Raw genomic sequence first — 57,233 nt, forward strand, 5'->3', positions numbered from 1 at the left:
CTTGTTGCTACTAATAAAGTTTTGTTTAGTGAGAAAAGCATGCATGATGCACATGATGTATTGTTATGTATATCAGCCGGTGTTACTAAAGAATATTTGGATCGAAAAACAGTTAGCGAAAATTGTTATTTTAGATCACCGCATGAGATGATAGAGCTTTTTTCCGATTTACCTAGTGCCATCCAAAATACCGTGAATTTAAGAGAGCGTTGTTATTTTGCCGCACATGCAAACCCGCCGATGCTGCCTAATTTTGCCACCAAAGATATTAGTGAAACGGATTTAATTAAAAAAGATGCAAAAGAAGGGTTGCGTGCAAGGCTTGCTACAAAGTTTAAATCTGAAAATATTTCGTTAGAGAATCAAGAAGAATTGAAAACCGAATATTTTGCTCGTCTTAATTATGAGCTGGATATTATCTGTAATATGAATTTTGCCGGTTATTTTTTGATTGTATCTGATTTTATTAAATGGAGTAAAAAAGAGGGTATTTTAGTCGGACCGGGTAGAGGATCGGGAGCAGGCTCGGTTGTTGCTTGGAGCTTGCTTATTACTGATCTCGATCCGATTAAATTTGGCTTATTATTTGAAAGATTTTTAAATCCTGAACGTATTTCAATGCCTGATTTTGATATTGATTTTTGTCAGGAAAGGCGTGAGGAAGTAATTAATTACGTACGTTCCAAATACGGTAATAATAGAGTAGGACAGATTATAACTTTCGGTAAGATGCAGGCAAAGGCTGTAATTAAGGATGTCGCTCGTGTTCTTAGCTTACCTTATAAATTCGCTGATTATCTAACGGAGCTTGTCCCTTTTAGTGCAGTTAATCCAGTTAGCTTAGAACAGGCAATGCGTGAAGTTCCGGAGCTTGCAAATGCCGCTAAGGGTAATGGGCTGTATAATTTAGACGGTGAAGCGGAGTTAATTAAGCTAGTGCTTGATACTTCGTTAATTCTTGAGGGGCTGCATAGGCATTCCTCAACTCATGCTGCAGGAATCGTAATAGCAGGTACTGATTTAGTCGATATAGTACCGGTATATAAAGATGCTAACTCCGATATGCTGGTAGTCGGTTATTCTATGAAATATTCCGAGATTGCCGGTTTAATTAAATTTGATTTTTTAGGGCTACAAACCCTAACGGTTATTACCGATTGTAAGAAACTGCTTAAAGAGCAAGGGATAGAAGTAGATTTTAACAATATGACGTTTGATGATAATAAGACTTATCAAATGTTGTGTAAAGGTAAAGGAGTCGGCGTTTTTCAATTTGAAAGTATCGGGATGAAAGATGCACTTAGACGCCTTAAACCTGATTCTATACATGATTTGATAGCTCTTGGTGCGTTATACCGTCCTGGTCCTATGGAAAATATTCCTACCTATATAGCTTGTAAGCATAAATTACAACAGCCTGATTATTTACATGAGCTATTGAAGCCAATCTTAGAAGAAACTTACGGAGTGGTGATATATCAGGAGCAGGTACAAAGAATTGCTCAGGTTCTTGCAGGTTATACGCTAGGAGCTGCCGATTTACTTCGTAGAGCAATGGGTAAGAAGATAAAAAAAGAAATGGAGGAGCAGGAAGAAATTTTTGTTAAAGGAGCAATTGCTAATAATATTTCGGAATCTCAAGCTAAATCCATTTTTGCAACCGTGGCTAAATTTGCCGGATACGGTTTTAATAAGGCACATGCTGCGTCTTACGGTGTTATTTCATACCAAACTGCATATCTTAAAGCTAATTATCCTGCTGAATTTTTAGTAGCATGCTTAAATCTTGAATTGAATAATCACGATAAAATTAATTTATTTTTACAAGAAGCAAAAGATAACGGCATAAAAATTATTGCACCTAATATTAATATTTCTGAAGGGTATTTTAGTGTAAAGTTTTCGGACACTGTCATCCCGCATAGCGTAAAGCCTGTCATACCGCAACTTGATCGCGGTATCCAGGAAATTTCAAAAGATACCGTGGTCAAGCCACGGTATGACATCGCGGGTGCAATAATCTTTGCCTTAGGTGCTATTAAGGGAGTTACGCCGAATTTCGGTAAGTTAGTAACGGATGAGCGAAAAGCAAGAGGGGCGTTTAAATCAATTACTGATTTTATTGAAAGATTACCCCCAAAATCTATTAATAGTAAATTATTGGAAAATTTAATCAAGTCAGGCTGTTTTGATGAGCTGCATGATAATCGATTGCAATTATTGTCAAGCATTCCAAAATTGCTTTCTTATTCAACTGCATATCACGAAGAGCAGGAATCTAATCAATTTAGCTTAATTAAAGTGTCTAGTTTAAGTCCAACTATTTTAGTATCAAGCGATTATGCCGATAAAAATACTTTAGCCTTTTATGAATTTGAGGCTATGGGTTTATTTATCTCTAATCATCCTCTTACGGAATATCAAGAAATATTTAGTCGTTTAAATATTTTAAATACTGCGGATTTGCATAATAACTTACCTTATGGTACTAACCGAGTAAATCTTGCCGGTGTAATACAAAAAAAGGATTCTCGTATGTCGGCAAGAGGTAGGTTTGTGACGCTCGTGCTTTCCGATCCTGAGAATATCTTTGAACTTAGTATTTTTAGTGAGGAAGTTTTAAAAGATTATGTACATTTACTTGATGTTAAAAGTTTGGTAGTTGTTAATTGTGACATAGTTAAAGATGAGGGAGGAATAAAACTAACGGCAAAAAGCTTTTCATCAATTGAGGATGCAATTAATAATAAACAATTTGAACTACAGTTTTATCCACAAAATCATGAAGAATTACGGCAGATAGTAACCTTGCTTGCAGCTCGTATAAATAACGAAGATCAGAGTAATGCTAAAGCTACAATCTATTTACAAAGTGCAGATGTAAAGAATTTTGTAGCAAAAATTATATTACCTGAAAAATTTTTGCTCCAAGGGCAAGATTTTGAGATTTTAAAAGGATATAGTAAATAGCGTAGTTGTTGCGTGGTTCGGTTTTCCGCTGTCATTCCCGCGAGCCATGCAACAATGCCTCGCAGGAATGACCTCGAAACCTTGAGTCAACTTTTTATAGGCAATACCTGAATTGATGGTAAAATGAATCTATAATTGAGTAATATTCTTTGATGTTTTTTTACCGCTAAATACTGCATTATTATTTTTATTATCGCTAAGTTCCATATATTTTGTTAGTTGATGTTTGTCTGCTATTAACTTTGCTTCTTTTTCTAAATTGATATTTTGCTCAAGATTTGGGTCTTTAATTAATTCTTTAAAATAATTACTTATGGATTTTAATCCCAATTTTCTCGTTAATTTACTTAAATACTTATAAAATTTATTTTTGATAGTTTGTTTTTTAGGTTCTGAATTTTTATTGCATATATTATCGGTTTTAACTTCTTATTTTTGATCTTCTAATACTCCTGTATTATTAGGTAGATTTTTATTAACTTCAGTTATTAGTGCATTTACTAAATTTTGTTTTTCTTCTTTAAGTACAGCGTCATTCAAAAAGCTTGATATAGGCGAATTTTTTGAGTATATTGTATCCAAGTTAAGGTTAGTAGTTTCTTGTTTTTCTAAGTTCGGGAGCGGTATATTAATATGCGCGTTTTTTATTTCAATTATAGGTGAGTCTCTTAATTTATTCTATCCAAAAATATCTAGAGTTTGTTGTGTAAATTCATCTACTAATTTTTGAGCTTTTATAGGTGTTATTTCTTCATTAAATTTATTTTTACTATAAATCTTTGACCATTTGAGTGATTTCTTCGGATGCTTTTGCTTCCGGTATAGTCATTTTGTATTTTTGTGCCATATCTTTTATGACATCATCCAATTTCTTATGTTCTTCCGATAGCTCTAGCGGTTTAGGGTTAGTATTACTTTGTTTCATTTGTTGGAAAATATCTATGCCGGGCGGTTTGCTATTTTCGCTTGTATTTGTGCTTTGATAAGTATATTTACATTTTTATCATTTAAGCATTTTGCTGATAGCTCTTTAATGATTTGTTCTTTATTAGATTTATATAATCTATAATTTTCTAAAACTTTTTTTGAGGGAGCGATTTCATGATCTTCAAAACAAGTTTGGATATGGTTTATAACAGGCTTAAAAAGATTCTCGGTAATAGGTAAATCAGTGTCCTTATAGGGAAATACAGTAGATAAAAAATCTACTAGATCAATCTTGATATACTTTAAATTAGATTCCTCAGCAACTTTATTAAATCACTTTTCTTTTGTGCTTGGTGTATGCCCTTCATTATAAAAAAAAGTATCAAAATAATTAGTAGCTGAATTGGCAATATCTTTTTGAAATTGATTTTGATAAGTTGTATTTGAGATACTTTGTTCTTTTATTAAAGGTATATTTAAGATATTTGCTAAATTTTTTTGTTCACTTTCTAAGTTTGATATTATTTGTGATACTTGATTTTGTGTAATAAAATCATATATTTCATGAAATTCTGAATCCGGTACATTGTCTCTTAAAGCTTCTCTTATTGACCTGCTACTACAATTCCCTAAAGTTTGTCCGGTAACTGTTCTTCTTGAATCAGCTTTTGGATTAATAAATTGTCCCGATTTGAATCTGTTGATTTCGTTATTATGAGCTTTTATTGCTTCTATTTATTAATATATGATTTTTTATATGCTTATTTTATCAAATATGTATGCTGTATTATATGTTGAAGTTATTTTTCTGGATGCCAGCTTTTGCGGAAATGACAGCAAGTCATGCAATAACGCTGCCTTTAACTAGGAATGATACACCTTCAATGAATTTCCATCCAGTTATTACCTGCTCTAATTTCGGTTATAATCGGTACATCCATATTAGTAGAATTTTCCATGATTTTTTTAATAATAGGTATTATAATTTCTACTTCATCAATCGGTGCTTCAAATAGTAATTCATCATGAATTTGCAGTACTAATCTTGTTTTAAGTTTACGTTTTTCTATTTCTTGATCTAGATTGATCATAGCAATTTTAATTATATCGGCATTAGTGCCTTGAATCGGAGCATTAATAGCCGCACGTTCTGCGAATTGTTTAAGCTTTTTATCATGAATTAGAGGTACAAAACATTTTCTGCCAAAGCAATTTGTGACATAGCCGTTGCTACTTGCAAAAGCTTTTGTTTGTTCCATATATTCTTGCACTCCTTTATATTCAGCAAAATATTTCTTGATATATTCGGATGCTTCGCCGTTAGTAACGTTTAATTGCTTAGCAAGCCCAAAAGCACTTATACCGTAAATGATACCAAAATTTATAGCTTTTGCTTTACGCCTATGTTCGCTAGTTAGTTTGTGTTTTTGTAAGTTAAAGATCTGACAAGCAGTTTGAGTATGGATATCGTCTTTATTGATAAATGCTTGTTTTAGTGCATCTATATTTGCGATATGGCTTAATATTCTAAGCTCAATTTGAGAATAATCGGCAGATATTAATTTATAACCTTCTGCAGCAATAAAAGCTTGTCTGATTTGATTTCCCTCACTAGAGCGAATAGGTACATTTTGTAGATTAGGTTCCTGTGAGCTAAGTCTTCCTGTAGTGGTAGAAGTTTGTAAAAATGTCGTATGTACCCTATGTGTTATATTATCTATCTGTTTCGGCAAACTATCGGTGTAGGTATTCTTTAATTTTGTCAGTTGCCGCCATCTTAATAACAAATCTGCAATATTATATCCATGCTCACTAAGTTTTTCTAGTATTTCCGCTCCCGTTGAGTAAGAGCTTGCTTTAGCTGAAGCTTTACCGAAAGGTAATTGCATTTTTTCGAACAAGATTTCTCCTAATTGTTTTGGCGAACCAATATTAAATTTAGTTCCGCTAAGAGCAAAAATTTCTGCTTCAAGTTTTAGAATTTCTGTTCCAAATTCAGCGGATAATTGTTTTAGGTAATTAGCATCTACTGTAATACCCACTTTCTCCATTTTATCTAAAATAAAACAAATAGGTAAATCAATGTTGCTATAAAGTCTAAAGGTTTTGTTGTCTTTAAGCTTCAATATAGTTTGCTTATAAAGTGCGATAAAGTTTATTACTATTTTTGCTGATTCGATAATTATATTTTCTATACAAGTTTCTTTCAAAACTTCTTTAAATAAATTTTTCTGTGATAAACCGGCAGATAACGCATACTGCATTAATTCTAAATCTTCTATAGCCGTAATGTCATGAGATTGGTTTGCATAAAATTTAAGTAGAAGTTTAAGAGAGTAAGTAATTTTTTTTATGGATTTATCGGTTAGTAAATTGAATATTATATCCGAAAACCAGTTGTTATTTTTAGTATTATAAGAAAATAGATCATGAGAAGTGTTTGAAATTTTAATAATATAGCTTTGGTTTTGCAGTGATAAAATAAAAGCAAGATTAGCTCCTTTATGCTGTAATTGTAATAAATATATCCCGAATATTCCTATTTTCATGGCTTCTTTAGCAAAGTCTGCTAACTCATTAGCATTATTAATTTCTTTTATTTCCGTTACTTTATTATCTGCTATCTCTTTGTGATCATTAATTTTAATATCCAATAAATTTTCTACTCTTTTATATAAAGATCTAAAACCGTATTCCTGTAAAAATCCTGTTAATTTATCGCTATTTGGAGGTGACCATTCTAAATTATTTAGCTGAAAATCTAAATCAACATTAGAATTAAGCCCTATTAACTGCCATGAAATTAACGCCGCTGCTCTTGAATTTTGTAAAGTTTCACGTTGTTTTACGCTTGAGACTTGGTCTAAAGAGTTAAATATATTTTCTACAGAACCAAATTGCGTTATAAGACTACTTGCAGTTTTTGGTCCAATAGATGGCACACCCGGAATATTATCCGATCTATCGCCGATTAAAGCCATTACTTCACGTAATTTATCAGAAGTAGTGCCAAATTTTTTAACCACATCATCCTCCGTAATATATTTCCCTTTTAACGGATCATATATCTTGATGTTTTCAGTCATTAACTGTAATAAATCTTTATCGGAAGAGATAATGACTACATGTTCGCCAAGTGCAGCAGTTTTAGTAGCAAAGGTTGCGATAATGTCATCGGCTTCATAACCGTTCTTCTCTAGAATAGGAAAATTTAAGTTACTTGCAACATCACGAACTAAAGGTAATTGTACAATTAAATCTTCAGGGGGTGAAGGGCGGTTAGCTTTATAGTCGGGATAAATCTGATGGCGAAAATTTTTCCCGCCGCTATCAAATACTACAGCGACATGTTTAGGCTTAAAGTCGCTCAGTAATTTTAGCAGCATTGAAGTAAAACCGTAAAGAGCACCGACAGGCTCGCCTTTTGGTGAAGTTAAAGGCTGTTGTGCATAATAGGCTCTAAAAACAAATCCGTATCCGTCTATGAGCAATAAGGTATTTTTTTGAGTCATTTTATGATTTTATTTTTAATTAGATCGTCATTGCGAGGAAATTGCATAGCAATTGACGAAGCAATCTCAGGAGTTTATTATTACTTCATGAGATTGCCGTGTAGCCTACGGCTGCTCGCAATGACGACTCAATATTCGTGCGGGCAATGACGTAGCAAAACCTCACAACCCCAATAGATTTCTAGCAAAATCATGTTGGTTGAATATTTTTAAGTCCTCTATCTTCTCGCCTATACCGATAAAGTATAAGGGTAATTTAAATTTTTGTACTACTCCGACAATGACGCCCGCTTTAGCACTGCCGTCTAGTTTAGTCACGATAAGCCCCGTCAAATTAGTAGCATCATTAAAATGTTCTACTTGGTTATAAGTATTTTGTCCAGTAATAGCATCAATGACTAAAACGCTATGAGTGGGGGCATTCTCGTCTAGTTTTTTTATAACTTTTACAATCTTAGACAGTTCATCCATCAAATTTTTCTTATTATGAAGCCTACCTGCTGTATCAATAAAAAGTATATCGATATTTTGTTTTATCGATTCTTCCATCCCGCGATAAGCAACACTCGCAGGGTCAGCCGATTCTTCACCGGTAATAAGTAGTGCATTTGCTCTATCTGCCCAAGTACTTAGCTGATTTACGGCAGCTGCTCTAAAAGTATCGCAGGCTGCAACTGCTACTTTTTTCCCTTGTGCCGAGTACATTGCAGCAAGCTTACCTATAGTCGTGGTTTTACCTGCTCCGTTAACACCGCAAACTAAAATTACGTTTAATTTATTTTCACTTAAAGTAAAAGGAATTTCTGATTTTGATAGCTGCTGCTCTATTAATTTAGCAAGGGCTTCTTTTACTGTATCACTATCTATTTCTTTTTCAAATTTTACCTTTTTAAACTCTTCAATAATATTAGTTACTACCAAAACACTCATATCACTTGAGATAAGTAGCTCTTCTAGCTCTTTTAGAGTTTCTGCATCTAATTTTTTCTTGTAAAATATTTTGTCGATACCTTCCGATATTTTATTAGAAGTTTTAGATAAACTGTGTTTTAATTTACTAAATATCGAAATCATATTAGATAGTTTTTTGTTTTATGGGTGTTGGTGTTACGCCTGCGTGAGTATCAAATCGTCATTGCAAGGAAATTACGTAAGTAATTGACGAAGCAATCTCAGGAGTTTGTTGTTATTGCATGAGATTGCCACGCAGCCTATGGCTCGCAATGACGATTAGGTATCTACACAGATAAGCCATCTTGCAATGATGATTAAGGTACTTATCTCTTTTTCTTATTTTTGCTTTTGTTTTTATTTCCGTCAGTGGTTTTATTGAATCTACCTAAATTTTTAACAAATTTTTGTAGTCCGTTAAGTTCCGTTCCATATGTCCTAGTATATTCATGGACTATTTCTATATCTTGTCTATGAGAATCATCTATTACTACTACTTCCTGCATAAAATTATTAGCATCAAACGTAATTTTTACTATCTTCTGCTTTTCAACTTTTGGATTGAGCCAAGCTCTTTGAGACATAACTCTTTCAACATAATACCAGGTATTTTGGGAATATTCCGGTACTATAGTAGGCGTACCTATTAACCCTACGACTTCTGTTTTATTTAGTTTTTTAGACTCTAATTTTACAAGTGCCGAATCATCTATGGATTGCCCTCTATTTTCGATAGTTTTGCAGCCGCTTAAGGAAAAAAAGGCTAATATACTAAAAATGTATGTTATAAAAATTTTCATAAGTTTAATTTTATCTAGATTTTATTACAAGATTATAATATACTGCTTCACTAATTTGACAAATACTTTTTAATTTATATTTAGAGAGGCTAATAATGGCAGTTCCAAAGAAAAAAACATCAAAATCAAGACGTAACATGAGACGTTCACACTTAGCACTTGGCAAAGTTAACGTAATAGTTGATTCGCAAACCGGTGAATATAAGCTTCCTCATCACGTTTCTTTAGTCGACGGTACTTATAATAATCGTCCAGTAGTAACAAAGAAAATTAAAACTGAAGAAGAAGTAGCATAAAAGATTTATGACCTGTAAAATTATTGGTTGCGGCGGGTATCTTCCTTCAAAAATAGTTAGTAATGACGAGCTTGCAAAATTCGTAGATACTAACGATGAATGGATTAGAACAAGAACAGGTATTACGCAGCGTCATATAGCAGGTGATACAGAATATACTTCCCACCTTGCTTTAAAATCAGCTGAAAAAGCTATAGCAGATGCAGGGATATCGGTAAATGATATTGATTTAATTATTACATGTACTACTACTCCCGATAATAGCTTCCCTTCGGTTGCCTCTCAGCTTCAAGGTTATCTTGGTTTAACTAATATACCGTCTTTTGATTTACAAGCAGTATGTGCTGGCTTTGTTTATGGTTTACAAGTAGCAAATTCTCTTATCTCATCAGGTAAATATAAAACTATTTTGCTTATAGGAGCCGAGAAAATGACGTCGTTGTTAGATTGGAATGATAGGACTACTTGCGTTTTATTCGGTGATGGGGCCGGTAGCGTAATATTACAGCGTAGTAGTGATGATTCCGGTTTAATAGATAGTAATATCTTCTCAAGCGGGGCTGATTATGAAATATTATACACAAACGGTGGTGTAAGTATGAACGGTATTAGTGGCAAAATAGTTATGCAGGGGCAAAAATTATTTCGTCATGCAATAGAAAAAATGCAACAATCTATAAAAGATTTACTGCATGCTAATCAATTCAGTGTAAGCGATATTGATTATTTTATACCTCATCAAGCAAATATCCGTATTATAAATAAACTCGCTGAACTATTAAATATAGAAGAGCATAAAGTAGTGAAAATCGTAGACAAACATGCTAACTGCTCTGCTGCTTCTATTCCGCTTGCTTTGAGTACTCTCAAAGCATCAGGCAAAATAAAAAAAGGTGATATTCTACTATTTTCAGCTATCGGTGCAGGTCTTACTTGGGGCAGTGCATTCATTAGATGGTGAATATACTAGTTTTATTAGACATCTTCGGAAACTCTACTGCTAGAGGTAATTTGTACGTTGATCCTGTACTCGAATCCTCACGTACCTCTATGTACGCTGCGGTTCTGCGTGCCGTATCTCCTTCAAATTCCTCTCTATAAGCGAGTTTCTGAAGATGTCTATTTGAAAAATTGGCAACGCTACTTATTTGCCTATAATCCTCACATATTATATATACGCTGCGGTTGTAAGCTTCAAAATCGATTCCTCTTTTCCCCATTAAACTGCATCTATCTATTTATCCAAAGTATATACTTATATTGTAATGATATTTTTACCACATTTATACATGAGTAATTGCATTTTATAATATTTTAGCCTTTAAACTAATAAAATAATGATATATACTAACTCACATAGCTTTTGGTTAGTTTTATGACTAGCTAAAATGAATTCAATATTAATAAATTATAATCTCAAGGAGTTTAATTATGAAAACAAAAATTACATTAGCTTTTCTTGCATTATGTGTGCTTGCAGGGTGTAGTACAACAAAAAGAGCACCACAATTTGACGGTAATATGAACCAAGGTGAAGAGACTTCATTAATGAAAGATTTCGAGAAGCATGCAGGAAATGCAGTATGGTTTGCTTTTGATAGCTCTGCTTTATCACCAAAGGCTAAAGAAGAACTAGAGAGACAAGCTTGCTGGTTATCAAAGCATCCTGAAGTAAAAGTTACTGTTGAAGGACATTGCGATGAAAGAGGTACCAAAGAATATAACTTAGGTTTAGGTGAAAGAAGAGCAGCAGCAGCGAAAAAATTCTTAGCTCATAAAGGAATCGATCATAACAGATTAAATACAATCTCTTATGGTAAAGATAGACCTGCTATGATGGGTAATACTGAAGAAGCTTTTGCTTATAATCGTAGAGCTGTAACAGTTGTACACCACTAAAATTGCCGAATTTACTAATTATAGTATCCTAAAAGGTCGAGTTTACTACTCGGCTTTTTTTATTTAATGTTATTATTGCGAAAGCGTTGATGTGTGGATACCAAATCTTCATTGCAAGCCATAGGCTGTGTGGCAATCTCATGAAATCACAACAAACTCCTGAGATTGCTTCGTCAATTACTTTGTAATTTCCTCGCAATGACGAAAAAACTGAACCATATTGCCCTGTTTTTTAGGCGATACCTCAAAAATATAAAAATTTTACTAGACTTAATTGCATAATAATTATATAAATTTCAAATGAAAAGGGGCTGTAGCTCAGTTGGTTAGAGCACGCCGCTCATAACGGTGTGGTCGTAGGTTCAAGTCCTACCAGCCCCACCACACAAATTCTTATTTAAATTCGCATTAGCACTGAATTTATAATGATTAATCTAAAAACACTTTCTTGGTATCTTACTAAATTATATTCTAAGTGTTTTTTTATTATATTATTTCTTTTAATCGGGCTATTAATTATCTCAAATGTTTTTGATCTTTTACAAAAATTCAAAAATATTTATGTTCCTTTTAGTTTTTTTTGGAGACTTATCTTATATAAGATTCCTTATTTACTAGGTCAAGTATCTTCGTTAATTAGTTTTACCGCTATGTTATTTTTTCTTAGAAATCTAACAAAAAATAATGAATTAACGGCTATGTTATCTAGCGGTATTCATATTTGGCAAGTGCTTGTTATTCCATGTATTGTAACTTTAATGTTAGGTATAGTTTTTACGACTATATTGAATCCTATCAGTACTATAGGCTTACAAAAATATGAGTTATTAGAAGCAAAACTAACTAAAAAAGCCTTGAGTGAGGGGATAATATCTAAATCAGGCTTATTATTTTTTGAATCTTTAAATGATGAAACTCAAATTATCCAAACACAATTTATTAATGTTGCCGAGAAAAAATTAAATAATATTACAATTTTATTTGTTGATCATAATAATTCTTTTTTAAAGAGAATTGATGCATTATACGGTATTATTGAAAATAAAATGTTACATTTAAATAGAGTTAAGGTTTTCACAAAAGAGGAAACTAAGGCTTACAATAATTTAACTATGCAGACAAATTTATCAATTAATAGTTTAGTAAATAAATTTATTCGTCCTGAAATGGTTTCTATTTGGGCTTTACCTAAATTAATTAATGAATTATTAAATTCAGGTTTACCGGCTATTAATTATCAAATTTATTATTACAAGCAATTATTTAAGCCTATAATGATGATGGCAACCGTAATTTTAGCAAGTTGTTTTATTAGTCTTAAACAGCGTGATAATTCCCAAGAAAAAATACTGCTATTAGGTTTATTTTCAGGTTTTATAGCATATTCGTTATCAGAAATATTATTAAAAATACTTACTTATAATAATTTGTCTTTAATTGCTGCTATTTTATTACCTAGTATGCTAATATTTTTTATTAGTAACTTTATTATGTTACATTATAAAGAAATTTAATATAGACGAGGTTTAATTTGAAAAATTAGCATCGTCGCTTCTCATTGTTGATCATCACGTAGTATTATTCTACGCTGCGGTCAAAAATTCCGAGGCTTCTCGCTCTTTTCCAAATTAAACCTCGTCTATATTAATTTTATTTACTATGGGACTGTTTATTTTGTTAACAGTTCTATAGAAGTGTTTTTAGAATTTAGAGAGAAAAAATAAAATGATAATGAAATTTTTGGAAGGGTTTTCTTCCGGTATGGCAATAGATCTTGGTACGGCAAATACTATTGTCTATCAAAAAAATTGTGGAATTGTTCTAAGGGAACCTTCTGTTATTGCGTTAATAAAAAAAGACGGTGCTTTTGTGCCTTATGCTTATGGTAATGAAGCAAAAATGATGCTTGGGCGTACTCCTACGGATATTGAAGCAAAAAGACCTTTAAAAGATGGTGTTATTGCCGATTTTAAGGGTGCAGAGGAAATGATAAAGTATTTTATTAGAATGGTACATAATCGTCGCTCTTTTTTTGGGCCGACAATTGTTATTTGTGTGCCTTCCGGTTCTACGCCGGTTGAGCGTCGTGCTATCCAAGAAGCAGCAGAAAGTGCAGGGGGTAGGGATGTCTATTTAATTGAAGAACCTATGGCGGCAGCGATCGGAGCAGGGCTACCCGTAACGGAAGCAACCGGTTCGATGATTGTTGATATTGGAGGAGGCACTACCGAAGTTGCAGTTTTGTCACTAGGGGGCATAGTATATGCAAGGTCGGTAAGAGTCGGCGGTGATAAGATGGATGAAGCTATTATCTCATATATAAGAAGGCACTATAACCTATTGATAGGTGAGGCTACTGCCGAAAAGATAAAGCAAGAAATAGGTACGGCTTATGTAGATGAAAATGCTGAGCCGAGAAAGATGGAAATTAAAGGACGTGATTTAATTTACGGTATTCCTAAAGAAATGATATTGAACGAAAGACAAATTGCTGATAGTCTAATTGAACCGGTAAGTCAAATTGTTGAAGCGGTAAAAGTAGCCCTAGAAGCAACACCTCCTGAATTATCTTCAGATATAGTTGATAAGGGAATTGTTTTAACAGGCGGCGGCTCATTATTACGAAATCTTGATTTTGTTCTTAGTGAAGCCACTAAATTGCCAGTAATAGTTGCAGATGATGCACTCTCTTGTGTTGCACTTGGAACAGGAAAAGTACTTGAAGATTTTACAAAGCTAAAACATGTACTATTTAAACAGGATTAAAAATGGCAATACTTGCAAATAGAGTAAAAAATTCTTCAAATTCATTAGAATTAATAAGAATAATATCAAATACTCTTAAGCGTTTTTTTGTTATATTTGGGCTTGGATTGTCTGTATATTTATTTTTTAATACACCTAAAAAAATATCTAGTATATCACTTGAAGTAACCGGTAGTATAGTATCAACCGGTTTAGCAGTGTATGAAGATATATTTGAATATATAAATTCAATAACACAAAAATTTGTTTATTTTCAAGATTTAGAACGAAAAAATATAGAACTTAAACTTGAGATAGCAAGATTACAACATTTACAAAGTGAAGTAGAATTGGTAAGAGCCGAAAACATTGCATTAAAAGATTTGTTAACGATTGCTGAGGAAGAAGAATTTGAATATATTACTACTAAATTACTGAGTGTTTCCTTTAATCCCTTTTCTAGAACTGCTTTGATTTCTGCAGGTAAAAAGCAAGGCATTGAACCTGATCAAATCGTTGTTAATTCAGGCAAATTAGTAGGAAAAGTAATAGAAGTGAGTAATAATTATGCTAAAGTAATGTTAATTAGCGATGTTAATTCTAGAATACCTATTAAAGCTAATTCTTCAAGAGAACAAGGTATTTTAGCAGGTAATAATAATAATAGTAAAATTTTATACTTGCCTAACAATCATTTAGTACAGAAAGATGAGGAGATAGTAACCTCTGGATACGGTAATATTTATCCTGCAGGTATTTTAGTGGGCTATGTGTCTAAAGTGACGGAACATGATGTTATGGTAAACGTAGCAGCTGATCTATCTAAAACGGAATTTGTACAAGTATTATTGCCTAAGGAGTAATTTCTGTTTTTTTGTACTCTATGTCATTACCGCGTAGGCATTGTTGCATGGACCGGTACAATCCCATGTGTGTCACCCCGTGGCTTGACCACGGGGGCCAAACAACAATAAAAAATACTAGTAACAAAGCTTTCCCGTGTAGGTGGGAATTCAGCAAAATAACTTCAATATTGCTACAGAAGTTATATATTTGATAAAATAACCATATAAAAACTTGTTTTTATATGGTTTTACTAGATTTTTGCCTACGCGGGAATGACATTGAGTAGGCTGTTCGATCCATGTAACAAGGCTGGTAATACTCGACACACTTTGTATATATCTATCCTTTATTTATTCAGAGGTTATTAATATGGCACTTGCTACTAAAGTAAAAGAATTTTTAGAAGAAAAATTAAAACAAGAAAAGATAGATCGTAAATATCTTGCCGAAGTCACTAATATCCCTTATACGACTATTAGCAGAATTATGAGAGCGGAAGCTAATCGTGAATTCAACCCTGAAATAGATACTATTTTAAAAATAGCAAAATATTTTAATTGTACTATGGATGAGGTAATAAAAAGAAAAGTACAGAATAATTCATAAAGCTTGATACAAGCGAATTTTGCATGACTCGCCTGTACTCACGTAGTTTACCTACTGCTTTCGCAGGCTCGCATTTAAATTCATCTTGTCTAAATCTTTCTGCAATATGCTGTACCTACGAAATAAAACATAAAATATGACAACAAAAAATAAAAGAGTTCTTCAGAAATTCGCTTATAGAGAGGAATTTAAAGGAGACATGGAACGTAGTACCGCAGCGACGTCTAAATTACCTCTAGAAGTAGAACTTTCGAGGAACTCTAAAGGACTGATTATAATTTTATCTTCCCCTTCAGGTACAGGTAAGTCGAGTTTAGCTAAAGCATTATTGAAAATAGATAATAATTTGCGTTTATCTATTTCTGCAACTACAAGAAAACCACGTTTAGGAGAAGTAGAGGGCATAAACTATTACTTTAAGACCGGTCTAGAGTTTGAAGAATTAGTTAAGCAGAATAAATTCCTTGAATATGCTAAAATATACGATAATTATTACGGTACGCCTAAAGAATATGTCGAAATGTTATTAAATCAAGGCTTGGATGTTTTGTTTGATATTGATTGGCAAGGAGCAAGGAGTATTAAGAAAAATGCTACTAATGTTGTTGCTATATTTGTATTGCCTCCTAATATTGAAGTATTGGAACAACGCTTAAGAAATAGAGCGACCGATAATGAAGAAGCAATAAAATTACGTATGCAGTCGGCACAAAACGAAATATCACATGCTAAAGAGTATGATTATGTAGTGACTAACGATGACTTTGACCGGACGCTTAAAAAAATACATGCGATTATAGTTGCAGAACGAGACAAAGCGTTTTGACTTTGTCGTTGTTTCTTTCTATACTGAGAATTAGAAGTTATGTTTCTAATTTTCATGGTACTAATTTCAATGCTTAGAAAACAATTCCTTTCATCAATAATAAAACATTTTAAAACTCATAAAGTTTGTGCCTTGTTAGGACCAAGGCAGTGCGGAAAAACTACACTTTCTAAACAATTCGTAGAAGCTTTTAATATTCCTAAAATCAATATTTTTGATCTTGAAAATCCTTTAGATTTAGCAAGATTAAATGAACCGATGCTTGCTTTGTCTGATCTAAAAGGATTTGTTATTATTGATGAAATTCAGTGCTTTATGGCGTCAGAATTACATTAAAACATTTTTAGAAAGAGATATACCAAATTTAGGTTTTACAATTCCGTATATGCAGTTACGTAGGTTTTGGTTAATGCTTTGCCATTATCACGCTAATATATTGAATGCTTCAGAACTTGGAAATTCTTTATCTATCTCATATCATACCACAAAGCATTATTTAGATATTTTAGAGGGAACTTTTATGATCCGTATTTTGCAGCCTTGGTATGAAAACCTTAAAAAAAGACAAGTTAAGACTCCAAAAATCTTTTTTAGAGATAGTGGAATATATCACGCTTTATTAGGCTTAAATAATTATGAAGCTTTAAGCACTCATCCTAAAATAGGTGCATCATGGGAAGGATTTGCCTTAGAACAAATTATTAGATATTATAAAGCCGAACCCGAAGAATGTTATTTTTGGTCATCTCATAATGGAGCGGAAATAGATCTTTTAATTTTTAAAAATGGAAAACGTTTGGGGTTTGAAATTAAATATACAAATACACCGAGCATTACAAAATCAATGCAAATATCTTTAGAAGATTTAAAACTTGATCAAATTAATGTAATATTTCCAGGTGAGATTAGCTTTAAATTGTCAGAAAAAATACAGGCAATAGGTCTTTTGAGCTTAATTCAAAATGATACAAAAGCTGCAACTATATAGTTACAGCTTTTAGAATGTTATATTATTTCACATCCGCATTTAGAAGTTTTACCGGCAAGTTTGATATCTTTGGAAGTATTATCCACACAATTACCTAAATCTTGATTATATTGGTGGATTTGACTACTCGCTTGTATAGCTTCTTTAAATATTGCGTTATGTTGTTGCTGTTGCTCTTCAAATTGTACTTTTGCAGCTTCTAAAGCTGCTTTTCTTTGTTCAGGAGTTAAATTTTTAAATTTAGACATATAATTACTAATTTAGTTAAATTCCTCTCGTTTTATTATTTGTAACTTTAATATTAGGAGTACGAGCAGGAGATAAACTCCTAGTATTAGTATCTTTTACTTGTGTTTGTCCTCTGATTTTATTAGCTAAAGATTTAGTTTTATCCACGTTAATTTTATTTATTACTTTGTTATGATGATCTATATCCTTTATAACGCCGTCTGTCTTAATTGCTTTATGCTGATTTTTTAGAACTACATATTTTTCATATGCATCTAAATATTTTTCTGGTTCTTTTTTATAACGCTCTTTAATATCACTTCCTAATTTCTTTATTTTATCTTTATTTATGTTGTGTTCTTTTTCATGTTTAATAATTTCTTGATCTAATATTTTTTTACTATTTTCAATCTTCTCTACATGTGCCTTATGTATTTTTAACATTTCTTGGTGAAATTCTAATTCTCCTTTTAATTCTTTAACTTTTTGGGGTGCTAAGCCTTTTTCTTGTAATTGTTGTGATAAATTCGTTATTGTTTTATTTAATTCATTTAATTCTGTATGTGCTTGTTTGTGTTCTTCAGTTATTTTTTTATGGTTTTTATGTAATAGTTTATACGCTTGATTTAGTTTAAATATTTCTTCATGAGTTAATATTTCACGATTTAACTCTTCATGATCAATAATGTTTTCCTTTTCTAGTTTATTTATTATCTTATCTAAACGTTTATTACTTTCTTCAATTCTTTTAGTATCTTTAGTAATATTTTTTATAAATTCATTATGCAAATTATTAAGTGCAGCAATTCTTTGTGCGATTTCTTTTTCTTTTTCGGCAAATTTTATTGCTCTTTGTGATTTTAGAAATTCTTCTTCTTGAACCCTAGCTTTCTCAATAGATTGTTCTACTTCATAGTTCTTGAGCTTAGTTTCAGCATGCTCTTTTAGATTGGATATGTCAAAACTCAAGCCATATGAAGCTGCTTCGCTTTGTAAAATACTCAATTCTCCTAGAATTATTTCTATTTGAGAGCGAGAATAAGAATTGTTAAGATGCTCTTTTAAATTATCGAATTTATATTTTAATGTAGCTGTTATATCAGACATACATGCTCATCATCTTTAATATTAACGCTAAGAAACGTTAACAAAAGTTAATAATTAAGTCAAGAAAATTTTAATAAAAATTAATCTTGTATTTCTAGCCATTGATTTAATAACTCGTCTAGTTGTTTTTTATCATTAATTAATTGGCTAGTAATGCGGTTATATTTTTGAGGATTATCTAAATATAGATTAACGTCTTCAAGTTCTTTTTCTAAGTGTTTGATGGATATTTCTAGCTTTTCAATATAGTTGGGCAATGTTTCAAGCAAACGCTGATATTTATAAGATAGCTTTTTATTTAGAGGTTCTTTTTGAGAAGTTAGTGGTAGTGGTTTTGAAGCTTTTTTGGCTATAGGAGAGGTAGTAAAATACTGCTTATAATCTTCATAACCTCCTGTTAAATCATGAATTTTACCTTGAGCGAAAACTAAAGTTCTAGTAACTAACCTATCTAAAAAGTCACGATCATGGCTCACGAATATTAAAGTACCTGAATAATCTGCAAGTATATCTAGTAAAATTTCTAGACTATCCATATCGAGGTCATTAGTCGGTTCATCTAAAATTAACAGATTGCCAGGGTTAATTAGAATTTTTGCAAGTAATAATCTATTAGCTTCACCGCCTGATAAAATAGCGGTTTTTGCATTAAGTAGTTTAGGATTAAACATGAATTGTTTTAAATAACCGGCAACATGCATGGTTTTACCGTTTGGCAAAAATACTTGATCACCACCTGTAGGACATAAAGTTTGTTGTAATGTATGATTAGGCTCTAGTTTTTCTCTATGTTGATCAAAATATGAAATATCTAAATTACCGCCATATATAATTTTGCCGCTTTCAGGGGTAAGCTGTTTTGTTAGTAGTTTGATAAAGGTAGATTTGCCTGAGCCATTTGCACCGATTATACCAATTTTTTCGCCTTTTTTTACACGCAAGCTAAAATTATCGATAATTTTAGTATTTTTATAACTAAAAGTAATATTATCTGCTTCAATAATGAATTTACTTTTAGCTATATTTTCGGCAAGCTCTACCCTAACTCTTTGTGTTGCACTAGCTAGTTTTGCAGTCTGTTCTTGTGTGATTGCTCTTAAAGCTTTCAAATCCGCAAGTCTCTTTTGATTCCTTTTACGTCTAGCAGTAACACCGGCATTTAACCATTCATTTTCTTGAGATAATTTTTTATTTAATTTCCGAAGAGCGGCTTCTTCTTGGTCTATGATAATTGTTTGCCATTCATCAAAAAATTTAAATCCTTTATCGGATTTACGTAAAATTCCTCTATCAAGCCACCAAATTTTATTAGTAACATTTGAGAGGAATGTTCTATCATGACTAACGCAAATAATAGCACCGTTATAAGATTTAACAAATTCTTCTAACCATTCGATTGTTGCAATATCTAGATGGTTAGTCGGTTCATCAAGTAGTAATATTTCTGGCTCTAATATTAAAGTTTTAGCAAGGCTTGCTCTTCTCAGTTGACCGCCTGAATAGGTGGATAAATTATCTGTTCCGTTGATTTGTAATTTTTCTAGAATTATATCGATTTGGTATTTATTTATTTCTTTTGTACTATCTGTTTGTTGTAAGACAAAATCATAAACAGTTAGATGAGTTTTTATAGAAATATCTTGTCTTAAATAACCGGTTGTAACTAAAGGATCTTGAAATAATTCACCGTTATCTAACTCATAATCACCTGATATGACTTTCATTAAGCTTGATTTCCCGCAGCCGTTACGTCCTATAAGACAAATCTTATCGCCTGTGTACAAATAAAGCTCTAAATCAGATAAAATTACTTTATCCGCAAAACTTAAGTTACCGTCTTTAATGTAATAAATTGGGGTCATAGTTGATTATTGGCTAGTTTTTATGTCATTCCTGCGAAAGCAGGAATCTAGAAAAATAACCTTAATATTGGTACAAAATTACATATTTGATAGAATAAACATATAAAAATAAGTTTTTATATGTTTTACTGGATTCCTGCTTTCGCAGGAATGACATTAGTTAAAGGTTGGTAGACGAAGTTTAATTTGGAAAAGCGCAAGGAGTCCACAAGACGAGGAGCGGAACGTATACTTAATACGTGAGTACCACAGTGCTTATAGGACTTTGTGCCAATTTTTCAAATTAAACGAGTATACTCTTAATCACTAAACTAGCATTAGTACCACCGAATCCGAACGAGTTGGAAAGCACGTAATCTATCTTAGTTTTCTTAGCTTTAAGTGCAACTAAATCTATATCCACCTCATCCATAGGGGTATCTAAGTTTAAGGTTGGCGGTGCAATCTGGTCTCTAATTGCAAGAGTTGAAAAGATAAACTCAACACTTCCTGCCGCACCAAGCAAATGTCCTATTGATGATTTAGTAGAAGACATTAACACTTTGGGATTCGCTTCTAAAAATAATTTTTGTACGGCTGTTAATTCTATTCCATCACCAAGTGTAGTAGAAGTACCGTGTGCATTAATATAATCAATCATATCGGGCGTGATAGTTGCATCTAGCATTGCGTCTCTCATCGCTCTATAAGCTCCTCTACCTTCAGGATGTGGAGCTGTCATATGATAGGCGTCACCTGTAGAGCCGTATCCTATAACTTCACCGTAAATTTTAGCCCCTCGATTTAAGGCATGCTCATATTCTTCTAAGACTACAACGCCTGCGCCTTCACCCATAACAAAGCCGTTGCGGTCTTTATCCCAAGGTCTTGAGGCTTTTTTAGGATTATCGTTATATTTAGTACATAATGCTCTAGCAGCAACGAAACCTGCAATTCCGACAGGTGTAACTGGAGCTTCCGCACCGCCTGCGATCATAACATCGGCATAGCCGTGCTTTATCATACGCATAGCATCGCCTATAGCATGTGCCCCTGTAGAGCAAGCTGTTACTGCCGCTTGGTTTGGACCGCTAAAACCGTATTTTATAGCAACAAGACCGGATAAAAGATTAATTAATGAAGCGGGGATAAAGAAAGGACTAACTTTGCCGTTATTTTCTTGATAAAGTTTGATAGAGGTATCTTCGATCATTTTAAGCCCGCCGATTCCTGAACCTAATATCAAGCCGGTTCTATCACGAGATTTTTCATCGTCAGGTAACCAGCCGCTATCTTCAACTGCTTCGGTTGCGGCTGCTACTCCGTAATGGATAAATTTATCCATTTTACTTAGTCTATTAATGTCATCTGCTTGTGTGAAATTTTCAAGTTTAAATCCATTTTTCTCAGAGTTATCTATAAGTCCGGCAATTTTACACGCAAGTTTAGAAGTGTCAAATTCTGTAATAGTTTTTATACCGCTTACTCCATCTACAATATTTTTCCAAGATGAGCTAACATTAAGCCCAACAGGAGTAACAAGTCCAAGCCCGGTAATAACTACTCTTTTATTTACTCTTTGATTCGACATTTTTAATTATATATTATGGATTTAATTTATACAGATTAAGATTGGCGTTCTTTGATATATTTTATAACATCGGATACGGTTTTAATTTTAGTGGCTTCATCATCAGGGATATCAATACCGTATTCAACTTCTATTGCCATCATTAACTCTACGGTATCAAGGCTATCGGCTTTCAAATCTTCTATAAATCTTGAATCCGTAGTTATTATCGATTTATCTTTATTTAGCTTTTCAGCAACCATTTCAATAACTTTCTGTTCGATCTTATCCGTTGTACTCATAATTTTGAACTCCATAAATCATTTAATTTTATATGCCGTATAATAGCGGTTATTCAGCTATTAGACTTTATTTTCACTGTATGAATATTTATTTAAAATATTCATCGCATTTTACCTTTAAAAGAACTTCTAGCACAAAAAATTATTTTATGCTAGCACAAAATAATCTTATTAATTTTTATACCATTAACATACCGCCGTTTACATGTATAGTTTGACCGGTAATATATGATGCCTGATCGCTTGCTAAAAATGCGACTGCGTTTGCCACGTCTTCCGGCATACCGTAAGTGCCTAGCGGAATTTTTTGTACTATAGCTTCTCTTTGTTTTTCATTTAGTTTATCGGTCATATCTGATTTAATAAATCCTGGAGCTACTGTGTTAACCGTAATTCCTCTGGTTGCAACTTCGTAAGAGAGTGATTTGGTCATACCTATTAAACCTGCTTTAGAAGCACAATAATTAGTCTGCCCGGGGTTACCTGAAATTCCTACTATTGAAGATATGTTAATAATACGTCCATACCTGTTTTGTATCATTTTTTTTATTGCTTCACGATTTAAAATAAAATTTGCTTTTAAATTAATATCAATAACTTTGTCAAAATCTTCATCTTTCATTCTAATTGCTAGCGTATCGCTAGTAATACCGGCATTACATACTAAAATATCTAATTTTGATGCTTTAGATATTAAATTGCTACATTCTTCCTTATCGGCAAGATTACATACTTCTATCGTATAATTATCTTTTACAACCTTTCCAAGGGATTTTAATTTTTCCTCATTACTGCCGCTAATAATTACATGGCTTCCGAGTTTGTGCAGTAACCTCGCTATAGCTCCGCCTATGCCTCCTGAAGCTCCCGTAATTAAGGAAGTTTTACCTGTTAAATCAATCATTTTCTGCCTCCGTTTGATCAAGATTTATATTAGTAATTTTTAACGATTTTTCACGTATTATTTTCTCAATTTCGTTGGAAATTTGTGGATGTTCTTTTAAATATTGTTTGACGTTTTCACGCCCTTGACCTATGCGTACGTTCTTGTAGGAAAACCAAGAGCCGGATTTCTCAACAATATCAAGCTTAACTCCAAGGTCGATTATCTCGCCTTCTTTTGAAATACCTGAACCGTACATTATATCAAAATCTGCAGTTTTAAATGGAGGAGATACTTTGTTTTTGACTACTTTTACTTTGGTTTGGCTGCCTATTACTTCTTCTTTATCTTTAATGGAGCCGATTCTTCTTATATCGATCCTAACAGAAGCATAGAATTTTAAGGCATTACCGCCTGTCGTAGTTTCAGGACTACCGAACATCACACCTATTTTCATTCTGATTTGATTGATGAAAACAGTAATACAATTGGTGCGATTAATTGATGCAGTAAGTTTACGCAAAGCCTGGCTCATTAACCTTGCTTGAGAAGCCATTTGAGCATCACCCATTTCGCCCTCAATCTCTGATTTCGGTACTAAAGCCGCAACACTATCTATTATTATCATATCAATACCGCTGGAGCGAATTAACGTATCGGCAATTTCTAGGGCTTGTTCACCTGTATCAGGCTGTGAAATAATAAGCTCATCAATATTTACGCCTAATTTTTTAGCATAAGCAGGGTCTAATGCATGCTCGGCATCAATAAAAGCACATGTACCACCCTTTTTTTGAGCTTCTGCAATTAAATGCAATGTTAGAGTGGTTTTACCTGAGCTTTCAGGACCAAAAATCTCGATGATTCTACCTTTGGGAACACCGCCGATTCCAAGAGCTATATCTAGACCAAGTGAGCCGGTCGATACGGCCTCTATATCAACATGCGGACGCTGCCCTAGTTTCATTACCGAACCTTTACCGTAGCTTTTTTCAATTTGTGCGAGTGCTGCGGCAATGGCTCTTTCCTTATCTGTATTTGACATAAATTTCCATATTATAAACTTACCAATTAAAATATAAGCTTGAGAAAGAAAAATCAAATTTTATTTATGTTATTGTGCTTGTAAGATTAAATCTTGACTTCCATACTAGGTGATGCTTAGATGTTAAATTTACTTGTGTTATGGTTAATTGATTTGGACTTGCTTACTATGTTACCAACTGAATTAACCTAGGACTATTAACAAAATAAATTTTAAAGCTAATTAAATTACTTGTTAACAGTCCCATAGTTCTCGAAAAATATAGATTTAGTAAAACCCTTATTAAATAACTTATCACATATGGTATCACAATTTCCGCAAACTGAATATATCGCTAAAGATAATTCATCATCTATATCTTATAAATTTAGATGGCATATTTTAATTATTTTAAGAATTTGCTTACTTTTTGTATCGATGGATGCTACAGTCTTGCATGCTGTTATGCCTACTATAATCCTTGATTTAAAACCATCTAATTTACAACAATTATGGATAGTCAATGCATATGTATTAGTATTATCAGGTCTTCTCATTACCGCAGGTACATTAGGAGATAGATTTGGTCGTAAAAGATTATTACTTTGGGGTTTTTAGTTTTTTCCATCGTTTCAATGTTAGTTTATGTATTTGATAGCTCATGGGGATTAGTACTATGTCGTGCTTTACTTGGGTTAGGAGGATCAGTGATGATGCCTTCCACTTTATAATACACATGAACGTATGATCGCAATATCCGTGTGGGGAATAATGGCAACCGTAGGAGCAGCTATAGGACCAGTACTAGGAGGAGTATTGGTTGAGCTTTTAAGTTGGCAATTTGCATTTTTTATAAATGCACCTATTGCATTAGTAATTATTGCTTTTGGTATAGTTTGGATTCCTGAATCATCTGATCCTAGTAATGAACCCATGGGATTGGATAGGAGTATTTCAATCGTTTTTTGGGATGACAGCTTTAGTTCAAGGCATTAAGATGTTGGCTAAATACGGTATTATGAATCTAGCATCCGGCGGAATGCTATTAATTGGCATTGTGTTACTAATAATATTTACCTTACACCAACTTAAAAGTGATGATCCGTTAGTAGATATGCGTTTATTCTTAATTAGCAATTTTATTATAGGAGTAATAGTTTATTTGCTGATTACATGTATCTTAGGATCCATAATGTATCTTATGTCCTTATGGTTACAGTTTATCAAAGGGTTAAGTCCTTTGTATGCAGGTATTTATATGTTGCCTGCAGCAGTTTTTGCTTTAATTGCATCTTTAGTTATGCCATATTTACTCACACGATTTATCGCACGTGTAATAATGTTTAGTGGGCTTTTACTACTATATCATTGATTTTACCTAGTATATTAGACTATAGAGATTTATTATCGAATACTATATTATATATCTTGGATTGCTTGGTATAGGCAGTAGTCTATGCCTCTCTACACCGTAACAGTTATGATGAATGCAGTACCGGTAGAGAGATCCGGAGGTGCAGCAGCATTACAAGAAACAGCATATGAATTAGGTAATGTATTAGGTATAGCTGTTATTGTGAGTATTACGTCTTTTATATATAGTAACAATCTAGTAATTCCTCACGGTGTTTCTGTATCAATGGCAGAAATAGCTCATGACTCAATCGGTGAAGGAATAATTATTGCTCAACAACTACTACCGTCATGTGCTCACGAATTAATTAAGGAGGTTAATATTACTTTTATAAATGTATTTAATATAGTAGGTATTATTCTAGGAATAATTATGCTAATATTGTCGGGTGTGATTATGTATGTTCTTCTTCCTTTTAAAGCATCTACCTCTCTACATTAATATGATGAAACTGGTATAGAAACCTTACCGTCTTTTGCTATTTTTGTACTATTTACCATAATGGTTAATAATGATCTTAGTGCTTATTTTTATAGTAGGTAGTTAATAAAATGAGATGATGATATTTTCAAGGCTATAAATCATTACTAAATATTTTTAATTCTGCTAAGCGTTGTTCTATTCTTTCGATATCGCTTTTTGTTATAGGTCTTTCTAGTAAATCTGCTATCTTGGCTCTTAGATTTTTTTATTTTCATTTAAAATAGATTCTATGATGAGTCTTGAGATAGTTTTAGTATTGTGGTCAGATATATTTGTTCCCGATTGATTAAACTTAAACTGCTCAGGTTTCAACCACTGAAGAGAAATAAACTCTTGGTGGTTGGGAGAGTAAGAAAACCATCAACGATAGCCATAATAGCCTTTAGGTTCTAAGCTTAAGCTTTAAACCTTGGACATAACTATTATAACCACGACCGTGAAGTCGAGGATTGCATCAGTTGTGTAAGGAAGGTTCTCACTTTTGGCAGAGGTTTCGACACCCCGAAATAGCACTGTGCTACTCTAAGCATCATTTTATATATAACTTTCAAAAAGTCAATTATGGTTTGTTATGGTACTAACAACGTTCTATACTTCTATACCTAAGGAGTTATATGGTGATGATACATCGGCTAATAACGGTATTTCGCAATTTTGATAGTCAATATCTGTGTAACTATGGTCAAATATCTCAAATGTTTTTCTAATGCTTTCTTTATATTCTTCAGACTGGGGATTTGCTGTTCGTATAATTGTTATTAAGCGTGCAAAGTTGTTGATAGTCTGAAAACTATCATCACCGCCAAGACTCTTACATATTTCATGCAATATTCCGCTTGAAGAATCTAAGTTTATTGCTATAGCGGATGGGGAATTTAATTTTACAATTTCATTATTTAAATTAGTTAGTGGTAGTATTGAGAATTCATATCCCTTAATAGATTTTGCTAGTTTTATAATATCATGTAAATTATTTATTTTTATAACTTCATCGAATATAACTGCATTCTTCTTAAAATTTTCATGTAGTAGTTCTACAAATTTTAATTCTTTATTCTGCATTACTAAATCTAAATTTTCATTTTTTATATTTCTTCCCTTATACCAATCCCATCCATATTTAATGCAATACCCTAAGATCGTACCTACAGCTAATGTTCCTAATGCTAATCCAGCTATATAAACACCGCTATATCCACCGTCATTTGTATCATCGTTAGGTCTTTCTGTAGTAGGGTCAGTGTAAGCTTTACCGAGTTGATCTAAAATATCTTTACCTATTTCTGTAGGAGAGACATTATCTAAAGAGAGACCTAAGTGATTTAGAGTATTTTTAAGAGTATTTATAAACGATTCACGAGGGATTAAAGTTTCTTTATAAGCGTTATAGTTTTGTAAAGCACTCATAGCTTCTTCTTTAGTGCATTCATTTAAACCTAAGAAATCAGCTCCGCTAGTTTCGGTAATATTGCCTTGAGAGAATATATAATCATTCGTTACTTTATAAAGTTGACTAAGAATACTAACCGTACCGTTTTGATGAGGTGTTACGGCTTGTTGTAAAAGTATATGAGGATTATTTTCAGCATCGATAAAAATATTATTTATTGGAATATTTAAACCATTGTTGCACTCTTGGTGTAGTATTGAAAAATCATTTGGGGACTCATTGAAAGATTGTTCAATGTTTTTCCAATTACACTGTGCATTATCCACTATATAACCTTTTTTAAAAGCTCCTTCAACAGTACTATATACTGATGAAAATATAGTATTGCTTAATTTATGAATGATGTGGCTTACATTACCCGGTAAACGGCTTACTATTTCATTGCTAAATATAGGCATAACGCATTTAAAATTTATATTTAATATAGATACCATAATGTTACTTCTTTAATTAATAAAACGTGGTTTCTAAAGTATGTTAATGTTTTTGTCAAGATAAAGTTAAAATAAATTAATATATGGAAAGATTTGAGAAAGATGATTGTTATGCTGTAATGTTTCGTTTTTTCGTCATTGTGAGGAGAGATAAAGCCTCGACGTGGCAATCATTTTGTACTAGACTTCTTGCATAACCTATCTTATAAAAGGAATTTACAGGAAACGGATGCGAGTACCGGATTGACGTACAAATTGATCTTTAGAAGGAGTTTATGCAAGAAATCTACTGTTTCATGAGGTTGCCACGCTCCTTACAGTCGCTCGCAATGATGATTTGGTGTCCATGCAATAATACCTTGCGGGGATGACATAGAACGAGCTATACAATATTACTTACCTATGCAGAAATTTTTAAAGATCTCGCCTAGTATTTCTTCTACGTTGATAACACCCGTAATTGCACCGATGCAGCGTGCTGTCATTCTAATATCTTCAGTTGCTAGAACTAAATCATTATCTAAGCTAAAAGCCATTAAATGTGAGAGAGCTTGTTGTAAATGGTTACGGTGACGCTGATTTGTTATATAAGGAGTTTCGGTAAATCCTGCCATATTTTCGGCAATATTTTCAATATTTTTTAATATACTTGAAAGAGCAATATTATTTTTTACTGAAACTCTTAAGCATTTATATTTATTTTCAATAGAAAAGATTTTACTAGCTTCGATTAAATCGATTTTATTAATTATTGTGATAGTATTTTCATCAATTAAATTAATAATATCTTCATTTATAGAGGAGTCTAATTTTTCGGCATCAAACATTATAATTTTAATATCTGCTGTTTTAGCTGAATTTATAGCTCGTTTTATACCTTCCTGCTCGATAATGTCACTACTTTCTTCTCTTATACCTGCTGTATCCTGTAAAATAATAGGATAGCCGCCAATGTCTAAATGTCCTTCAATTATATCTCTAGTAGTTCCTGCAATATTTGAGACAATCGCTATATCTCTCTGCATTAAGAAGTTTAGTAAGCTAGACTTACCAACGTTTGGCGGACCGATAATTGCAAGCTTAAGACCACTTCGTAGTAATTCTCCTTTTCTGTTATCATTAAGATATTCCGATATTGTATTTACAAGAATTGTATGAGTATTAGTAACTTCATTAAGGACGGTATCAGGTATATCTTCATCCGGGAAATCTATATAAGCTTCAAGCAGAGAGATAATTTTTAAAAGCTGACTACGCCAATTATTATATAATGCTTCAAGTTTGCCGCTTGCTTGTCTAATTGCTTGCTTATGCTGCATTATAGTTTCGGCATTAATTAAATCGGCTATCCCCTCTGCTGCTGTTAAATCAAATTTGTTATTTAAAAAAGCTCTTTTGGTAAACTCTCCTGCTTCTGCCAAACGAATACCAGCTATATTTAATAATGCATTTGTCAGCATTATAGATATAGCTTTACTGCCATGCGTGTGAATTTCAACTACGTCTTCCCCGGTAAAGCTACCAGGTGACTTAAAATAAACAACCATAACATTATCGATTAGCTCCTTAGTTTCAGGGACTGTAATTTGTTGATAATACATTAATCTCGATTTAAAGTCCTTTCTACCGGTAAGTAGCTGTAAAACTTCTAAACTTTTAGGACCAGAAATCCTAAAAACTGCTACGCCTGCTTTACCGAATGCAGAGCTTTGTGCAAATATCGTTTCCACTTATTTTCTATGCCTCTTGCTTAAGTTATTTTATATAATATAATAACAACAGAAATAATCATATTATTATTACTTAAGAAAATCATGACCCCAAAAACAACCTCTTTAAACTTTAGCCGTTTAAATTGTCAAATCCCGAATTATAAAACTAAAATTCTAGAACTTAGCAAGGAACGTGAGTCAAGTGCCATATATATAGATTTTGTTCGAAAGTTTTTAAATTATATTCCGATAGATTATGATTTTGAGAATAGAGCAAAATTATTCCAAAATTTTGCAGATGAAGCATTTAAGTTTTTTAAGCACAGGATAGCAAGAGCAAGAAAAATAGCAATAACAAAGGCAGTTATCGAAAATGATCCGGCAATAAATGTCTTGATATTACTTGATAATAAGCCGCATATTGTTGATTTTATCATATGTCTGCTTAAAAACATAAATTTGCAAACTAAGTTTTTACTCCATCCGGTAATAAACTGTGTCCGAAATAGTAAAGGAGAATTAGAAAAAATATTAGAAAATTCTGTGTCGGATGAAAAATCAGAATCAATACTACATTTAACCATTTTAGGAAATTTTGAAGATAAAACTACTACATTTTTAACCGAGGCTATAAATGAAAGATTAGAAAAGTTAGAGCAAAGCTATAGACATTTACCGCAATTACTCACAAAATTACAAGATTTATCTAAAAATATAATTGATAATTATAAATTAAATTTTAAAGAGGCTAAAGAATTCTTAAATTGGTTACAAAACGATAATTTGGTTTTATTAGGGACTCTTGATTTTGAAGTAAAATCTTTAAAATTAAGCAATGAAATAGGAGCAGCAAAAATATGGCAAGAAGTAAAAGACGAGATTGATGATATTATAAAATGTTCTGCTAATCCTTTATATCAAAATCAATTAATAATACTCGGTAAAATAAATAGTGCGTCGCTTATCCATTCAGATAATTTAATCGACTATATCTTAGTGAAAAAATTTGACTCTTCGGGTGAATATATTTCGGGAAGTATAATTTTCGGTATATATAATTCAAATATGTATTACCATTCAATAAGTAATATTCCAATCCTACGACAAAAATTTAATTTTGTAATTGAGAAAGCCGGTTTTGCATTATCTGGTTATAATGCCGATAAGTTAAGAATTTTAATGGAGTCGTTACCGAGAGAAGCTTTAATACAAATTGATCAAGGCGATTTATATTGTATGTGTTTACATATGCTCTCAAGTATGATGAGTAAGAAGCTTAAATTATTTATTCAATATGATTGGTCTAGTTCTTTTCTTAATATCATAATTTTTCTGCCACGAGAACGTTTAACGGCTGAAATGCATAATATGATAGATTGTTATTTAGCAGAAAAATTCGGTAGTAAAATTTTATCCAACTATATCACCGAAGTAGCCGGTAATTTTTCTTATCTTTTTGTAACGCTTGAAGCACAAGGGGAACATAAAATAAATTTTGAAGCAGAAATAATACAGCAAGATTTAGATCGTATCTCTACACGTTGGAGTGAAGATTTTTATTTTAAGTTTTCTAAAAAATTCGGCGAATATCAAGCAGGTATTAATTTAAAGCTTTTTGATAATGTTTTTTCGGCAGATTATCGGCAAAAATTTTCTCCGGAAATAGCTTTAGTAGATGTTGAATATCTAACGGAAGCAAGTAAGTCACAAAAATGTATGTTTAATCTAGTTTCTGTAAATGAAACGGAATTTTACTTAAAAATATATAGTCCAAAAGTAAAACTTGCACTTTCTAACATATTGCCGCCAATAGAAAATTTAGGTTTTAAAGCAATTGATGAACAAACTTTTGCAATTAAGGAGGCTCGCGAAATCAAAGAAAGCTGGATATATAATTTTATCTTAACTTCTATTGTACCTGTAAAGGATAATATTACCGAATTAAAAATAAATGTTGAAGAAGCTTTAGACAAAATGGCACTTGGGATGCTTGCTAATGATTCTTTAAGTAAATTAATAGTGCTTGCCGGTTTTAATTGGAAGCAAGTTAAACTCGTCAAAGCTTTAACAAGATATTTACATCAAACGGGATTTAGTTACGGTAAAGGCTATGTACAGTTAACGTTACTTAAACATCCCGAATATACAAAAATGTTGGTAAATCTATTTGATATAAAATTTAATCCTAAACATTCGGATAATAATTGTGATGTAATTAAAGATAAACTAAATAATTACTTAGTAACCGTTGAGATGAGTAGTGAAGATAAAGTACTACGTAATATGCTTGGTATAGTTAATGCTATTACTAGAACAAATTACTATCAACCACATAAACATATTTTTTCATTTAAGTTTGATTCTTCAAAAGTACCGGATTTACCTAAACCTGTTCCGTTTGCTGAAGCATTTGTTTATTCTAGAAATTTTGAAGCTGTTCATTTAAGAGGCGGTCCCGTATCACGCGGAGGTCTTAGATGGTCGGATAGAGCAGAAGATTATAGGCTTGAGGTCCTTGGGCTTATGAAAGCACAAATGACTAAGAATTCCGTTATTGTCCCTGTCGGTTCTAAAGGCGGCTTTTATGTTCATTTTACTGAGGAAGGGCTTACTCGTGATGAATATATGGAAAAAGTGGTAGAATGCTATAAGAATTTCCTTAGAGGTTTATTAGACATAACTGATAATATCATTGACGGTAAAGTAGTACATCCAAAAGACGTTATTATTTATGATAAAGAAGATCCTTATTTAGTGGTGGCTGCCGATAAAGGTACAGCCTCATTTTCGGATTATGCTAATAGTGTGGCAAGAGAATATAATTACTGGCTTGATGATGCTTTTGCTTCCGGTGGTTCTGCAGGTTACGATCATAAAAAAATGGCTATTACTTCCAAAGGAGCTTGGATTTCCGTAACTAATCACTTTAAAACTTTAGGGTTAGATGTCCAAAAAGACCCTATTACCGTCGTAGGTATAGGAGATATGTCGGGAGATGTGTTCGGTAACGGTATGCTCAGATCAGAGGCTATTAAGTTAGTTGCTGCCTTTAATCATAAACATATATTTATTGATCCTACTCCTGATCCTTTATCAAGTTTTAATGAGCGTTTGCGTTTATTTAATTTAAAGGGTTCTAATTGGTCTGATTATGATTCTAAGCTTATTTCTAAAGGAGGTAAAGTATTTGAACGCAGTAGTAAATTAATAAAATTATCGCCGGAAATTAAAAAATTACTTGATATAAATGATAATGAATTATCACCGGAAGAATTAATTAAAGCTATTTTAAAAGCAGATGTTGATTTATTGTGGAATGGCGGAATAGGCACTTATATCAAAGCTAAAACGGAAAATAATTTAGAAATCGGTGATAAAGCAAATGATAATCTTAGATGTGACGGTGAAGAAATTAGAGCAAAAGTTATAGCAGAAGGCGGTAATGTTGGGGTATCACAGAGAGGTAGAGTTGAATATGCTAAAAAAGGCGGGCGCATAAATGCTGACTTTATTGATAATTCAGCAGGTGTTGATTGCTCCGATCATGAGGTAAATATCAAGATTGCTTTAAGTAGTGCGATAACCTCAGGCAAAATTACTTTAGAAGAACGTAATAAACTTCTAAACGATATGACAAAGCAAGTTGAAGAGTTAGTATTACTTGATAATTATAAGCAAACCGAAGCAATAACAATTATGCAACTATCTCCTACTTTAACTGTTAATATACTTAGTCAATTTATAGATATTTTAGAAGAAGAAAAAGTATTAGAGCGGGAAAATGAATTCTTGCCTAGTGCAGAAGAATTGAATAGCAGAGCTATTAGCGGTGAAGTATTAACTCGTCCTGAGCTTTGCATATTGCTATCATATAGTAAGAGATCTGCTTATCATGAGTTAATTAATTCTACTTTTTCCCATGATAAATATTTTGATGCATATCTTATAGATTATTTTCCTGAAATGATGCAAAAAAAGTTTCGTAATGAAATTTTATCTCATCCACTTAAACATGAGATTATTAAAACCGTTACTATAAATAAAATAATGAATCAGCTTGGAGGACCGCTTATTAGTATTGTAAAGCGTGAGATTGGGGCTCCTCTTTGTGATATAATAAGGTCATACACCATTATTTGTGAAATTTTTGATCTTGATTATATATGGGAAACGATAAGTAAGCTACCTACTAATATTGATTACAATGTAAAAATCGACATGTTTACCGAAATAACGAAATTAATGCGTCGAGGTATTTCGTGGTTTATTAAAAATTTAAAACATCCTATTAATATTAGTGAAACTATAGAAGAGTTTAGAGTTCCTGCACAAAACTTAAGAAAAACGGTAGATACTTTATTAGTCGGAGAAACTAAAATAAGATTTGAAGAAAAATTAAATTATTATACCACTAGCGGGGTAGAGGAATCATTGGCTGCTACTATCGCTACATTTGACAATTTAATTTCAGTATTTGACATTATATATGTAACAAAACAGACTTCAGGGAATAATAAAGAGATAGCAAAAGCTTATTTTGTTATAAGTGATATGTTTAGTCTTGATTGGTTACGTAAAGCTTGTGATAGGCAATTGAACGATTCATTTTGGCGTCGCTTAGGTATTCAATCGCTAAAAGATGATTTATATGACAAACAACGTAGATTATTAATAAAAATAATTAATAAATCTAAAACAACTATTGATTTAGATTTATGGATTAATAATAATAACAACTTAGTTAGAAATTTGCTTGATTTTATTAAAGAAATTAAAGCTCAAGAAACTATAGACTTAAATATAATTATTTTAGCAAACAAGAAATTTGAAATATTCTTACAAAAACTTGAGTAAATTATGTCGTCAATGCTTAGGCAAATTAGGTTAGATTTAGGTAAAACTTTAAATCAGGCATCTAGTGATTTAAAAATTAGAAAAAAATATTTAGTAGCTTTAGAAGAGGGTGATTTTGATGTTTTACCGGGAGAAGTATACGTAAGAGGTTACTTAAAATTATACTTGGATTATCTTAATGTAAAAGATAGAAATGCAGAGCAGATAGAAGCTACTAAACAGAACGAAACCGAAAAATTATTAAATAATAAAAGAGCTACGGTATTAATAAATTATAAACGTAAAAAACAATTAGTACTTATATCTATTATAATGTTATCAATTATTATTGTAAGTCATCCATTCATAATTAACGCTTAAACGAAAATGAATAATGAAATATTAGACTGCTTACAGAACGAAGCTAATAAAGAGGCATTTGAAGGAGACACGGAACGCGGCACCGCAGTGTACATAGACGTACGTGAGGATGCGAGTACAGGATCGACGTACAAATTACCTTTAGAAGCAAGTTATGTAAGCAGTCTAAAGAAATTAATGGAAGAAGTAGAACATAAACTCGATGATTTGTTGAGTATGCTTGTAAATAATCAAAATGAAGTTCAAAAATTACAAAACGAAAATAAAGTATTAAAAGATAATTATATAACAATGCTAGATCAAATTAACATTTATATTAATGAACTGGAAGAAATAAAAAAACAGCAAAAATAATTATGTCAATTGTTACGGTAACATTAAATAACAAGAGTTTTCAATTATATTGTAATAATGGAGATGAGGAAGAATTACTATCTTTAGCGAATAAATTGAATGATAAAATAGCGGAAATTAAACTTGGTAGTCCCACAGCCTCTTTTGAGCTATTATTAGTTATGGCATCACTTAATGCGCAAGCTGAAATAGCTAGTCTAACAGAAAAACTTAATAAAAACGGTCTCCAAAAAAATCATCCAGACGAAGAAAAATTCGCAGAAACCTTAACTACTATAGCAGGTTACTTAGAAAACCTTGCACGTAAAATGGGAAAGTGATATATTAGCTCTTGGCTGCTTGGTTCGTGAGCTTAATATTAACCTAGGACTACCACTAACTTTTAGGACATCGTCCCTGTCTAATACTAATTCAGTTTAGATATATGAAGTCCACCTTTACATAAAGGTCTTTGAAGGATTTTAAGTAACGGCCAAAGCGGTCATGTATACTCGTTTAATTTGCAAAATTGGCTACGTTGTCTTTTGCTGATAATCCTCACGTACTAGTATATACGCTGCGGTTATCAGCTTCAAGACGCCTTGCTCTTTTTCAAATTAGTCTACCTACTTTTCGTTTACTCACAGTATACCTTTAAAATGAAACAAACAAAATCACGCAATAAAGTTCTCGGTGCTTTTTTAGGCACTATTATTGAATATTACGACTATAGTTTATATGGTTTTTCAGCGGCAATTATCGCTGATAAATTCTTTGCAGCCAATACTGATCTATTAACAAAGCTTGTAAATGTTTTTGCCGTTTATTCAGCAGCATATTTATCAAAGCCTATGGGTGCTTATATTTTTGGACGTATAGGGGATATATACGGTCGAAAAAAAGCCTTAAGTTTTACGATTATCGGTATTGTAATCCCTACCTTAATAATAGGTTTATTGCCCGATTATTCCTCGATAGGAGTTTGGAGTACAATAATTTTAGTTTTATGTCGCTTCATGCAAGGTATTTTTATTGGAGGGGAATATGACGGTGCAGTGATTTATGTTATTGAACATTTAGGAGCAAAATACCGATTTACTGCCTCGGCAATAACTAGATGTACAGGAGTAATAGGTTTATTATGCGGAATCGGTGCAACTAATTTCTTTAATTCTCATATTTTGCCGGAGTGGGGTTGGCGTATTCCGTTTTTACTAAGTTTACCACTTGCATTAATAACTCTTTATTATCGCCGAAAATTTGATGAAACACCGGAGTTTAAAAAAGCACACTATAGCCAAGATTCTATTGAAAAACTTAGCTCTATAATGAAAAAGCAATGGAAAAATATTGCACTGTTAATATTTTTAGCCGGAGGTGTTGGAGTAACATATCAAATTGCGATCATCTTTATGAAGCAATATTTACCGATCGTATTACCTTCAGTCGGTATTATTATGAGTGCTTTTTCGGTCTTAATAGTAATATGTTTTGCTGTTTGCATGCCGATTGCCGGTTTTATTGCTGATCGCTTAGGAGTTAATTCAGTATTAAAAATCGCATTTATATGTACTATTACAGCAAGTGTATTTTTTGTGATAGCAGTAAAATATCAAATGACTAATTTAGGGTTTGCAGCTAGTTTAATGTTAGCTGCATCAGTTGCACCTTTTAATGCTCTTGTTCATAGTATAGTTATTAAGTCTTTTGTAGTTAGAGAACGCTATCGTGTTATAAGTTTAGGACATAATATCGGCTCAATGTTAATGTCCGGTACTGCTAATTATATTTGTGCAAAGGTAGTAAAATCATTTGATTTTAACCTATTCCCGATTTTATATCTTTGCATGTTTGCCGTACTTGCTTATTCTATGACCATGTTATTTAACCGTAATAGGTAAAAAATAAATCTTGACGAAAATAATGAATGTAAGTATCTTTACTTGTATTTTTTTAACTTTAAATGTTATGTTTTATTATCTTATGTATACAAGGAAATATTAGTTTTACCGATGCAAACGGAAGCATATGCGTTAGATATTGGTAATTGTAAAGAACGTAAATATAACTATGAAGATCATTTGGAAGAATTGTTGAAGCAAGAAATTTCTTTAGCAATGCAGAAGAATGGGTTAAGAGTTAAGCTATTGCACAACAAAGATATTAGAACACAAAAGCTTGATGATTTAGTATCTCGTTTCCGTAGCTCCTATAATAATACTTATACTGCTTTATATACGCTTTATTATGGCCTGAAGAAAAAGCTTTCTCAATGACTCAAAATATAGGTGAACCTGTTATAATGTTAGGCGAAAAAACAGGAGCTGATATATTTGTATTACTTAATTATGTGCAAATAATAAAGACTAATGGAGCTCGTACACGTGACTTTTTAATGAGTGCTTTGGGTTGTTCAGTAAGTAATGCAGATAATATATTTATGTCTATAGGAGTAGTAGAAGCAAAAAGTGGTAGAATATTATGGACTAATGCAATGCCCCAAGCACAACCATTTAGTAGCTCTATTTTCTCTTCTCGTGATAAATCAGTAATAAATATGCTTTTATCCCCATTATAAACTGAATTTTGTGTCGTTCAGGGGTGGTTGGTGTGGCTTATTATTCCTCTCTGTCATCCCGTGATTTATTCACGGGATCCAGTAAAACATATAGTATGGGTAGACAAAACACATTTAATTTAAGTTCATAAACTATAAATCGTTTTTATCAAATAGGAAAAATTCACCTATTTCAGGGATAATCAACTTATTTTCATCAATATTATGTTTTTTCATAGCTTGTCGGAGTTCCAAAGGAGCGGCATTAAATGCTTCATCAGCTAATTGAAAGACGTCAAAATGACTAGCTATAGAAAATATTTAGTGCATAAGTCCAAATGAGTAAATATGGCTTCTTCAGGATGCATATGCACAGGTTTCATAAACCATCTTGGTTCATATAAGCCCCTATCGGAATAATGCTTATTAAAATATTATGTTTTTTTCCGATCTCTTTAAAAAGAGTATCGTTATAACCCGCATCACCTATAAAACAAATATCTCCTATCTTAGTTTTAATGATCAAAGTTCCCCATAATGCTTTATTTTTATCAAATATTCCTCTAGCCGACCAAATGCTGTGTCGGTTCTAAAGAAAATTCTACATCGTCTTTAATTTCATCTTCTTGGAAACTTTTTGAATTTAGCTGTATTTCTTGTTCTTTATATGACTCTCCCCACCCTAAGGTAACAATTTCTGCATCGGTAATATGTTTTTTGATTTATTACGTCATTCATTAGCGGTGTAATAATCTTAGGCTTATCTCGTACCCATAAATCTTTAATTGTTCTGATGTCTAAATGGTCATAGTGATTATGGCTTATTAATATAACATCTATTTTAGGTAAATCGGTAAAATTAATACCGGGTTTTACCACTCTCTTTGGTCCTGCAAAAGTAAAAGGACTAACCTGCTCCGACCATGCCGGATCGGTTAAGGTATTTAAACCGTCTATTTGAATTCCGTCTATTTGAATTCAAAAGGTTACATGCTCTACGTAGGCTACTCGTACAGCGTCATCTCGATCGCTTGATACTAATGAATTTCGTGGAACTCGTCTGTAGTCACGTACTAATTAATGTACACTGTGCAGACTCGTCCTTAAATTCATCTTGTCTGAAGCGATCGAGATTTAGCTGTGTATTTTTATTTCTAGTTATTTTTTGTGGTGGAATATCAGTGGAAGTAAGCGGGCAGTGCTGTCGGCCATTTTGGTCGTTTTGAAGTTATTTTCCATTTTAGAATATCAAGTAAGGTTTTAAGTTTTATATTAGGCTCAATATTGAAAAACATATTTTTATTTAGATAGACCTTCCTTTCGGTTTATTAGAGCTTTTAACTTGTTCAGCAAAAGATTTTGTCTTTTTATTTGTTGGTTTATGAATAAATCCTCTAGTTTTTTCTCCTATCAACATGGCTTCTTGAAGTATATCTTTTGGTAGTTTAGTTATAGATGCCGATATTTCCGGAGTTTGTTTTATTTCTACCGTTATCTTTTTTGCTTTATTTATATCTCTGCCTATTACTTCATCTAGTGGGACATTTTTATAATCTGCAAGAGCAACAATTGCTCCCATATCAGGCATTTTTGTACGACCATCTAGAAAATTTTTCCACGCTGTTTCATGAGTACCTGTTTTTTCACTTAACTTATACGGGGTTATATTGTCTGTTTCTAATATATTCAGTACAAATTTTTTGAAATTATTTCTAATTTCTTCTGGATCATCTTTATTTGTGTCTGATATATCGTTAATCTGATTAAATCTTTCTTTTGACCTTATATCTTCACTCATTATTTTTCCCTGTAAAATTTACTCCTAAAAATTGAGAGTTAAAATAACTTCATAGATAGTCTCTTAGACTTATTTATTAATATATAACTAATAGATAGTAAATAGAAGATAATTATAATGAAAATAATAAATTTAAGCTATTGAATTAAGTATTTAGGTCTTATATATGAAATTGAAATTAATCTATTTTAACTTTTTTTGTCACAAATTATAAAATTTTCCTGTAGTAGGAGCCATGTTAAATTAAATTTCAGATGCAGAATCTAAGAGATTATATAAATTAAAAATTGTTTTTTCTGCATCTTGATCATTTATGAATAAGGTAATTTTAACTTCTGATAATTGTATCATGTGAACATTTATATTATCGTTCGTTAACTTTGATAATATCGTTTCAAGTAATTTACAATCATTTTTAATCCCATAACCAATAAGAGAGATTGTAGCAATTTCGGTATCAAAAGTAAAATCTTGTATCTGCTTATCATCTTTTAAATTAGTCAGTAAAGCTTGTAAATTATTTTTATCGGTTAAATTTGTAATAAAACTATATTCTTCATTATTTTTTATCTCTTGCATAAACTCAATATGATTATTATTTTGTGTAATCATATTTGCAATTTGCAAAAAACTTAAAGAAATGCTCTTTACAGATATTTTTAATAAATTTTTATTAGAAGTAATGCTGTTAATAATCCCATTCTCCATATTTTTATCCTTTGAAGTGATTAACGTACCTTCTGTATCCGGTGAAAATGTTGATAGAACACGCATATCTATTTTATACCGCATTACTAACTCTCCGGCTCTAGGGTGTAGTACTTTTGCTCCACTTGATGCTAGTTCTAACATTTCTAAAAAATCTATTTCTTTTATCTTCTTGGCATTGGGAATAATTCTTGGATCAGCAGTAAATATTCCCTCTACATCGGTATAAATATCACATCTATCGGCTTTCATAGCTGCAGCGATTAAGGCGGCAGTAGTATCAGATCCTCCTCTGCCCAAAGTAGTTAATCTATTAGATTTGTTAATTCCTTGAAAACCGGCTATTATAGGGACGGTATTTAACTGTAAATATTTTTCTAGTAAATCTGTAGTAATTGATTCTACTAAAGCTTTACTATGATTATTATCGGTGAGCATCGGTAATTGCCAAGCTAGAAATGATCGCGCCTTTATGTCTTCTTCTTGAAGAGCGAGCGCTAGTAATGAAGCAGTGACTATTTCACCGCTAGAAAGTGCTACATCATATTCTGCAAATTGAGAAATGTTGTTAAGGCTTGATACTTCATTACACAATGTGACAAGTTGATTAGTAACACCTGCCATAGCCGAAACTACTATAATTACTTGGTTATTTTTAGCTATTTCGGTTTTTATGATAGGAACGATTTTTTTTATTCTATCAATATTTGCAACGGAAGTGCCACCGAACTTTTGAATTATTAAGGCCATAAGTAAAGAAAGCCTAATAGAATGTTATGTTATATAATTAATTTCCGCCTGTCGTCATCAGGCGGAAATTAATTTAGCTCACTTACAGACATTATTGTGTGGAACGGTTTTCAATTGTCATCTCGCGACTTGATCGCGGGATCCAGCTTAAAATAATAATAATATTAGTACTTTAAATTGTTTTTATGGACCCTGTAGTCAAGCCACGGGTGACCAAGTGGATTTTACCAATCAACGCAACAATGCCATAAAAAGCATTTTCCGTTCCACGTAACACTAGTAGATCAAACCGCAATACTTAAGCACTGGCAATTTCTTTAACATTCACGATTTTATGATTTCGCTTAGTTAAAAATTCTACTCTACCTTCTATCAAAGCAAATATTGTATGATCTTTGCCAAGCCCTACATTCATTCCAGGATGAATTTTTGTGCCGCGTTGTCTAACTATAATATTACCTGGTATTACATATTGTCCATCGGCTTTTTTAACTCCCAGCCTTCGACCGGCCGAGTCTCTTCCGTTTCTAGAACTACCACCGGCTTTTTTTGTTGCCATTTTATAATTCCTTTTAAGTTATTATTATTGTTTGATAATATCTAATATTTTTAATTCCGTCAATTCTTGACGATGACCGGCTTTACGACGATAATTTTTTCTACGCTTTTTCTTAAAGACTATAATTTTATTATCTTTAAGTTGGTTAGTAATTTCAGCCGTAACGATAGCCCCTTTAACTATTGGAGTCCCAATAAAAGAAGGCTTTGAGTATTCGCCAATCATTAAAATTTGATCAAACTGAATTTTAGAGCCAAGTTCTCCATCAATTTTTTCGACTTTAATAATACTATTTCTGTCTACTTTATATTGTTTTCCACCTGCTTTTATAACTGCGAACATGAAAACTATCTCTTTAAAAATTTATAAATATTTATCGTATCATATATTTATCGTATCATATTATTATATTAGAAATTAGTCAATGATCTTTTTTTATAGCAAATCTATTGTCGAATATCTATTAACACAAATATAATTGCGTATTGAGTTACCGCAGCAAATATTGCGGCTAGCAAATCATCAAGCATAACGCCGATACTGCCCTTAATATTTTTGTCCAACCAATTAATAGGCCAGGGCTTTACTATATCAAAAAATCGGAATAGACAAAAAGGTAATACGAAAAGTAATATAATATTTATTGTTAGCGGACTAAAATATTTAACTAAATACGATTCATTAGCAAATAAAGCGGAAAAAAATACTAAAACAATAGTTAGTATTTGCCCTACTACTTCATCAATGACCACTTCTTTAGGGTCTTCTGAATTTGTATAATTTAAATATATTTTAGTAAAATAAGTGCCGAGTATTAAGAGTATCAAACATAGGCTAAAGCTTATAATAAATATACTGACAAGTTGAGCTTCACCGAGAGTAAGACTTAAGAAAGGAATGATTATTTTGTTATTAACAATAAAATATATTAAGAAATAAGTTAGAGGGAAAGCAGCAATTGATCCAAAAGTGCCTGGGCAGTATTTTATTTTCCCAATATAAAAAAAAGTAGCAAAAAATTCTGAAAATTGTTTTTTAGTAAACATTTCTTTAATTATTTTATCCTAGATTAGAGCTATAATATCTTATATAATTAAATTTTAACTTATACAGCAAAAATATCATGGGAATGAGCTTTAGCCATTTATTAATAGTTTTATTAATTATTTTTGTATTATTCGGTGCTGGCAAATTACCGCAAGTCATGTCCGATCTTGCTAAAGGTCTTAAAGCTTTTAAAGACGGCATGAAAGACGACAGTAGTGATAATGATAAAAATAAATAATTAATCTTTAGTGTCCCTTTGTCATCCCGTGGTTTGACCAGCCTTGTTGCATGGCTTGAAAAACCTACTCAATGTTATTCCCGCGAAAGCGGGAATCCAGTACTTTAAAGCTTTTTTGAAAAGCTCGATTTATTTCGCGTTACTCTGGATTCCCGCTTCCGCGGGAATGACATCCTGAACGTTCGTACAACACATGGTCAGGTCACTGAGTGACTAAGATACAACAACGTCCTAATTTCCTGAAACAGTAGAATATATCCCATTCTCTTTCCTAATAATATCATATCGTCTCTGAGCTACCCCATCGATGAAATAAATATTACCGGATAAACCTATATAAGGTTGTCTACTGTTCATTCTATTTAAAAACCTTTCAGATGCAAATTCATTGCCTATATAGTTTGCAGTCATACGTCCTAAATCATAAGAAAGAAGATGCATGAAGCCTATATGGTTAATACCTAAGTCTTTTGCCCTATCCGGAACGTTGCTATTCAGTAAATTTAAAGAGCCAGTAAAGCTAATATCGATATTTTCAGGGTAATCGATATCAATACGATTATCACCAATTAAAATAGCCTTTTTATCTAAATTATATTTACGAATACTATCAGCGAGTAGGTTTAAATTTTTTGGATCGTCTGATAGATAAATAACCGGTTTTGTCGTGTCGCTACGTTCATTTATAATATCGGTATTGTCTGAAATATTTCTTGCGGCTTTTGCTATAGATTCAGGATTATCCTCATAAAATTCAGTGCGTGATAATGATGCATTGTTCTGAATCAATATATTTTGCATTACTTGACTAATAGTTTGCGAATGCTTCCCTTTAGGTAATAACGCCATAAAATCTTTATGGTTGTTACTTGCGTAATAATTAATGATACGTATCAGTTGTTTTAAAGGTGCATGACCGAATACAAATAATTTATCTTCTGCAAGAGCCGGATTATTTGACATAGTTATTATAATAATATCATTTGCCTTTGCTTTTTCTGCTATTAGAGAGGTAAAGTTAGAATATAGAGGACCTAAAATAATCTTAGTTTTACGTGCTACTATTTTATCCATAGCGGCTAAAACGTTTTTTTCGTCTGAACCATCGTAAGAAGTAACATGTATGTAAGATTTGATTCCGTCGTTAAGTCCCATTTTAATTAAATCTTTATATTGTTTCCCGACAATACTATCAGGACCCTGATTTGGCATTAAAATTGCAATCTCAATTTCTGTTTGTTCTTTTTTAGGAAAACTTATAGGTTCTTCTTTAGGAGTTTGACAGGACGTTAAATATATAAAGCAAAAAAATGATAGAACGATTCGTAGTTTATGTTTTATACTAGCCATAATGTTACTTAAAATTAAAAAACTATGATTAGATATCTTTCCAAACCGGGATTATATATTGTTTCAACACCGATCGGTAATTTTGAAGATATAACGCTTCGTGCTATATCGACTTTAAAAAATTCGGATATTATCTTATGCGAGGATACTAGAATATCACAAAAATTGCTAGCAAAACATGACATTCATACAAAATTACAAATTTATAATGATCATAGTGACGAGAAAGATAGAGAAAATATCATAAGTTTAATAAGATCGGGCAATATAATAAGCTTAATTTCTGATGCAGGGACTCCTTTAATTTCCGATCCCGGCTATAAGTTAGTTAGAGGTATACGCAATCTTAATTGTCATATAGACGTAGTACCGGGAGTATCTGCGCCGGTTACTGCTCTAACTTTATCGGCTCTTCCTACTGATCGATTTTTATTTCACGGGTTTTTACCTAAAACTATAAAAAGTAAGAAAAAGATTTTTTCTGAACTAGTAAATCTTAAGGCTACTTTGATTTTTTTTGAAACGGCCCCTCGTTTGATAAATACTTTATCGGTAGCTAAGGAAATACTAGGAAACCGAGAAATATGTGTAGCTCGTGAGTTAACTAAACTGTATCAAGAAATAAAAACAGGGGATATAGATGAAATAATAAAGTTCTATCAAAATAATATTTTAAAAGGTGAGATAGTATTGTTGATTTCAGGAAATATACAGGAACAAAACCAACACAAAAATTTAGAAAAATTTATAGAACTTTGCTTAAGTAAAAACTTAAGTAGCAAAACTACTATCGAACTTGTTTATGACAAATTCAAAGATGTTTATAGTAAAAAAGAGATATATAGATTGGTGAATAAGCAAAAGATTTAATATAAATTTATAGTAGAATATTTACCTCAGAATATGCTAAAATAAAGAGAAAAATCACATTCAGTAACATAATAATATGTCAAAAGTTAATCCTAGAGTAGATTTAGCGTTTAAAAAAATCTTCGGAGTAGAAGAGAATAAAGATTTATTGATATCGCTTATTAATGCAATAGTAAGTGAGAAAGATCAGATTGTAGAAGTAACATTACTTAATCCGTATAATCCAAAGAATTTTAAAGCCGATAAACTATCTATACTTGATATAAAAGCCAAAAGTGAAAGCAGTAAAAGGTATAATATCAAAATCCAAGTAACCGATGAAGCGGATTACGATAAAAAAGCTTTGTATTACTGGGCAAAAATGTATACGGAGCAACTGAAAGAGGGATCAGATTATGCGGCATTAAATAAAACAATAGGGATACACATACTTAACTTTACCAGTATTACAGATACAGATGAATATCATAATTCTTTTCAGTTAAAGGAAATAAAAAGTGGTTTAGTATATTTTAAAGATATAGAGTTACATACGATAGAGCTTAATAAATTTGCTAAGAAGCCTAAGGAGGAGTTATCTGATGTCGTCAAGAAAGTTAAAAATGCTTTAGATATATGGCTAGCATTTTTAACACGTAATGATTTATTAAATAAAGATAATTTACCGAAAGAATTGGATAATGATGTATTGAAAAAAGCATTAACCGTGCTTGAGGTAATAAATTTAAATGATGCAGAAAGAGAGGAATATGAAAATCGTTTAGAGTGGCTTAGAATTGAAACTAGTGCTTTTAAAAAGATGAAAGAGGAAGGAAGGGCTGAAGGCGAAGCTAGAAGAAATATTGAAATAGCAAAAGAAATGCTAATTGATAAAGAGTCTCTAGAAACAATAATGAAATATACTAAACTTTCAAAAGAAGAAATAGAAAAGCTAAAAGCAGAAATCGATAAGGCGGAAAAATAAAAAGTCGTTTGCGATATATACTCCGAGTAAATGAAGAATCAGCAGACGACCCATTATAAAAAACAGTATATTTAGTTAGCTGAGCTGTGAGGACAGCCGCAACCTTTTTGAGGCTTATTGCTTTCTGCCGAATCTTTAAGTTTTTTACCGGCTGCCTGCATATCTTGACCTGCACCTTGCATTGTATTACAAGCACTTGTTAAGAAAGCTACAGCTACTAATATAGAAGTTATAAGTGCTGAACGCATAAATTTTACCTTTATCAAATTGAGCTTAGATATTATGAAGTAAGTAAAAAATTGTCAATTTAAAAATATATTAAAATTTAAAGTATTTGTACACATCACTTAGCCGTATCTTTATAATTACATAAGATATTTTGTTGATAAAATATTAATTTTTAGTATTTCTTTAAGAATTAAAATTTAAAAGTTTTTATAAAATGAAAGAAATCAATTATCAATTGAAAGAAGCACTAGAAGCACTATGTTTTATGCAAGACGGTGTCTTAGATTGTACAAATTTAGAGGGAATAAGCTTACAAGAGATTTTTAATTTTCTTCAAAATCCTTATATAGTAAAGGATAAAATTATCGCTCTTGATATATCAACTTATGAACATTGGAAAGAAGTAAATGATTTTATTTTGCAATTAAATGATAATTCATCTTTTAAGCCCCAAACTATAGAAATTTATACCTTCTATAGATATATGGAAGATATTTTGAATTTAAGATTAAAAACAGGCATAAATATTACTAATCATACTGATGTTAATATGACAGATCGCAGAAAAGAGGCTTTATTAAAAAAATTCTTAGAGAGATTAAAAAAAATAATTTTACTAAAGATGAAGAAAACAGTTAAGTCAATTTATAAAAGCTGTATGTAAAGAAGCTAAAACCCCGGATGGAATCGAAATGCAATATGGGTGAGCTTTACGGCTTGGTTCTAAGTATAATTTCAGTAAAATAGATAAACAATATTCTGATTTACAGGGTATTTTTAAAAAGTTACAAGAGACACAAATACAAAAAGTAAATTCAGAAATTCATCATTATAAACAGGAAGATGATTTACATTTTTATATGGTAAAAGTCAACGGAGCGAATATGTCTGCTTGGCAAGATTTTTTGGGTAAGCAGAGTAGCTTTCAAAGTTCTTATCAAGGCAATGATCTGGTGATAAAAATTTTTGATAAGGGGAAGTATGCCTTTTCCGCTAGCTTAGATTATCATGATCAAGGCTTAACCGATGTATTATGTAGCCTTTGTTTCCAATAAAATATGACTTGTGTGATACTTCATCTATAGAGATGTTTATAACCATGCTGACTTCTCAAAATTCAAGCTTTATTTCGCATTCTGGTATAGCAAGACTTCCAATATATCAAGAAAAACCTTTTATTATAAAACATAAAAATCTTGCAGTTAAACTTCATAGTTTTATTGCCGCCTATGCCAAAGATATTTATTCTAATAAAAAAGAATATATGATTAACTGTACCGGTAAAGGAAATGACACAAATAATTTTTAAAGAATATGAGAAAAAAGGAGTTTTAGATAAAATATATATAGGACATCAGCAAGAAAATTTAGATAATAAACAAACCCCTATAAAACTTATTGAGGATAATGACAAAACTTTATTTAGTCTTTATGATAAAAACTGTAATATATTAAATGAATTAACTAGTGCACAAATGGAAGGAGAATTCGTTTGGTTTTGCAAACATCTGTATCTATTCAGGGGGCAAGGTAAAAGGTGCACCGTTCGTTACTTGTCATTTAGAAACATTAGCAACACTTGATCCTAAACCTAATTCTATAGAACATGAAGATTATTCAGAAATAATTGGTAATTTATAAGATTTACTATAACTCTTATTTAAGGTTAAAATAATAATCGCAATACTCTTTAATAGGGCAGATGTCGCAATCGGGTTTTTTAGCTTTGCATATATATCTGCCGTGCAGAATTAGCCAGTGATGGGCATGCATTAGCCATTTTTTATCGATAATCTGCAGTAGCTCTTTTTCTACTATTTCAGGAGTACCGCCTTTAGCAAGCCCGATTCTTTTGGCTAATCTAAAGACATGCGTATCAACTGCCATTGTAGGCATGCCGAATAAGCAATTTAGTACAACATTAGCAGTTTTTCTGCCAACGCCCGGTAGTTTAATTAATGCCTTAAAATCATTCGGTACTGAAGCTTGATAATTGCTTATCAATATTTTACATAATGCGATAATATTTTTTGCTTTGTTGTTAAATAGTCCGATAGATTTTATATATTTTTTAAGTCCTTCTTCGCCGAGTTCTAAAATTTTTGCTGGTGTATCATAAGTTTCAAATAAAGATTTAGTTGCTAAATTTACTGATATATCGGTGGATTGAGCAGATAATATTACCGCTACTAATAAGGTAAAATCATTCTTATATATTAATTCGGTTTTCGGATTTGGATTATTCTTGCTAAAAATCTCAAAAATTTTATTAACTATTTGTGCTTGCATATATTGCTATAGAAAGTGTATTTTAGAAGATAAATTATTGAGTCTTAAAATGCTAGAAAATAAAAATTGTAAATTTATAGAAAATGAAATAAAAAATAATAAAGTAGTATTGTTCATGAAAGGTACTAAAAAGTCGCCTGCATGCGGATTTTCAGGAACCGTAGTAGCTATTTTGAATAAATTAGGTGTAGAATTTCGTGATATTAATGTACTTTTTGATGCTGAATTACGTGAAGATTTAAAAAAATTTAGCGACTGGCCGACATTCCCACAATTATACATTAACGGAGAATTAGTCGGCGGGTGTGATATTGCTAGAGAGTTATATCAAAGTGGAGAACTTGAGAAGATGTTGAAAGCGTATACTCAGTGAATTTCAAAAATTGGCGTAGTCGTCTAGCAAGTTCTGCGGTGCTCACGTATTCAGTATACGCTCCTCGCCTTGCAGACTCATTGTTCTTTTTGAAATTGACCTTCGTATACTACTACTCAACCTTAATATTTTAAGTACATAAACATATAAAAACATGAGCAAATATTTAGAATACCCCGAAGTAGAAAGTAAAGAGCAGCCGCCGAAGAAGCTAGTAGTATTACTGCACGGTGTCGGCTCGGACGGATATGATTTAATAGGACTTGTGCCTTATATCAAAAATTATTTACCCAATTGTCATTTTATTTCCCCGCATGGTATTGAGGCTTATGATATGATGCCTTATGGTAGACAATGGTTTAGTTTGCAAGACCGCGGCCCGCATATTATGGCAAAGCTAATTGCAAATAATATTTCTAAGGTTGAAGATATAATAAAGCAAAAGCAGGACGAGTTCAATCTAACCAACAAAGATACTATCATTATTGGCTTTTCTCAAGGTACGATGATAGGGTTATATTTAACACTAGTTCAAAAAGAGCCTTTTTTCTGTACTATAGGTTTTTCGGGTGCATTAATTCCACCTATGGATGTTAATAATAAGCTTACTCCTATATGCTTGATTCATGGGGAATTAGATGAGGTGGTCGGTGTTAGCGAGATGTATAATGCTTCAAACTATTTATCTAAGCTGCATATAGAACATAGCGGACATAAATTAACGTCTCTTGCTCATTCAATAGATGGACGGGGGCTTGAGATTGCGATTAATTTTATAAATAACTGTCATTGCGAGCAGCCGTAGGCTGCGTGGCAATCTTAGGATTTTGGTATGAGATTGCTTCGTCAAAATTTTCAATTTTTCCTCGCAATGACGATTAGATATCCACACAACAAAACCAAAAAAATATGAGGATGAATGAATATGTTTAATAATAATTTACACGAAACGGATAAAGAGATTAATGAAATAATAAAGCGTGAAAAGCTACGTCAAAGTAGCGTAATCGAGCTTATTGCATCAGAAAATTTCGTAAGTCCTGCTGTGCTTGAAGCTCAAGGGTCGCTTCTGACTAACAAATATGCCGAAGGATACCCAAGTAAGCGATTCTATAACGGTTGCGAGGAAATAGATAAAGCTGAAAATTTAGCTATAGAACGAGTAAAAAAACTCTTTAACTGCAAATATGCAAATGTCCAACCTCATTCAGGATCACAAGCAAATCAGGCTGTATATCTTGCTTTATTACAGCCGGGTGATACGGTTCTTGGTATGTCCTTAGATAGCGGTGGGCATCTAACGCACGGTGCAGCTCCTAATATGTCCGGTAAATGGTTTAATGCCGTTTCTTATAGCGTAAATAAAGAGACTTATTTAATCGATTATGATGAGATTGAACGCTTAGCGGATTTGCATAAACCAAAATTACTTATAGCTGGTTTTTCTGCTTATCCTCGTAATATTGATTTTGCAAAATTTAGAGAAATCGTGGATAAAGTAGGAGCTTACTTTATGGCAGATATTGCTCATATTGCAGGACTTGTTGCCACAGGTGAGCATCAAAGCCCTATTCCTTACGCTCACGCTGTTACCTCTACTACTCATAAAACACTTAGAGGTCCAAGAGGCGGTTTAATTTTATCTAACGATGAAGAGATAGGTCACAAAATAAATTCTGCATTATTTCCAGGACTACAAGGTGGTCCGTTAATGCATATAATCGCTGCAAAAGCCGTAGCTTTTTTAGAAAATTTGCAGCCTGAATATAAAAGTTATATTCAGCAGGTAATAAGTAACGCTAAAGCTTTAGCAAGTAGCTTGCAAGAAAGAGGATATGATATATTAACAGGTGGTACCGATAATCATATTGTTTTAGTGAATTTGTGTAAAGACGGAATCACGGGTAAGCTTGCAGCAAATTCTTTGGATAGAGCAGGGATTACGTGTAATAAGAATGCTATCCCGTTTGATGAAACTTCGCCTTTTATCACTTCAGGTATTCGCCTTGGTACTCCCGCATGTACTACTAGAGGCTTTAAAGAAAAGGATTTTGTATTAGTCGGTCATATGGTAGCAGATATTTTAGACGGCTTAAAAAATAATGAAGATAATAGCGATTTTGAGCAGAAAGTATTAAATGAAGTGACAAAATTAATTAAATTATTTCCGTTTTATGGCTAATTTAAATAAACGACCTGATTGGATAAAAGTAAAAGCTCCTAATTCTACAGAGTACTATAATACAAAAGATTTAATAAAGAATCTGAGATTAAATACTGTGTGCGAGGAAGCTGCTTGTCCTAATATTGGTGAGTGCTGGTCAAAAAAACATACAACTGTGATGATTTTAGGTTCGGTTTGTACTAGAGCCTGTAGGTTTTGTAACGTTAAAACGGGTAGACCGGATTTACTTGATCCGCATGAACCGCAAAGGTTAGCGGAGGCGGTACAAAAGCTAAATCTTAAGCATGTGGTAATTACTTCCGTCGATCGTGATGATCTTGAGGATGGCGGAGCTTCACATTTTGCGGAGTGTATTAGCGAAATCCGAAAATCATCGCCAAATACTACTATTGAGATTCTAACACCCGATTTTTTAAGAAAAGAAGGAGCAGCTGAAATAATAGCAAACGCAAAACCTGACGTTTTTAACCATAATGTCGAAACAGTACCGTCTTTATACAAAACGATTAGACCGGGGGCTAGATATTATAATTCTTTAAGTTTACTTCATAATATCAAAAAATTATCTCCTGAAATTTTTACAAAATCCGGTATGATGGTAGGACTTGGGGAAGAAATAAATGAAGTAGTACAGGTTATAGATGATTTAAGAGAAGCAAAGGTTGATTTCCTAACTATCGGGCAGTATCTGCAGCCTACCAAAAATCATGCTGAGGTCGCAAAATATGTTACGCCGGAAGAGTTTAAATATCTAGAGCGAGTAGCAAAAACAAAAGGATTCTTGATGGTTTCGGCAAGCCCGCTAATCCGTTCTTCATACCATGCCGATGAGGATTTTCAAAAATTAAAAGAGAATTACCAACAAAAACTGGTGTCTTAAAATATCATCTTATTGCCTGTGTGGTCAGTTTTCATAGCTATTATCTTTGTTTACTAAAGTAAATAATCCTCATGTTGATTAATTTATATATATGATATTATACGTGTAACACACGTGTATACGAGTATTTTATGCAGAAGAAATTGACAATTACTATAGATTAAGCGGTTTATTATAGGCTTTATTCTGTAATAGGTGAACGTAAAATTAGCAAATTTATTGAGCAACTTGTAAAACCTTATGTAATTAATGAGGAGCTTGGAGCCGCTTACAAAGCCATGGCTCAAGATACAAAAGCTGAGGAGAAGGCCAATGAGTGGGTAGAAGGGTTAATAGAACGCGATTTTGATGAAAAGAGCTGAGGTATGGTGGTCGACTTTAATCCTTTGTTAGGTGGAAAGTCGCTAAGGTAAGACCGGCAATAATTACTCAAATGCTTCATTAAATCGTGTTCAAGTAATACCTTTAACTAGTAACATCGATAAATGCTATCCTTGTGAAGCCTACGTAATGATAGGTAGCAAAAAAGGTAAAGCCATGACTGATCAAATAATGACAGTAAGCAAATTAAGATTAAAATCTAAAATTAACGTTATCTCTAATGAAGATATACAGCTTTTAAAATATGTTCTTAAATTACAGCTAAGTCTATAACGACTATTTATTCAATATTTGGTAAAATGATAAATGTAGAAATTGTAAGAAACTACAACAAATGGCGTGAGCATAAGCAAGTCAATAAGAGTTTAATCAAAAAAATAACTCAAAATATTTTATTGCGGTTTGATAATTTTAGTAAAATAAAACAATTTGAATTATCAATTTTACTAACAAATGCTGCAGAAATATTGACCTTAAACAAACAATTTCGTAATATAGAAAAAGCTACTAACGTTCTTTCTTTTCCAAGCAACGAATTAAATTGGCAGGATTTATATTCTAAACTTGAATTTTTAGGTGACTCTGATTATATGCATTTAGGTGATATAGCATTTTGTTATGAGGTAATATATAATGAATCGTGCGAGCAGCACAAAACTTTTGAGAATCATTTTATTCATCTTTTAATACATAGTATTTTACACTTAATTGGTTTTGATCATCAAAATGACACAGAAGCAAATATTATGGAAAATCTAGAAATTGAAATATTATCATATTTCGGTATTTTCCCCCCTTATTAACTAAATAAAAAAATTTATGTTAAAATCTTCAAAAAAAGAAGATTCTAGTAAAAAAAATCAAAATAATAAGTTAATTTTTACTGTACGAAAATTATTCTCTCCGATAAAAAATTTTTTTAGAAAAACAAAAACGCCCGATAATTTTTTTGGTGTCATAAAACGCCTTAAAATTAATAGCCAAAAAATGACTTTAGACGAGCGTAATATTTTAGCTAATTTATTGGAGCTAGAAGATAAAACTATTGAAGATATAATGGTACCGCGTTCCGATATTGCGGCAATAAAATTAACTACGAATCTAGAAGAATTAAGTGAGTCTATTAAGTTAGAAGTCCCACATACACGAACTCTTATATATGACGGTACTTTGGATAATGTAGTAGGGTTCATTCATATCAAGGATTTATTTAAAGCATTGGCTACAAAGCAAAACGGTCGTTTAAAAAAGCTTATACGTAAGCATATAATTGCAGCTCCTTCTATGAAATTATTAGATTTGCTAGCAAAAATGCGTCGTGAGAGAACACATATTGCAATAGTTGTTGATGAGTATGGCGGTACTGACGGTTTAGTTACTATTGAAGATCTTATAGAAGAAATAGTAGGACGAATAGATGATGAGCATGATCAGCAATTAGATAGCGATAATTTCAAGGTTATTAATAACTCAACAATTATTTCAAATGCACGTGTTGAAGTAGAAGTGCTTGAAGAAATAATAGGAGAAAAGCTACAAAATGATTATGATGAGTTTGATACGATAGGTGGATTAGTATTGACTAGAGTCAGTAGTGTTCCGGCTATCGGTACTAGAATAGATATTTCAGAAAATATTGAAATTGAAGTTACGGACGCAACTCCTCGTTCTTTAAAACAAGTCAAAATTAGACTAAAAAACGGTTTGAATGGTAAATGAATACGAATTTAGAGTCGGTGTGTCCTCTAAATTCGTTAAAAATATTTTATTATTATATTGCAGCTTGTGCTTCATTTCCTATCAATTCCATCGGACTTTCTTACGAAGTTGCGTCTGTATAATGCTCATATGCTAGAATTGCTCCCATTGTTGCTACTACATCGGCACCACATTTGAGAATAAAAGCCGGAGATTTAAGTAAATCACCTGCTATCACATAAATTCCAACAGCACATGCTCCTACTACTGCAATCTTACCATACCAAGGGGGTGGTATCATCACTTCTAAATAACTCGACTATTTTATTAAGCATAAAAATAAACCTAATTAGTTAATATTAAATTTTAGTTATGCGATATATAACTAAACATTAACTAATTGTCAATGATAATTACCATGAAACATGGACAATATAATTTTATGACATTATTTTCATTTGACTTAGCAGAGAAATTTGAGTTAAATATCGAAGCTCTATACATAAAAAATTATCATTATGAATGAATTACATATTAAACTACAAAATTACAGTAGTACATATCCTGAAGAAATTGTTACAAAAACAAAAATGCTTGAATTTTTAAATGAATATGAAAACCCTTTTAGCTGAGATTTACAAATAGGACATTTCACTGCTTCGGCTTTTTTACTTAATAATGATAAAACTAAATTTTTATTGATGCACCATAAAAAGCTTGATAAGTGGCTTCAACCAGGCGGTCATTGTGATGGAGATAGTAATATATTAAATGTAGCGGTTAAAGAAGCTATAGAAGAATCCGGAATTAATGAAATCAAAACGATCAATAAGGAGATTTTTGATATAGACACCCATTATATTCCGCAAACTCATAATGAGCCTGCTCATTATCACTATGATGTACGATTTTTACTAAAAACAGTAAATAATGATAATTTTATAAAAAATAACGAATCGAATGAACTTAAATGGTTTAACTTTTCTGATTATTCAAAATTAGATATTGAACTAGAACGTTCCGTTACTAGAATGATAGAAAAGTTTATGACAATTAACCATTCTGCTTGTTAAATATAAATTATTGCCCTATAATAAATAGCGTTTTTTAAATAAAATGTAAATCAAATGCCATCATCTAGAATTTTTTCATTCCGTAGTAAGAACAAGGAAGATAATACTCCAAAAAACCTAGAAATTACGCATCCAGATTCAATTAATGAGAACAGACATCCGAACTCTCTAGCAGGCGAAGTTGTTACTATTAAACTTAAGGATCAGCCTCAGCCTCATAATTTTATAAAGAGTGAAAAAGTTACCCTAACTTCATTTAAACTGCCTTCTTCTCAAAGTAAAGACGAATTTGATCCTATCTTAAAAGATGTTGAAAATATCTTAAAGGATTTTGAGATTTTCTTAGTATAGGGACTAAAGCTTTAGTAGAGATTGATTCATAGTAACATCGATAGTTTTATGCTATAAGGTTCCTAGCTAAAAAGAGCATTACCCGCGTAGATCAAAAAACGCGTTCGGTGTCATACCGTGGCTTGACCACGGTATCTTGGTCACAGACTGTATCCTTAGATCCCGTGATCAAGTCGCGGGATGACAATAATTTATTTTATGCTATTTTTTGATATTCAAAATATATTTTTCTTACTGCATAAATCCATGCTAAGCATACAAAAGTAAATACCACCATTAGAATTGGTGAGATTAAGGTAAAAGTAGCGGTTGGAACTAAAGTAAAAATAATAGATTGCACAAGACCGCTAGAGGATTTGCCGACTTTTGCACTTATCACGTCAACCGCAGCTTTGCCTTTGGTTTTAAGCTCCTCATCAAGAGGGATATATAACATTTCTCTTGAAGTATCCCATATAGAATATTTAGTACCTTTAGCTAAAATATTTTGAATGCCACCGATTGAAACGGCAAGAGCAAGAGGTGACATTAAAATTGCTCCATCAAATAATGATAAAATTTGTTGGTCAAATACGATAAGTACAAAGAACAAAATGCCGGTCACCATTATTATAACCGGTGAAATAACTGCTGCTACAAACCAGTTGTGCATACGCATAATGTTATTACCGATGATGGTCATAACCATTATTGCCACGCCTGTCCAAAGTATATACAGACTGTTAAATTCAGCATAGGTATTTACAGTCGGATATAATTCCTTAATTTTTGCTTTCCATACGGCTTCGACTAAGTTAATAGCAAATCCGAAAGCTGCCGAACAAATTAAAAGTAGCCATAAATATTTTGATTTTGCAATATATTTAAAGCTTTTAATTAGCCCCATACGTTCTGAAGTTGAGCTACCGCTTTTTGCTTTAGCATAAAATAACGGATTAGTAAAAACGTTCTTGCTAATAAATCTAACTAACAAACAACAAATAATAGCAACAATTGCCACAATTGTCGTGGATACTTGAACTAAAGTGATTTTACTATCCGAAATACTCATAAACTTCTTAATAATAGTATCTTCCGATGATAGATTCATCATTAAAAAGCCAACTAATATTAAAGAAGAGTTGCCGAATAGCGAAAAGAGAGTATAAAATCTTTTTGCTTCTTCGGTAGTAGTAAGTTCATTAGCAAACTGCCAAAATAATAATACGTAAAAAATATTAGGCCAAAGCTCGGCAAGACTATAATATACTATATAACCCCAATTACCTACTAATGAGATATACCACTTAAAATGAGGATAACGTTCCATCCAGTCAGCTAGATTATCAGGATGTACATGAAAAATATGAATATTAGGATAAATTACAAAAGTGAATAAAACAAAAAAGCTGATAAAAAATGCACTTAAATAATAAAAGATCTTTTCAAAAGTAAGATAATTAATCATTTTAGCATAAATAATCACGAATAAAGCAGCGGCAGGCGTAACGCAATAAACTTTAGCAAAACCTGCTATTTCTGCACTAATCTCGGAGATTAAAATACTATCTTTTAAGATGCGTAAAACATTTTG

At 32.1% G+C, this 57,233-nt stretch carries 63 protein-coding genes, 1 tRNA gene, 1 other RNA gene and 4 pseudogenes (2 of these 69 cut by a window edge); 40 read left to right on the top strand and 29 right to left on the bottom strand.

The genetic code is table 11. The features are described 5' to 3' along the window. Nucleotides 1-2,970, top strand: the 3' portion of a protein-coding gene (gene dnaE / locus GCO76_RS05850; protein ID WP_410956527.1) for a DNA polymerase III subunit alpha. 576 nt of this gene lie to the left of the window's left edge; only the last 2,970 of its 3,546 coding nucleotides appear in the window; its start codon lies off the left edge, out of view; it ends in the stop codon at nt 2,968-2,970. A gap of 129 nt (nt 2,971-3,099) precedes the next feature. On the opposite strand, the gene GCO76_RS05855 is transcribed toward dnaE, so the two are convergent. The 6 genes from GCO76_RS05855 to GCO76_RS05880 all read right to left on the bottom strand — a co-directional run bounded on the left by GCO76_RS05855 (nt 3,100) and on the right by GCO76_RS05880 (nt 9,160). Further along, on the bottom strand, nt 3,100-3,300 hold the full coding sequence (locus GCO76_RS05855; protein ID WP_103897505.1) for a hypothetical protein: 201 nt from the start codon (nt 3,298-3,300) through the stop codon (nt 3,100-3,102). Between the two features lie 99 nt (nt 3,301-3,399). Further along, a complete protein-coding gene (locus tag GCO76_RS05860) occupies nt 3,400-3,552 on the bottom strand; it encodes a hypothetical protein (RefSeq protein WP_410956528.1) in 153 nt (50 codons plus the stop codon). A gap of 187 nt (nt 3,553-3,739) precedes the next feature. After that, a complete protein-coding gene (locus tag GCO76_RS05865; protein ID WP_014014793.1) occupies nt 3,740-3,895 on the bottom strand; it encodes a hypothetical protein in 156 nt (51 codons plus the stop codon). Between the two features lie 883 nt (nt 3,896-4,778). After that, entirely contained in the window at nt 4,779-7,409 is a 2,631-nt protein-coding gene (polA, locus tag GCO76_RS05870) for a DNA polymerase I (RefSeq protein WP_410956529.1), read from the bottom strand. Nucleotides 7,410-7,571: 162 nt separating this feature from the next. Then, entirely contained in the window at nt 7,572-8,483 is a 912-nt protein-coding gene (gene ftsY, locus GCO76_RS05875; RefSeq protein WP_410956530.1) for a signal recognition particle-docking protein FtsY, read from the bottom strand. 203 nt (nt 8,484-8,686) lie between these two features. Then, a complete protein-coding gene (locus GCO76_RS05880) occupies nt 8,687-9,160 on the bottom strand; it encodes an outer membrane protein assembly factor BamE (protein ID WP_103897508.1) in 474 nt (157 codons plus the stop codon). 95 nt (nt 9,161-9,255) lie between these two features. On the opposite strand from GCO76_RS05880, the gene rpmF reads away from it, so the two are divergent. Both rpmF and GCO76_RS05890 read left to right on the top strand, forming a co-directional pair. Then, nucleotides 9,256-9,456, top strand: coding sequence for a 50S ribosomal protein L32 (gene rpmF, locus GCO76_RS05885; protein WP_014014787.1), 201 nt, complete (start codon nt 9,256-9,258; stop codon nt 9,454-9,456). 7 nt (nt 9,457-9,463) lie between these two features. Continuing rightward, complete coding sequence (locus GCO76_RS05890) at nt 9,464-10,417, top strand: beta-ketoacyl-ACP synthase III (protein WP_410956531.1); 954 nt, start codon at nt 9,464-9,466, stop codon at nt 10,415-10,417. Here GCO76_RS05890 and GCO76_RS05895 read toward each other — a convergent pair. Then, nucleotides 10,407-10,676, bottom strand: coding sequence for a palindromic element RPE1 domain-containing protein (locus tag GCO76_RS05895; protein ID WP_410956532.1), 270 nt, complete (start codon nt 10,674-10,676; stop codon nt 10,407-10,409). The genes GCO76_RS05890 and GCO76_RS05895 overlap by 11 nt on opposite strands. A gap of 211 nt (nt 10,677-10,887) precedes the next feature. On the opposite strand from GCO76_RS05895, the gene pal reads away from it, so the two are divergent. From pal to GCO76_RS05935, 8 genes and pseudogenes are all read left to right on the top strand, one after another. Beyond that, complete coding sequence (pal, locus tag GCO76_RS05900) at nt 10,888-11,355, top strand: peptidoglycan-associated lipoprotein Pal (RefSeq protein ID WP_103897511.1); 468 nt, start codon at nt 10,888-10,890, stop codon at nt 11,353-11,355. Nucleotides 11,356-11,662: 307 nt separating this feature from the next. After that, a tRNA-Ile gene (locus GCO76_RS05905) sits at nt 11,663-11,739 on the top strand. A gap of 41 nt (nt 11,740-11,780) precedes the next feature. After that, complete coding sequence (locus GCO76_RS05910; protein ID WP_410956533.1) at nt 11,781-12,869, top strand: LptF/LptG family permease; 1,089 nt, start codon at nt 11,781-11,783, stop codon at nt 12,867-12,869. A gap of 211 nt (nt 12,870-13,080) precedes the next feature. After that, nucleotides 13,081-14,121 carry a rod shape-determining protein gene (locus GCO76_RS05915; protein ID WP_410956534.1) on the top strand — a complete coding sequence of 347 codons (1,041 nt, stop codon included), beginning with the start codon at nt 13,081-13,083 and terminating at the stop codon, nt 14,119-14,121. 2 nt (nt 14,122-14,123) lie between these two features. After that, on the top strand, nt 14,124-14,963 hold the full coding sequence (gene mreC / locus GCO76_RS05920) for a rod shape-determining protein MreC (RefSeq protein ID WP_014121088.1): 840 nt from the start codon (nt 14,124-14,126) through the stop codon (nt 14,961-14,963). 352 nt (nt 14,964-15,315) lie between these two features. Then, nucleotides 15,316-15,552 (top strand): helix-turn-helix domain-containing protein, encoded by a 237-nt coding sequence (locus tag GCO76_RS05925; protein ID WP_014014782.1) that lies wholly within the window; start codon nt 15,316-15,318, stop codon nt 15,550-15,552. Nucleotides 15,553-15,688: 136 nt separating this feature from the next. Continuing rightward, nucleotides 15,689-16,378, top strand: coding sequence for a guanylate kinase (gene gmk / locus GCO76_RS05930; protein ID WP_103897515.1), 690 nt, complete (start codon nt 15,689-15,691; stop codon nt 16,376-16,378). 69 nt (nt 16,379-16,447) lie between these two features. Further along, nucleotides 16,448-17,366, top strand: a pseudogene (locus GCO76_RS05935) (ATP-binding protein). Between the two features lie 17 nt (nt 17,367-17,383). Here the strand turns inward: GCO76_RS05935 and GCO76_RS05940 are convergent. From GCO76_RS05940 to recA, 7 genes are all read right to left on the bottom strand, one after another. Further along, on the bottom strand, nt 17,384-17,614 hold the full coding sequence (locus GCO76_RS05940) for a hypothetical protein (RefSeq protein ID WP_410956535.1): 231 nt from the start codon (nt 17,612-17,614) through the stop codon (nt 17,384-17,386). Nucleotides 17,615-17,630: 16 nt separating this feature from the next. Continuing rightward, nucleotides 17,631-18,701, bottom strand: a complete 1,071-nt coding sequence (roaM, locus tag GCO76_RS05945; protein WP_410956536.1) for an actin-based motility regulator RoaM — start codon at nt 18,699-18,701, stop codon at nt 17,631-17,633. An 80-nt stretch (nt 18,702-18,781) separates the two neighbouring features. Continuing rightward, nucleotides 18,782-20,563, bottom strand: a complete 1,782-nt coding sequence (abc-f, locus tag GCO76_RS05950; RefSeq protein ID WP_410956537.1) for a ribosomal protection-like ABC-F family protein — start codon at nt 20,561-20,563, stop codon at nt 18,782-18,784. Nucleotides 20,564-20,846: 283 nt separating this feature from the next. Next, nucleotides 20,847-22,133, bottom strand: coding sequence for a beta-ketoacyl-ACP synthase II (gene fabF, locus GCO76_RS05955; protein ID WP_410956538.1), 1,287 nt, complete (start codon nt 22,131-22,133; stop codon nt 20,847-20,849). A gap of 35 nt (nt 22,134-22,168) precedes the next feature. Beyond that, complete coding sequence (gene acpP / locus GCO76_RS05960; RefSeq protein ID WP_008579292.1) at nt 22,169-22,429, bottom strand: acyl carrier protein; 261 nt, start codon at nt 22,427-22,429, stop codon at nt 22,169-22,171. Between the two features lie 163 nt (nt 22,430-22,592). After that, a complete protein-coding gene (gene fabG, locus GCO76_RS05965; protein ID WP_014014776.1) occupies nt 22,593-23,318 on the bottom strand; it encodes a 3-oxoacyl-ACP reductase FabG in 726 nt (241 codons plus the stop codon). Beyond that, on the bottom strand, nt 23,311-24,342 hold the full coding sequence (gene recA, locus GCO76_RS05970; protein WP_410956539.1) for a recombinase RecA: 1,032 nt from the start codon (nt 24,340-24,342) through the stop codon (nt 23,311-23,313). Before recA ends, fabG begins: the two co-directional genes overlap by 8 nt. Before the next feature lie 300 nt (nt 24,343-24,642). Between recA and GCO76_RS05975 the strand changes: the two genes are divergently transcribed. The 4 genes from GCO76_RS05975 (at nt 24,643) to GCO76_RS05990 (ending at nt 26,176) form a co-directional block, all read left to right on the top strand. Then, complete coding sequence (locus GCO76_RS05975; protein WP_410956540.1) at nt 24,643-24,939, top strand: MFS transporter; 297 nt, start codon at nt 24,643-24,645, stop codon at nt 24,937-24,939. Between the two features lie 153 nt (nt 24,940-25,092). Then, nucleotides 25,093-25,317 (top strand): MFS transporter, encoded by a 225-nt coding sequence (locus GCO76_RS05980; RefSeq protein WP_410524377.1) that lies wholly within the window; start codon nt 25,093-25,095, stop codon nt 25,315-25,317. Beyond that, nucleotides 25,292-25,693, top strand: a complete 402-nt coding sequence (locus GCO76_RS05985) for a hypothetical protein (RefSeq protein WP_410956541.1) — start codon at nt 25,292-25,294, stop codon at nt 25,691-25,693. The genes GCO76_RS05980 and GCO76_RS05985 overlap by 26 nt, the downstream gene beginning before the upstream one ends. Before the next feature lie 84 nt (nt 25,694-25,777). Next, nucleotides 25,778-26,176: a hypothetical protein gene (locus GCO76_RS05990; RefSeq protein ID WP_410956542.1), complete on the top strand. Its 399-nt coding sequence runs from the start codon at nt 25,778-25,780 to the stop codon at nt 26,174-26,176. Nucleotides 26,177-26,806: 630 nt separating this feature from the next. On the opposite strand, the gene GCO76_RS05995 is transcribed toward GCO76_RS05990, so the two are convergent. Next, on the bottom strand, nt 26,807-28,102 hold the full coding sequence (locus tag GCO76_RS05995) for a DUF5460 family protein (protein WP_410956543.1): 1,296 nt from the start codon (nt 28,100-28,102) through the stop codon (nt 26,807-26,809). A 392-nt stretch (nt 28,103-28,494) separates the two neighbouring features. Further along, complete coding sequence (gene mnmE / locus GCO76_RS06000; RefSeq protein WP_410956544.1) at nt 28,495-29,832, bottom strand: tRNA uridine-5-carboxymethylaminomethyl(34) synthesis GTPase MnmE; 1,338 nt, start codon at nt 29,830-29,832, stop codon at nt 28,495-28,497. An 84-nt stretch (nt 29,833-29,916) separates the two neighbouring features. Here mnmE and GCO76_RS06005 point away from each other — a divergent pair, with 84 nt between their 5' ends. From GCO76_RS06005 to GCO76_RS06040, 8 genes are all read left to right on the top strand, one after another. Beyond that, entirely contained in the window at nt 29,917-34,668 is a 4,752-nt protein-coding gene (locus GCO76_RS06005; protein WP_410956545.1) for an NAD-glutamate dehydrogenase, read from the top strand. Between the two features lie 3 nt (nt 34,669-34,671). After that, the gene (locus tag GCO76_RS06010) at nt 34,672-35,028 is read left to right on the top strand and encodes a helix-turn-helix domain-containing protein (protein WP_410956546.1); all 357 of its coding nucleotides are present in this window, start codon (nt 34,672-34,674) and stop codon (nt 35,026-35,028) included. Nucleotides 35,029-35,034: 6 nt separating this feature from the next. Then, nucleotides 35,035-35,382: a palindromic element RPE1 domain-containing protein gene (locus GCO76_RS06015; RefSeq protein WP_014121077.1), complete on the top strand. Its 348-nt coding sequence runs from the start codon at nt 35,035-35,037 to the stop codon at nt 35,380-35,382. Between the two features lie 2 nt (nt 35,383-35,384). Next, the gene (locus tag GCO76_RS06020; RefSeq protein WP_004997454.1) at nt 35,385-35,702 is read left to right on the top strand and encodes a cell division protein ZapA; all 318 of its coding nucleotides are present in this window, start codon (nt 35,385-35,387) and stop codon (nt 35,700-35,702) included. A 9-nt stretch (nt 35,703-35,711) separates the two neighbouring features. After that, nucleotides 35,712-35,870, top strand: a non-coding RNA gene (gene ssrS, locus GCO76_RS06025) — 6S RNA. Between the two features lie 150 nt (nt 35,871-36,020). Further along, on the top strand, nt 36,021-37,262 hold the full coding sequence (locus GCO76_RS06030; protein ID WP_410956547.1) for an MFS transporter: 1,242 nt from the start codon (nt 36,021-36,023) through the stop codon (nt 37,260-37,262). Between the two features lie 111 nt (nt 37,263-37,373). After that, entirely contained in the window at nt 37,374-37,637 is a 264-nt protein-coding gene (locus GCO76_RS06035) for a hypothetical protein (RefSeq protein WP_410956548.1), read from the top strand. Further along, nucleotides 37,634-37,939 (top strand): hypothetical protein, encoded by a 306-nt coding sequence (locus GCO76_RS06040; RefSeq protein ID WP_410956549.1) that lies wholly within the window; start codon nt 37,634-37,636, stop codon nt 37,937-37,939. Before GCO76_RS06035 ends, GCO76_RS06040 begins: the two co-directional genes overlap by 4 nt. A gap of 358 nt (nt 37,940-38,297) precedes the next feature. On the opposite strand, the gene GCO76_RS06045 is transcribed toward GCO76_RS06040, so the two are convergent. The 8 genes and pseudogenes from GCO76_RS06045 to GCO76_RS06080 all read right to left on the bottom strand — a co-directional run bounded on the left by GCO76_RS06045 (nt 38,298) and on the right by GCO76_RS06080 (nt 42,779). After that, a complete protein-coding gene (locus tag GCO76_RS06045) occupies nt 38,298-38,444 on the bottom strand; it encodes an MBL fold metallo-hydrolase (RefSeq protein WP_410956550.1) in 147 nt (48 codons plus the stop codon). Between the two features lie 103 nt (nt 38,445-38,547). Further along, nucleotides 38,548-38,896, bottom strand: a pseudogene (locus tag GCO76_RS06050) (MBL fold metallo-hydrolase); the annotation flags it as partial. A 12-nt stretch (nt 38,897-38,908) separates the two neighbouring features. Next, a pseudogene (locus tag GCO76_RS06055) lies at nt 38,909-39,065 on the bottom strand (palindromic element RPE3 domain-containing protein); the annotation flags it as partial. Between the two features lie 156 nt (nt 39,066-39,221). Then, on the bottom strand, nt 39,222-39,716 hold the full coding sequence (locus GCO76_RS06060) for a helix-turn-helix domain-containing protein (RefSeq protein WP_410956551.1): 495 nt from the start codon (nt 39,714-39,716) through the stop codon (nt 39,222-39,224). Nucleotides 39,717-39,959: 243 nt separating this feature from the next. Next, the gene (locus GCO76_RS06065; protein ID WP_410956552.1) at nt 39,960-41,174 is read right to left on the bottom strand and encodes an aspartate kinase; all 1,215 of its coding nucleotides are present in this window, start codon (nt 41,172-41,174) and stop codon (nt 39,960-39,962) included. 298 nt (nt 41,175-41,472) lie between these two features. Beyond that, nucleotides 41,473-41,733 carry a 50S ribosomal protein L27 gene (gene rpmA, locus GCO76_RS06070; RefSeq protein WP_103897531.1) on the bottom strand — a complete coding sequence of 87 codons (261 nt, stop codon included), beginning with the start codon at nt 41,731-41,733 and terminating at the stop codon, nt 41,473-41,475. Between the two features lie 24 nt (nt 41,734-41,757). Continuing rightward, nucleotides 41,758-42,075, bottom strand: a complete 318-nt coding sequence (gene rplU, locus GCO76_RS06075; protein WP_014014759.1) for a 50S ribosomal protein L21 — start codon at nt 42,073-42,075, stop codon at nt 41,758-41,760. A gap of 104 nt (nt 42,076-42,179) precedes the next feature. Continuing rightward, entirely contained in the window at nt 42,180-42,779 is a 600-nt protein-coding gene (locus tag GCO76_RS06080; protein WP_410956553.1) for a phosphatidylglycerophosphatase A family protein, read from the bottom strand. Nucleotides 42,780-42,856: 77 nt separating this feature from the next. Here GCO76_RS06080 and tatA point away from each other — a divergent pair, with 77 nt between their 5' ends. After that, a complete protein-coding gene (tatA, locus tag GCO76_RS06085) occupies nt 42,857-43,018 on the top strand; it encodes a twin-arginine translocase TatA (RefSeq protein WP_410956554.1) in 162 nt (53 codons plus the stop codon). A 231-nt stretch (nt 43,019-43,249) separates the two neighbouring features. Here tatA and GCO76_RS06090 read toward each other — a convergent pair whose 3' ends face one another. After that, entirely contained in the window at nt 43,250-44,368 is a 1,119-nt protein-coding gene (locus GCO76_RS06090; RefSeq protein WP_410956555.1) for a penicillin-binding protein activator, read from the bottom strand. 24 nt (nt 44,369-44,392) lie between these two features. On the opposite strand from GCO76_RS06090, the gene rsmI reads away from it, so the two are divergent. Further along, complete coding sequence (gene rsmI / locus GCO76_RS06095; protein ID WP_410956556.1) at nt 44,393-45,238, top strand: 16S rRNA (cytidine(1402)-2'-O)-methyltransferase; 846 nt, start codon at nt 44,393-44,395, stop codon at nt 45,236-45,238. A gap of 76 nt (nt 45,239-45,314) precedes the next feature. Next, nucleotides 45,315-46,202, top strand: coding sequence for an Rpn family recombination-promoting nuclease/putative transposase (locus tag GCO76_RS06100; RefSeq protein ID WP_410956557.1), 888 nt, complete (start codon nt 45,315-45,317; stop codon nt 46,200-46,202). A gap of 71 nt (nt 46,203-46,273) precedes the next feature. On the opposite strand, the gene GCO76_RS06105 is transcribed toward GCO76_RS06100, so the two are convergent. Then, a complete protein-coding gene (locus GCO76_RS06105) occupies nt 46,274-46,450 on the bottom strand; it encodes an entericidin A/B family lipoprotein (protein ID WP_012151273.1) in 177 nt (58 codons plus the stop codon). Between the two features lie 194 nt (nt 46,451-46,644). On the opposite strand from GCO76_RS06105, the gene GCO76_RS06110 reads away from it, so the two are divergent. From GCO76_RS06110 to GCO76_RS06125, 4 genes are all read left to right on the top strand, one after another. After that, nucleotides 46,645-47,094, top strand: a complete 450-nt coding sequence (locus GCO76_RS06110) for a hypothetical protein (RefSeq protein ID WP_410956558.1) — start codon at nt 46,645-46,647, stop codon at nt 47,092-47,094. Nucleotides 47,095-47,290: 196 nt separating this feature from the next. Beyond that, complete coding sequence (locus GCO76_RS06115; protein WP_024704357.1) at nt 47,291-47,485, top strand: hypothetical protein; 195 nt, start codon at nt 47,291-47,293, stop codon at nt 47,483-47,485. A gap of 8 nt (nt 47,486-47,493) precedes the next feature. Beyond that, nucleotides 47,494-47,739 carry a hypothetical protein gene (locus GCO76_RS06120; protein WP_410956559.1) on the top strand — a complete coding sequence of 82 codons (246 nt, stop codon included), beginning with the start codon at nt 47,494-47,496 and terminating at the stop codon, nt 47,737-47,739. Further along, the gene (locus tag GCO76_RS06125; RefSeq protein WP_410956626.1) at nt 47,720-48,013 is read left to right on the top strand and encodes a hypothetical protein; all 294 of its coding nucleotides are present in this window, start codon (nt 47,720-47,722) and stop codon (nt 48,011-48,013) included. The genes GCO76_RS06120 and GCO76_RS06125 overlap by 20 nt, the downstream gene beginning before the upstream one ends. Nucleotides 48,014-48,086: 73 nt before the next feature. Here the strand turns inward: GCO76_RS06125 and nth are convergent, their stop codons facing one another. Beyond that, on the bottom strand, nt 48,087-48,719 hold the full coding sequence (gene nth, locus GCO76_RS06130; RefSeq protein WP_410956560.1) for an endonuclease III: 633 nt from the start codon (nt 48,717-48,719) through the stop codon (nt 48,087-48,089). A gap of 49 nt (nt 48,720-48,768) precedes the next feature. Here nth and grxD point away from each other — a divergent pair, with 49 nt between their 5' ends. The 7 genes and pseudogenes from grxD (at nt 48,769) to tlyC (ending at nt 54,257) form a co-directional block, all read left to right on the top strand. Then, nucleotides 48,769-49,092, top strand: coding sequence for a Grx4 family monothiol glutaredoxin (grxD, locus tag GCO76_RS06135; RefSeq protein WP_410956619.1), 324 nt, complete (start codon nt 48,769-48,771; stop codon nt 49,090-49,092). Between the two features lie 154 nt (nt 49,093-49,246). Continuing rightward, nucleotides 49,247-49,897 (top strand): alpha/beta hydrolase family protein, encoded by a 651-nt coding sequence (locus GCO76_RS06140; protein WP_410956561.1) that lies wholly within the window; start codon nt 49,247-49,249, stop codon nt 49,895-49,897. A gap of 114 nt (nt 49,898-50,011) precedes the next feature. Then, nucleotides 50,012-51,274: a serine hydroxymethyltransferase gene (gene glyA / locus GCO76_RS06145; RefSeq protein WP_410956562.1), complete on the top strand. Its 1,263-nt coding sequence runs from the start codon at nt 50,012-50,014 to the stop codon at nt 51,272-51,274. Continuing rightward, entirely contained in the window at nt 51,267-52,157 is an 891-nt protein-coding gene (lipA, locus tag GCO76_RS06150; protein ID WP_410956563.1) for a lipoyl synthase, read from the top strand. The genes glyA and lipA overlap by 8 nt, the downstream gene beginning before the upstream one ends. 432 nt (nt 52,158-52,589) lie before the next feature. Next, a pseudogene (locus GCO76_RS06155) lies at nt 52,590-52,811 on the top strand (type II toxin-antitoxin system PemK/MazF family toxin); the annotation flags it as partial. 26 nt (nt 52,812-52,837) lie between these two features. After that, nucleotides 52,838-53,341, top strand: a complete 504-nt coding sequence (gene ybeY / locus GCO76_RS06160; protein WP_410956564.1) for an rRNA maturation RNase YbeY — start codon at nt 52,838-52,840, stop codon at nt 53,339-53,341. Between the two features lie 16 nt (nt 53,342-53,357). Further along, nucleotides 53,358-54,257 carry a hemolysin C gene (gene tlyC, locus GCO76_RS06165; RefSeq protein ID WP_014014744.1) on the top strand — a complete coding sequence of 300 codons (900 nt, stop codon included), beginning with the start codon at nt 53,358-53,360 and terminating at the stop codon, nt 54,255-54,257. A gap of 100 nt (nt 54,258-54,357) precedes the next feature. Here the strand turns inward: tlyC and GCO76_RS06170 are convergent, their stop codons facing one another. Further along, on the bottom strand, nt 54,358-54,537 hold the full coding sequence (locus tag GCO76_RS06170) for a hypothetical protein (protein ID WP_103897539.1): 180 nt from the start codon (nt 54,535-54,537) through the stop codon (nt 54,358-54,360). A 217-nt stretch (nt 54,538-54,754) separates the two neighbouring features. On the opposite strand from GCO76_RS06170, the gene GCO76_RS06175 reads away from it, so the two are divergent. From GCO76_RS06175 to GCO76_RS06185, 3 genes are read left to right on the top strand one after another with little or no spacing between them, the layout of a single operon-like run. Continuing rightward, nucleotides 54,755-54,868: a hypothetical protein gene (locus tag GCO76_RS06175; protein ID WP_014014742.1), complete on the top strand. Its 114-nt coding sequence runs from the start codon at nt 54,755-54,757 to the stop codon at nt 54,866-54,868. A gap of 9 nt (nt 54,869-54,877) precedes the next feature. Then, nucleotides 54,878-55,309: an NUDIX hydrolase gene (locus tag GCO76_RS06180; protein WP_410956620.1), complete on the top strand. Its 432-nt coding sequence runs from the start codon at nt 54,878-54,880 to the stop codon at nt 55,307-55,309. Nucleotides 55,310-55,363: 54 nt separating this feature from the next. Then, the gene (locus tag GCO76_RS06185) at nt 55,364-55,660 is read left to right on the top strand and encodes a hypothetical protein (protein ID WP_103897540.1); all 297 of its coding nucleotides are present in this window, start codon (nt 55,364-55,366) and stop codon (nt 55,658-55,660) included. A gap of 196 nt (nt 55,661-55,856) precedes the next feature. On the opposite strand, the gene tlc5 is transcribed toward GCO76_RS06185, so the two are convergent. Further along, nucleotides 55,857-57,233, bottom strand: the 3' portion of a protein-coding gene (gene tlc5 / locus GCO76_RS06190; protein WP_410956565.1) for a GTP/GDP exchange transporter Tlc5. Its footprint extends 123 nt past the window's final position; only the last 1,377 of its 1,500 coding nucleotides appear in the window; the start codon falls outside the window, past its right edge; it ends in the stop codon at nt 55,857-55,859.

Origin of the sequence: Rickettsia koreansis (assembly GCF_046532895.1) — a bacterium.
In the GTDB taxonomy this organism is placed as follows: Bacteria; Pseudomonadota; Alphaproteobacteria; order Rickettsiales; family Rickettsiaceae; genus Rickettsia; species Rickettsia rickettsii.

Excerpts from the sequence above, each read along its gene's own strand:
- GCO76_RS06105 (WP_012151273.1), bottom strand. The coding sequence starts at position 46,450 with ATGCGTTCAGCACTTATAACTTCTATATTAGTAGCTGTAGCTTTCTTA.
- GCO76_RS06060 (WP_410956551.1), bottom strand. The coding sequence starts at position 39,716 with ATGAGTGAAGATATAAGGTCAAAAGAAAGATTTAATCAGATTAACGAT.
- rpmA (WP_103897531.1), bottom strand. The coding sequence starts at position 41,733 with ATGGCAACAAAAAAAGCCGGTGGTAGTTCTAGAAACGGAAGAGACTCG.
- fabG (WP_014014776.1), bottom strand. The coding sequence starts at position 23,318 with ATGATTGATTTAACAGGTAAAACTTCCTTAATTACGGGAGCTTCAGGA.
- GCO76_RS05975 (WP_410956540.1), top strand. The coding sequence starts at position 24,643 with ATGGTATCACAATTTCCGCAAACTGAATATATCGCTAAAGATAATTCA.
- tatA (WP_410956554.1), top strand. The coding sequence starts at position 42,857 with ATGGGAATGAGCTTTAGCCATTTATTAATAGTTTTATTAATTATTTTT.
- GCO76_RS05995 (WP_410956543.1), bottom strand. The coding sequence starts at position 28,102 with ATGGTATCTATATTAAATATAAATTTTAAATGCGTTATGCCTATATTT.
- GCO76_RS05990 (WP_410956542.1), top strand. The coding sequence starts at position 25,778 with ATGCCTCTCTACACCGTAACAGTTATGATGAATGCAGTACCGGTAGAG.
- GCO76_RS06035 (WP_410956548.1), top strand. The coding sequence starts at position 37,374 with ATGCAAACGGAAGCATATGCGTTAGATATTGGTAATTGTAAAGAACGT.
- GCO76_RS06030 (WP_410956547.1), top strand. The coding sequence starts at position 36,021 with ATGAAACAAACAAAATCACGCAATAAAGTTCTCGGTGCTTTTTTAGGC.
- GCO76_RS05895 (WP_410956532.1), bottom strand. The coding sequence starts at position 10,676 with ATGGGGAAAAGAGGAATCGATTTTGAAGCTTACAACCGCAGCGTATAT.
- GCO76_RS06010 (WP_410956546.1), top strand. The coding sequence starts at position 34,672 with ATGTCGTCAATGCTTAGGCAAATTAGGTTAGATTTAGGTAAAACTTTA.
- rpmF (WP_014014787.1), top strand. The coding sequence starts at position 9,256 with ATGGCAGTTCCAAAGAAAAAAACATCAAAATCAAGACGTAACATGAGA.
- GCO76_RS05985 (WP_410956541.1), top strand. The coding sequence starts at position 25,292 with ATGACAGCTTTAGTTCAAGGCATTAAGATGTTGGCTAAATACGGTATT.
- grxD (WP_410956619.1), top strand. The coding sequence starts at position 48,769 with ATGCTAGAAAATAAAAATTGTAAATTTATAGAAAATGAAATAAAAAAT.
- GCO76_RS06125 (WP_410956626.1), top strand. The coding sequence starts at position 47,720 with ATGACACAAATAATTTTTAAAGAATATGAGAAAAAAGGAGTTTTAGAT.
- GCO76_RS06185 (WP_103897540.1), top strand. The coding sequence starts at position 55,364 with ATGCCATCATCTAGAATTTTTTCATTCCGTAGTAAGAACAAGGAAGAT.
- mreC (WP_014121088.1), top strand. The coding sequence starts at position 14,124 with ATGGCAATACTTGCAAATAGAGTAAAAAATTCTTCAAATTCATTAGAA.
- GCO76_RS05980 (WP_410524377.1), top strand. The coding sequence starts at position 25,093 with ATGGCAACCGTAGGAGCAGCTATAGGACCAGTACTAGGAGGAGTATTG.
- GCO76_RS06005 (WP_410956545.1), top strand. The coding sequence starts at position 29,917 with ATGACCCCAAAAACAACCTCTTTAAACTTTAGCCGTTTAAATTGTCAA.
- GCO76_RS05915 (WP_410956534.1), top strand. The coding sequence starts at position 13,081 with ATGATAATGAAATTTTTGGAAGGGTTTTCTTCCGGTATGGCAATAGAT.
- GCO76_RS05910 (WP_410956533.1), top strand. The coding sequence starts at position 11,781 with ATGATTAATCTAAAAACACTTTCTTGGTATCTTACTAAATTATATTCT.
- ftsY (WP_410956530.1), bottom strand. The coding sequence starts at position 8,483 with ATGATTTCGATATTTAGTAAATTAAAACACAGTTTATCTAAAACTTCT.
- abc-f (WP_410956537.1), bottom strand. The coding sequence starts at position 20,563 with ATGACCCCAATTTATTACATTAAAGACGGTAACTTAAGTTTTGCGGAT.
- GCO76_RS05925 (WP_014014782.1), top strand. The coding sequence starts at position 15,316 with ATGGCACTTGCTACTAAAGTAAAAGAATTTTTAGAAGAAAAATTAAAA.
- recA (WP_410956539.1), bottom strand. The coding sequence starts at position 24,342 with ATGTCAAATACAGATAAGGAAAGAGCCATTGCCGCAGCACTCGCACAA.
- polA (WP_410956529.1), bottom strand. The coding sequence starts at position 7,409 with ATGACTCAAAAAAATACCTTATTGCTCATAGACGGATACGGATTTGTT.
- GCO76_RS06040 (WP_410956549.1), top strand. The coding sequence starts at position 37,634 with ATGACTCAAAATATAGGTGAACCTGTTATAATGTTAGGCGAAAAAACA.
- acpP (WP_008579292.1), bottom strand. The coding sequence starts at position 22,429 with ATGGAGTTCAAAATTATGAGTACAACGGATAAGATCGAACAGAAAGTT.
- tlyC (WP_014014744.1), top strand. The coding sequence starts at position 53,358 with ATGTTAAAATCTTCAAAAAAAGAAGATTCTAGTAAAAAAAATCAAAAT.
- GCO76_RS06170 (WP_103897539.1), bottom strand. The coding sequence starts at position 54,537 with ATGATACCACCCCCTTGGTATGGTAAGATTGCAGTAGTAGGAGCATGT.
- GCO76_RS06140 (WP_410956561.1), top strand. The coding sequence starts at position 49,247 with ATGAGCAAATATTTAGAATACCCCGAAGTAGAAAGTAAAGAGCAGCCG.
- GCO76_RS06110 (WP_410956558.1), top strand. The coding sequence starts at position 46,645 with ATGAAAGAAATCAATTATCAATTGAAAGAAGCACTAGAAGCACTATGT.
- pal (WP_103897511.1), top strand. The coding sequence starts at position 10,888 with ATGAAAACAAAAATTACATTAGCTTTTCTTGCATTATGTGTGCTTGCA.
- glyA (WP_410956562.1), top strand. The coding sequence starts at position 50,012 with ATGAATATGTTTAATAATAATTTACACGAAACGGATAAAGAGATTAAT.
- GCO76_RS06065 (WP_410956552.1), bottom strand. The coding sequence starts at position 41,174 with ATGGCCTTAATAATTCAAAAGTTCGGTGGCACTTCCGTTGCAAATATT.
- GCO76_RS06100 (WP_410956557.1), top strand. The coding sequence starts at position 45,315 with ATGTCAAAAGTTAATCCTAGAGTAGATTTAGCGTTTAAAAAAATCTTC.
- GCO76_RS06090 (WP_410956555.1), bottom strand. The coding sequence starts at position 44,368 with ATGGCTAGTATAAAACATAAACTACGAATCGTTCTATCATTTTTTTGC.
- fabF (WP_410956538.1), bottom strand. The coding sequence starts at position 22,133 with ATGTCGAATCAAAGAGTAAATAAAAGAGTAGTTATTACCGGGCTTGGA.
- GCO76_RS06020 (WP_004997454.1), top strand. The coding sequence starts at position 35,385 with ATGTCAATTGTTACGGTAACATTAAATAACAAGAGTTTTCAATTATAT.
- gmk (WP_103897515.1), top strand. The coding sequence starts at position 15,689 with ATGACAACAAAAAATAAAAGAGTTCTTCAGAAATTCGCTTATAGAGAG.
- rplU (WP_014014759.1), bottom strand. The coding sequence starts at position 42,075 with ATGTTCGCAGTTATAAAAGCAGGTGGAAAACAATATAAAGTAGACAGA.
- GCO76_RS05890 (WP_410956531.1), top strand. The coding sequence starts at position 9,464 with ATGACCTGTAAAATTATTGGTTGCGGCGGGTATCTTCCTTCAAAAATA.
- GCO76_RS05865 (WP_014014793.1), bottom strand. The coding sequence starts at position 3,895 with ATGAAACAAAGTAATACTAACCCTAAACCGCTAGAGCTATCGGAAGAA.
- nth (WP_410956560.1), bottom strand. The coding sequence starts at position 48,719 with ATGCAAGCACAAATAGTTAATAAAATTTTTGAGATTTTTAGCAAGAAT.
- GCO76_RS05880 (WP_103897508.1), bottom strand. The coding sequence starts at position 9,160 with ATGAAAATTTTTATAACATACATTTTTAGTATATTAGCCTTTTTTTCC.
- rsmI (WP_410956556.1), top strand. The coding sequence starts at position 44,393 with ATGATTAGATATCTTTCCAAACCGGGATTATATATTGTTTCAACACCG.
- lipA (WP_410956563.1), top strand. The coding sequence starts at position 51,267 with ATGGCTAATTTAAATAAACGACCTGATTGGATAAAAGTAAAAGCTCCT.
- GCO76_RS06015 (WP_014121077.1), top strand. The coding sequence starts at position 35,035 with ATGAATAATGAAATATTAGACTGCTTACAGAACGAAGCTAATAAAGAG.
- GCO76_RS06080 (WP_410956553.1), bottom strand. The coding sequence starts at position 42,779 with ATGTTTACTAAAAAACAATTTTCAGAATTTTTTGCTACTTTTTTTTAT.
- GCO76_RS06115 (WP_024704357.1), top strand. The coding sequence starts at position 47,291 with ATGGTAAAAGTCAACGGAGCGAATATGTCTGCTTGGCAAGATTTTTTG.
- roaM (WP_410956536.1), bottom strand. The coding sequence starts at position 18,701 with ATGTCTGATATAACAGCTACATTAAAATATAAATTCGATAATTTAAAA.
- GCO76_RS06175 (WP_014014742.1), top strand. The coding sequence starts at position 54,755 with ATGAATGAATTACATATTAAACTACAAAATTACAGTAGTACATATCCT.
- GCO76_RS05940 (WP_410956535.1), bottom strand. The coding sequence starts at position 17,614 with ATGTCTAAATTTAAAAATTTAACTCCTGAACAAAGAAAAGCAGCTTTA.
- ybeY (WP_410956564.1), top strand. The coding sequence starts at position 52,838 with ATGATAAATGTAGAAATTGTAAGAAACTACAACAAATGGCGTGAGCAT.